Origin of the sequence: Corynebacterium nasorum (assembly GCF_032821635.1) — a bacterium.
Classification (GTDB): Bacteria; Actinomycetota; Actinomycetes; order Mycobacteriales; family Mycobacteriaceae; genus Corynebacterium; species Corynebacterium kefirresidentii.
The window spans coordinates 113,891-171,561 of the sequence record NZ_JAVBIE010000003.1; the positions used below are offsets into that span (position 1 = coordinate 113,891).

Genomic DNA, 57,671 nt, shown 5'->3' on the forward strand with positions numbered 1-57,671 from the left:
CTGCCGATGTCGCTGAAAATCATTTTGGGCGTGGGCGGCGTTTTGGCAATTGCCGCAGTAGTTGCCCTATTTATTGGCAAGTCTCGTCGCATTGATTCGGAAGGTGAAAAATAATGTCCAAGATTTCTAGCATTGCCCTTGTGGGGTTAACTGTGGCCGGCCTTGCCCTGGCGGGTTGCTCCCCGCAGAACCAAAATGACTCCACCGAGTCGAAGGTTGATGCCACCTCCAGCGCTGCGGAGAAGTCCTCCCCCGCCGCAGCCGAGGACCTGACCTTCGAAGACGCGGTCGTGCGTGCCAACGAAGATAAAGACATGACTGCTATTTTTGGCACCTTGGTGAACCACACCGATAAGGACATCGCTATCACCGGTTTTTCCACCAGTCTTAATGCCAAGGTGAACCAGATCCATGAGACCGTCGATGGCAAGATGCAGGAAATGTCGAGCCCGTTGGTGGTCAAGGCCGGCGAGTCCCACGAACTTGCACCAGGCGGTGACCACTTCATGCTCATGGAAATGGGAAACCACATCGCTCCCGGCGAATCCCTTGACCTTAAGGTGAAGCTAGAAGGCGGCGAAGAGCTCGATCTGGGCGAGACCCAAACGCGTAGCATGCCTTCCGGGGATGAGGACTACGGCGATATGGAAGGCCACGATATGTCCCACATGGAGCACGGAGATATGTCCCACAATAAGGAAGGCCACGACCACTAACCATGTCTGGGTTCAGCAGAAGGGGATTTCTCACTGGCGCTGCGGTATCGACCAGCGCCTTCGCGTTGGCAGGCTGCAATAACCAGGGCTCTTCCCCGGATGCTGGGGCACAGGAACAGCCTGCGCTTGCCGACGCCCTCGTGGCTTTTGACGGCGAGCATCAGGCGGGCATTGCTACCGCAGAGCAGGCTCACCTGAATCTGGTGGGGTTTGACTTTAAAAGGGGCGTCGACAAGCGAGAGTTTGCCAACCTCATGAAGCTGTGGACCGAGGACGCCCGCGCGCTGTGTACGGGGGAGCCGCCGCTGGGCACCCTGGAACCGGAAATGGTGCAACAGCCCGCCAACTTGACCATCACCTGCGGTCTAGGCCAGAAGGTATTCTCCCTGCTCGGCGTGGAGAAACCACACTGGTTGGGAGATGTGCGTTCCTTTAAGCGTGATGAGCTGCAACGACAATGGGGACAAAGCGATATTGTCCTTCAGATTTGTTGCGATGACCCGTTGATGAATACTTATGCACTGCGCCACATGGTGCGAGCCGGTGAGCACTATGCCAGTGTGAAGTGGCTGCAGCAGGGATTTATTAATGCCTATGGCAGCCACGAAAAGGGCGCTACTGCGCGCAATATGTTCGGGCAAAAGGACGGCACCGTTAACCCGCGCAGCGAGGAAGATTTTGCAGCCCAAGTGTGGATCGATGAAGGGCCGAAGTGGGCGCAAGGGGGAACGGCCATGGTGGTGCGTCGCATTCGCATGAACGTGGATACGTGGGAGAAGCTGGATCGCTCCTCCCGTGAAAATGCGGTGGGCCGTAAGCTTGACACCGGCGCCCCGCTTACCGGTGAAGAAGAATTTGATGCTGCAGATTTCAATGCGGTAGATGACTACGGCTTGCCGGTGATTGATAAAAACTCGCACATGGCCGTGGCCGCGCCACCTGCTGATCATCCGGAGCAACGCATCCTACGCCGGCCGTATAACTATGAGCTGGCCCCCGATGGCAAGGATGGGCAGCTTTCCAATATCGGCCAGGTTTTCATCTGCTATCAGCAGGATCCCACCAAGCAATTCGAGCCTATCCAGGCCCGTTTGGATAAATCTGACCTGATGAATGAGTGGCTGACCCATATCGGCTCCGCTATGTATTTCTGCCCGCCGGGCACCCTCGACGCGGATGGGCGTGAATCTTGGTGGGCGAAATCGCTTTGCGAGTATGCAGGGTTGTAGAATAGCTATCCGTAAATTTAAATAGCGGACGCGGCCAGGTATGCCGCCGACGCACGAGCGCATAAAGGAGCGCGATTATGGCGGAACTCATTCCCGCAGTACCGGTCAATTACGATTCCTTCACCGTGCCCGCCGGCCAGGCCGTGGGCGCAGCAATGCGAGAGCTCAATCTTCCCAATAAGGGCCCTGAGGCTGTCGTAGTCGTTCGCGGTGAAGACGGCACTCTCTTTGATTTGTCGCACACCCCCGACACGGAATCCACCTTCACCCCGGTAGCCGCCTGCGAGGAAGACGGTCGCGCGGTAATCCGCCACTCCTGCGGCCACGTTATGGCGCAGGCCGTGCAGGCCGAATTCCCCGGCACCAAGCTGGGCATCGGCCCGGCCATTGAAAATGGCTTCTACTTCGATTTTCAAACCGCGGAGCCTTTCACCCCGGAAGATCTCAAGGCGATTGAAAAGCGCATGAAGAAGATCATTAAGGGAGGCCAGCGTTTTGAGCGCCACGTTTACGAATCCGCTGCAGAAGCGGAGCAGGCGCTTGCCGGAGAACCCTTCAAGCTCGAGCTGGTCCAGGACAAGGGCAACGTTGACCCTGACTCCGATGAGGCCGCCGAGGTTGGTTCCGGCGATCTGACCCACTATGACAACATCAACCCGCGCACCGGGGAAGTAGAGTGGTTCGACCTCTGCCGCGGACCGCACGTTCCAACCACCAAGTACATCCCGGCCCTCACGCTAACCCGCTCTTCTGCTGCATACTGGCGCGGAGACCAGTCTAAGGCTGGCCTGCAGCGCATTTACGGCACCGCTTTTGAGTCCAAGGAGGCCCTGGAGGCCTACCAGACCATGGTGGAAGAGGCTGAAAAGCGCGACCATCGCCGCTTGGGCCAAGAACTTGACCTCTTCTCCTTCCCAGATGAGATTGGGTCCGGTTTCCCGGTATTCCACCCGAATGGCGCTACCGTGCGCATGGAGATGGAAAACCACTCTCGCAACCGCCACGTCCAGGCCGGCTATTCTTTTGTCAACACCCCGCATATCACCAAGGGCGATCTTTTCAAGAAGTCGGGCCACCTGGACTTCTACGCTGATGGCATGTTCCCGCCAATGCAGCTCGATGGCGAGTATGACGAAGAGGGCAATACCGTCAAGGAGCCGCAGGACTACTACGCCAAGCCCATGAACTGCCCGATGCACAACCTGATTTTTGCATCCCGTGGCCGTTCCTACCGCGAGTTGCCGCTGCGCCTCTTTGAGTTCGGCACCGTCTACCGCTACGAAAAGTCGGGCGTGGTCCACGGTCTCACCCGTGCCCGCGGCTTTACCCAGGACGACGCGCACATTTACTGCACTGAAGAACAGCTGGAAGAAGAACTCACCAAGGTCCTGGACTTCATCATCTCCCTGCTGAAGGACTATGGCCTGTCTGATTTCTACCTGGAGCTTTCCACCAAGGATCCGAATAAGTTCGTCGGTTCCGACGAGATTTGGGAGCGCTCGACTTCCATCTTGCAGTCGGTCGCGGAAAAGTCTGGCTTGGAGCTGGTACCGGACCCAGCAGGCGCAGCTTTCTACGGTCCAAAGATTTCGGTCCAGGCCCGCGATGCCATTGGCCGTACCTGGCAGATGTCTACCGTGCAATTGGACTTCAACTTGCCCGAGCGCTTCGAGCTGGAATACACCGCTTCGGACGGAACAAAGAAGCGCCCGATCATGATTCACCGTGCGCTCTTTGGCTCCATTGAACGTTTCTTTGGTGTGCTGCTGGAGCACTACGCTGGCGCATTCCCAGCTTGGCTGGCTCCGCACCAGGTGGTGGGCATCCCGGTGGCCGATGAATTCTCCCCGCACCTTGAAGAAGTTGCCGCACAGCTGCGCCAGAAGGGAATCCGCGCCGATGTGGATACCTCCGATGACCGCATGCAGAAAAAGATTCGCAATCACACCACCGGAAAGGTCCCATTCATGCTGGTCGCCGGTGCTCGCGATGTGGAAGCCGGCGCCGTGTCCTTCCGCTTCCTAGATGGCACCCAGGTCAATGGTGTGCCGGTGAATGAGGCTGTGGAGCTCATCACTGCGTGGGTCGCAGAACGCAATAACGAGCAGCCGACTGAAGAGCTCATCAGTGCCCGACGCTAAAAAGACGCGCGAGACCAAAAGCTCCGCCGCTTTCGACAATGGAGCGGCGGAGGGGACCTTCGTTGACTCAGGCGCGGGCGAACCGGACCGTCTAGAGCGGCTGTGGGCACCTTATCGCATGGCTTATATAGCCAAGCGCTCTGAGGACCCCTTCGTTGCCGCCCCGCAGGGTAGCGACGAAGACGGGCTCATCATCGCCCGTGGCAAGAGTGTTTATGCATTGCTAAACCTCTTTCCGTACAACGCTGGACACCTCATGGTGGTGCCGTACCGTAAAGAATCTCAGCTTGAGAACCTAACGCAAGAGGAATCTCAAGAGCTGATGGAGTTTGCGCAAAAGGCTATCCGGGTACTCAAACGCGTCTCTCACCCCGAGGCCATTAACGTAGGTTTGAACTTGGGGCGCTCTTCAGGAGGCTCCGTGGGAGATCACCTGCACCTGCATGTGGTGCCAAGGTGGCCTGGGGATAGTAACTTTATGACTGTCCTCGATGGGACTAAGGTATTACCGCAGCTTCTGCAGGATACACGCCGCGTGCTGGCAGAAGGTTGGCGCGAGATGGAAGAGGAGGATTCGCGTGCTTAGCGTGCATGGGCGAAAGCCCGCCGCCGTGGTGGTGGAACCTATAGCGAAGGCCTTTTTAAAGCTGGGCCTGACCCCGAATGTGGTGACTATTGTGGGAACCATTGTCACCATTGCTATTTCGGTGATCCTCATTCCTACCGGTCACCTGTTTTCCGCTGCCGTATTATCCGGCCTCTTTGCCGCCTTTGACATGCTCGACGGCACCATGGCGCGTCTGACTGGCAAAGCCACCGCCTTTGGCGCGACCTTGGATGCTTCCTGCGATCGAATCACCGATGGTGCCTTGTTTAGCGCTATTGCGTGGTGGCTGATTTATTCCGCGGATTCTTCCCGCATTACGGTCATCGCTTGCTTTGTCACCTTGGTATGTTCTCAGGTCATTTCCTATATCAAGGCTAGGGGAGAGGCGTCTGGATTCAAGATGGTCGGCGGCCTCATCGAGCGCCCTGAGCGGCTTCTCTTGGGCTTGGGCGGCATTGGCCTTGAGGGCCTTGGCGTTCCGCATGCTATCGAGGTAGCGCTGTGGATCCTTGCCGTTGGCTCCATCTTTACCGTGTGCCAGCGCATGGTCATCGCTGCCCGCCAGGAGCAGCACTAGCTCGCTGAGCACCACCGAAAAACCAGGAGGTTTTAACACCATGTGGGATAAAGAAGACCTCTCCGCGGCGGGCTACCTCGCGGGGTGGAAGGTGGTGCGTCGGCTGCCTGAGCCCATTGCGCGCACGCTGTTTCGGTGGGGCGCAGATTTTGCCAGCAGCAATGGCCGCGGAATGGAAGGCTTGCGCCGCAACCTTGCCCGGGTGGTGGGGCCGGAAAACGTTACCCGCGCGCTGGTACGCGATTCCGTTCGCTCCTATATGCGCTATTGGATGGAGGCCTTCCGCCTGCCGGCTATGCACGGCGATGCCAGCCTGCACGAGCGCTTGCTCAGCGGCTTGGAAGGTCTCGAGCATTTTGATGCTTCCGCTCAATCCGGACGCGGCACTATTTTGGCCCTCCCACATTCGGGTAATTGGGATATGGCGGGTGTCTTCCTCGTGGGCCACTATGGCCAGTTCACCACTGTCGCAGAGCGCTTGAAGCCCGCAGTGCTTTTCGACGCCTTTGTGGACTACCGCGAAACCCTCGGTTTTGAGGTCCTTCCCCTCACCGGAGGCGAAGCCTCGCCTTTTGCTCGCCTCAAAGAAGTATTAGAAGCTGGCGGCGTGGTGTGCCTGCTGGCCGAGCGTGACCTGACTCGAAGTGGTGTGAGCGTAGATTTCATGGGGGAGGAGGCCAATATGGCCGCCGGACCCGCCCGCCTTGCGCTGGAGACTGGTGCCGCCCTCCATGTGGTGCACTCATGGTTTAAGGGAGAGGGCTGGGGCCTATCGGTGTCTCCGGAACTTGAGGTAACAAACGTACAAGAGACTACGCAACGCATGGCCGATGGCTTCGCTGCCAATATTCGCCGGCATCCGGAGGATTGGCATATGCTGCAGCCGCAGTGGAATGTCGATATTGAGAGGCGTCGGCAAGCGCGCGCCGCGCACAAGGCCCGTGATAGCCGCCACGCTGGTGCACGGCAGGAAGGCGAGAAATAATGCGGATCGGCATCGTGTGCCCCTACTCCTTTGATGAACCGGGCGGAGTTCAAGCCCATATCCTTGATCTAGCCACTGTATATATAGAGCAAGGGCACTATGTTCAAGTCATCGGCCCCGCTTCTGACTCCACGCCGCTGCCTGATTTTGTGGTCAAGGGAGGCCCGGCTTTTCCCATTGCTTATAACGGTTCGGTGGCCCGCCTGTCCGTCGGACCTCAGGTAACGCGCAAGGTCAAACGCTTTATCAAAGATGGCGACTTTGATGTTTTGCACATCCATGAGCCCAATTCCCCGAGCTTTTCCATGACCGCGCTGGCCGTAGCGCAGGGACCGTTGGTGGCCACGTATCACGCCTCCGCGTCGAGCTCGCTGGTCTTGACCCTTGCCAAGCCTTTCCTCGCGCCTTTTTTGGAAAAGATCCGCGGCGGTATCGCGGTTTCAGATATGGCGCGCCGCTGGCAGGTGGAGCAATTGGGCGGAGACCCAGTCCTCATTCCCAACGGCGTGGATACATCGGTATACGCGCAGGCACGGCGCCGCAGCCCAGCCAAGGCCCCCGGAGATCCTTTAGAAGTAGTCTTCTTAGGCAGGCTCGACGAGCCGCGCAAGGGGCTGGATATCCTGCTTCGTGCGCTCCGCCAGATAGACCACCCCCTCCGCGTTACCATCATGGGTGGCGGCCGTGCTCGCGAGGTAGAAGGCGTAGATTTTGTCGGCCGAGTCAGCGATGCCGAAAAGGCCGAGATCCTCGGCCGCGCCGATGTATACGTGGCCCCAAATACCGGGGGCGAAAGTTTCGGCATTGTGTTAGTAGAGGCCATGGCGGCCGGCGCGGCAGTAGTTGCTTCTGACCTTGAAGCCTTCCGCGCGGTGTGCAACGCCGATTCTGATGAGCCTGCCGGCGCACTCTTCCGCAATGAGGATAGTGAAGATCTGGTGCGCGTCTTAAGTGAGGTGCTTGATGATGCCGAGTACCGGGTTCGGCTGACACGCAATGGCGTCGAGCGTGCCAGCACGTATGACTGGGACCATGTGGCAGCAGCTGTTATGCAGGTCTATGAAACCGTCCAGGACGGAACCAAGGTGAGGGTGAAGCGCTAATGGCCATTGAAATTGCGCTAGTCCTCTTTCTGCTCATCATCGTGGGCTCCTGGGCGCTTTTTACCGCTCAGCGGCTCAATTCACTGCACATTCGCACCGATGCCTCGCTGGCACAGCTACAGGCGGCCCTAGACCGCAGGGCAGCGGTCACAGCGGCAGTAGCACCAGGGCTGGCGGCCCTGGCCCAAAGAGCCGAATCCACCGAACTCTACCAAGGCCACTTCGAACCGCGCACGCTGGCCGAGCGGGAGCTTTCTGCCGCCATTGTGCAAGAGTTTCCCGCAGAGCGCCGCCCCGCCGCGCTTGCCGACGCCGAAGGGCGAATCCAGCTCGCCCACCGCTTTTATAACGAAGCGGTCAGCGATACTCGCGCTTTGCGTCTGCGCCCTGCGGTGCGGCTTTTCCATCTGGGCGGCACCGCAAAGCTGCCGGAATACTTTGACTACATGCTGGCTGAGTAGCCTGCTGAGCGGTTTTATGACCGAAGCGAGTGCCGGCCGCCTCGGCGGCGTAAAACCGGCTGTGCCAGGGCGCTTGGCGCGTGTGGCTGGTGAATTCCTGGGCGTTCCAGTTTTCCAGCCAGCGCCACCTCGAGCGCAAACCATATAAGCCCAATGATGGCCATAACCACGATGAGAATATTGCGGGCCACCAAGAGATAAACGGGGAACATATTCTCGCCCACGTAATGCCAGATGTAGTCGTAGTTAAACGGATAGACCAAAGTACCCAGCGCAGCGGCGATAATGGCGCAGACCGCTAGCAGGCGCTGGACTACCCGCAAGGTAGTAAACCCTTGTGGAAGTCGCTGGCGGATCACCACTGCAAGCAGCGGGCCGAGCCAGACGATGTATTGCGGGGAGAAAACCTTATTGGTCGCGATAAGGAGCAAGACCATAACGCTAAAGAACGCCATGGTGGTGCGCGTAGTCCATCCGCCGGCACACAGCCGGTAGAGCGCCCATCCCACCGCAAACACCAGGATGATAATGATCGCTATGGTGCTCCACCTGATGGCGGTATCCACGCCGGGCCCGGAGATCTCAAAGCTCTTGGAAGCGGCGTAGCCCAAATCCCAGCGGCCGGGGTGGCGATGCGCTTGCAGCAACAGGAAGGTCGCCGGGATGGACTCCAACTGGAGACCGCGCACGCCCTGGTAGTTTAAAGGTGAAAGTAAGCGTTCGGTGCCACAGGTGGCAACCGTTATGGCGCAGACTGCAATGATGGTGCAGAAGAAGACGAGCAGGCGTTGCCAGGTCGCAGACCTATTGAAGCGGCCCACTAAGCCTGCGGCGAGCACTCCGGGCCAAAGCTTCATGGTGGTGGCAAAGCCCAGTAACGCCGAGGCAATAAGGGGATGGGTAGCCAGAAGGGCGGCTGCTCCGGCGACGGCTAGGGCGGGGAAAATATCGAGGCGCCACACAAAGGCATGGCCGGCCGCGGTGCCGAAGAAAACCCAGAACCAAGCGGCCCAAAAAGCGCGCGGTTGGGTGGGATGGTGGCGCAGCAGCAGGGCTAAAAACGCGGCGTCGACAAGCAGCGTCATGATGGTAAAGCCGATATAGAAAGCGGTGATATTTTCACCGGTGAGCCACCCCAAAAGCACCGTAGGCCACGTGCCTGCATGAGGGTACTCGGTCATTTGAGTTGGGTCGTCGCCGTAGATACCCGCAAAATAATATGCGACATCGCCCCTGGGACTGTGGTCAATCTTGAGTAGATATACAAGGCACAGGCGGGCGATAACCCACCCAATCCAAACTGCAGGAACAGAAGCGAGGCGTTTCACCCAAAAGACTTTATTCAAAGAGCGCTCACTTCGGTGGCGGACATAGTTTCTTCTAGAAAATTCTTCCACTTATGCCAAAAAATGGGGGAGAGATAATGAGAAAAGGAATCGGCGGCTCGACCTTTTAGTAGTGTGGACGACAATTGCTAGCGGTAGTGATTTAGGACATTGGGAGTGTGGAGATGGCGGCCATCCGCGAGATTTTGAACATAGAGGAAACGGGAGCGGACGATGTCTTTAGTGGCCCGGCGGTGGAGTCGCGGATTGAGCGTACTTTCGGCGGACATATTGCTGGCCAAGCAGTGGCTGCGGCCCAACGCACCGTTTCCGGGAAAGAGGTCCACTCCCTGCACGGCTATTTTGTGGGGCCTGGTGACGCGAGCCGGCCGATTGAGTTGCGGGTCGAGCGCATTCGGGACGGTAGATCCTTTGCCAACCGGCAGGTACGCGCCTACCAAGGGGGCACGCTACTTTTCTCTGCCATGGCGAGCTTCCACCGCAACGGGGACTGCGGACCGCAGCACCAAGATCCCATGCCGGAGGTACCTGGGCCCGAAGAAACAGCTCGTTCCGGTGGCGGTGCGCCTTACTCCACCCGCATCATCCTCAAAGAGTGGGAGGAATGGGATATCCGCTTGGTACCAGAGGAAGGCCGAGCCCCTGTGGCAGCGGAACGCACCGGTGCAGGATTTCGTCATATCTGGTTTCGCAATACCGGTGAGCTTCCGCAGGATCCGGCTTTCCACCGCGCCGCGCTGACCTACATGTCGGATATGACTCTCATCCGCTCCGCGCTCCTTCCGCATCAGGGAGAGAAAGTGCAGTTGGCCAGCCTCGACCATGCCATTTGGTTCCTGCGTCCTATTCGCGTGGATGAATGGCTCTTATATGAGCAAGTATCACCCTCAGCATTTCAAGGAACGGCAATTGCGCGCGGCAAGCTCTTTACGGAGGAGGGCGAATTGGTGGCGTTGGTCAATCAAGAGGGCCTCACGCGCTTCTTGGATGAAAAGCTGGGCAGCGGCTCCGCCCATGGCAATTGGCACAACGTGTAAATATGCCCCGCTTATAAGGGGGTCGCTTTCACGCATTCATGCAGCACACGTATAATTGCCACCAGTTTCAGCACCCGATTAGAAAGGGACTACATGTCAGGCCACTCGAAATGGGCAACTACCAAGCATAAGAAGGCTGCCAACGATGCAAAGCGTGGCAAGGAATTTGCCAAGCTGATCAAGAATATCGAAGTGGCGGCCCGCACCGGCGGTGGTGACCCAGCGGCTAACCCAACCCTTGATGACATGATCAAGAAGGCCAAGAAGGCCTCCGTCCCCAATGACAATATTGAGCGTGCTCGCAAGCGTGGATCCGGTGAGGAAGCCGGCGGCGCCGACTGGGAAACCATCATGTACGAAGGCTATGGCCCCAACGGCGTGGCCATGCTCATTGAGTGCCTTACGGATAACCGCAACCGTGCGGCGACCGACGTGCGTACCGCTATGTCTAAAAACGGCGGCAACTTGGGCGAATCCGGCTCCGTGGCCTATATGTTCACCCGTACCGGCTACGTCCTAATAGAAAAGGGCGAGCTGACGGAAGACGATGTTTTGATGGCCGTGCTAGAAGCTGGCGCGGAAGAGGTAAAGGACCAGGGCGAGAAGTTCGAAATCGTCTGCGCTCCGACGGATGTGCAGGCCGTTAAGGACGCGCTCAAGGAAGCCGATATTGAGGTCGATGACTCTGATAATGACTTCCGCGCTTCTGTTGAGGTGCCGCTTGATGCCAATGATGCCAAGAAGATTTTCCGCCTCATTGATGCTTTGGAAGACTCCGATGACGTGCAAAACGTCTACACCAACATGGACCTGTCCGATGAGGTACTAGCCGAGTTGAACGAGGGTTAATCACCTCTTCGCCGCAAGAGCGGCGGCTATGTAGCGCCGGGAGCGCTCCGCGAGAATTGCTCGCCGGAGGCGCTGCCGGCGCTTCGCTATGGTGGGGTGGACTACTACGTTTGTAGAACACCTGTGTGTAGTCCATAATGGGGGCAGTAGGCGGTGCGATAAGGCGCTGACATGACAATGGGGGAGAGATGAACCTAGAAGGAATGCGCGTAATGGGGATTGACCCAGGCTTGACGCGTTGCGGACTTTCCGTGGTTCAAGCTGGTCGCGGCCGAGCAATTCTCCCGGTTTCTGTAGGTGTGGTTCGTACCCCTAGCGATAAAGACTTAACGGAGCGCCTCCTGCGTCTTTCAGTGGCAGCGAAAGAATGGATGGATGACTATACGCCGGATGTGGTAGCGATCGAGCGAGTCTTCGAACGCGGCCAGGTCTCCACGGTCATGCAAACTGCCCACGTGGTAGGGGTGTTGGTGCTGGCTGCAGCTGAGCGCGATATTCCGGTGTATATGTACACCCCATCCGAGGTGAAAAAGGCAATCTCTGGAAATGGACGCGCCGATAAAAAGCAGATGACCGCTATGATCACCCGTATTCTGGGGTTGACGGAGCCGCCCAAGCCTGCCGACGCCGCCGATGCACTCGCCTTGGCGGTGTGTCATTGCTGGCGCGCCCCTGCCATTGCGCGGATGGACCAGAATGGTCTTGGGCTTGGAGCCAAGACAAGTGGCGTGCGCGGACAAGCTAAGAAGCGGTAGAGAAATTTACTGAGAGAAAAGGATAGGAAGCCAATGATTGCTGCACTGCGTGGAGAGGTAATCCATATTGGACTCGACCATGGGGTCATCGATTGTGCAGGCGTGGGATACAAGTTCTTGGCCACCCCAAAAACGCTGGGCACTTTGCGCCGCGGGGAAGCAGCTACGGTTCTCACCAACTTGGTGGTCAAGGAAGACTCCCTGACTCTTTATGGCTTTAGCGCTGATGAGGACCGCGAGATGTTCCAAGTTCTGCAATCCGTGTCGGGGCTCGGACCAAAGCTTGCTTTGGCGGCGCTTTCGGTCATGGGCGCAGGGGAGCTCGCAGCTGCAATTGGTGCGGAAGACGTGAAGGCGCTGCAATCTATCCCGGGCGTCGGTAAGCGTATGGCTCAGCGCTTGGCATTGGAGCTGAAAGATAAGGTGGCGGCCTTTGCGCCAAGCGAGCCCTCTACTGCAGGTGCCAGCGATACCGCCGTCGCGCCAGCCGGCGGGGCCGTGGTAGAAAGCGTGACGGAAGCGCTCATTGGTCTTGGGTTTACTGATAAGGGAGCGCGGCCTGTGGTGGAAGCGGCATACGCGGAGAACCCTGATGCCGATACGTCTTCCCTCTTGCGTGCGGCTCTAGCGCAGCTGGGCAAGAAAAAGTAACGGCAGGTAGGAAGGCTGAACAATCATGTCCGATATTGAGCGCACCGAATTTAACCTCCCCGACGGCGTCGACGCGGCGCATTCCTCGCAGCGCAATAGCGACGTCGAAGCGACCGCACACTCCGAGGAACATGATATTGAGCGGTCATTGCGCCCGAAGTCGCTAGATGAGTTTATAGGCCAGCCCAAGGTGCGCGAGCAGCTTTCCTTGGTGCTCAAAGGCGCTAAGAATCGTGGAGTTACGCCGGACCACGTTCTGCTCTCTGGCCCGCCTGGCCTGGGTAAGACCACCATGGCGATGATTATTTCCCAGGAGTTGGGGACCTCGCTGCGTATGACTTCGGGGCCTGCCTTAGAGCGCGCCGGCGATTTGGCCGCCATGCTTTCAAATCTGATGGAAGGCGACGTGCTTTTCATCGATGAGATCCACCGCATTGCCCGGCCAGCAGAAGAAATGCTGTATATGGCGATGGAAGATTTCCGTATTGACGTCATCGTAGGCAAGGGGCCTGGTGCTACCTCCATTCCGCTGGAAATCCCGCCTTTTACCCTGGTAGGGGCTACAACCCGCGCCGGCATGCTTACTGGCCCCCTGCGTGATCGATTCGGCTTTACTGCGCAAATGGAGTACTACGACACGGCTGACTTAACTCAGGTGATTAAGCGTGCGGCGCACATCTTAGACGTAGATATTGACCATGATGCAGCGGTAGAAATTGGTTCTCGTTCGCGTGGCACCCCGCGTATTGCTAACCGTCTGTTGCGCCGCGTTCGCGACTATGCCGAGGTCAACGGCTCGGGTCTGATTGATCTTAGTGCGGCCCAGGGGGCGCTCGAGGTCTTCGACGTGGATGAAATGGGCCTCGATCGCTTGGACCGGGCGGTACTCGATGCCTTAATTAAGGGGCACGGCGGCGGACCGGTCGGCGTGAGCACCCTTGCCATTGCGGTGGGCGAGGAGCCCTCGACGGTGGAGGAGGTGTGTGAGCCCTACCTGGTGCGTGCGGGAATGATTGCGCGGACAGGACGCGGCCGCGTAGCTACCGCCGCCGCGTGGCGGCACTTGGGGCTAACTCCTCCTGAGGGGGCAGCCGGCCTGTTTTAATTCCAGGCGCCAGCCTGCTTGGTCAAGCACTCTGGGTTTTTGTGTTCACTTCCGTCTGGCACACTAGGGAGCTATGGAAATCATCATTCTCATCATTATTGGCATCCTGTTCGTCATCCCCTCCTTCATGGCCATGCGAAAGCAGCGCCAGCGCCAAAATGATATGCAGGCCCTACAAAACTCCCTCAAGCCGGGCGATTCCATCGTTACCGCGGGCGGTGTACACGGCGTGGTGCGTAACACCAGTGACAAGGATGTGGATCTAGAAATTGCCCCAGGAGTGGTGGTTACTTTTGACAAGATGGCCGTGATTCGCACCGAGCAGGAGGCCAATAAGCTCGAGCGCCCTGCGGCTGCTGGGGAAGCACAAGGCGATACGGAAGATAACCTGCCTGATGAGAATGTCCCTCCGTTCGGCGGCGAGGGGAAGAACTAACCCCGTCTTTCCTGAGAGTTATCTTAACGTTTGCTAGGTGGTGGGAACTTTGTGGAGCGTAGACCCCATCACACTTTGGGCCTTATCTGGCCCTCGTTAAGGAAAATTCCGTCTCATGACGTACGATTGTGCGTTGTTGACGTGCCTGCGCCATCCGGTCGGGCCGTATTTATTGTCTAAGCACCCTGTTATAAGCAGCACAGGAGATTATCGTTGTCCGCATCACCCCGTCGCGCTATGAAAAATAGCCAACGCCAATGGCCGAAGCGCGCTATCGCGTTATTCGTCCTCATTGTGGTTGTTATCTATGCGCTTATCTTTCTTACTGGTAGCCGTCAAAGCACGCCGAAGCTCGGCATTGACCTGCAGGGCGGTACTCGCGTAACGCTTGCTCCGCAAGGCGAGGAACCCACTCAGGACCAGCTCAAACAAGCACGCACCATCTTGGAACAGCGTGTCAATGGTATGGGCGTTTCTGGCTCTGAGGTTGTCATTAACGGCAATACCCTGGTTATTACCGTGCCAGGAGAGGACGCTTCCCAAGCACAGGCCGTAGGTAAGACCTCGCAGCTCTTCTTCCGCCCAGTGGCTAAGCCATCCATGCCGGATATGGGCAAGCTCAATAAGGAGCTAGAAGACATGGCCAACCGCTGGGTAAAGTATGGCGTGCTAAGCGCAGACGAAGCGAACAAGCAGATGGATCAAGGCGTCAAGGCCATCTCTGCGCAGGAAGCGCAGATGACCGGACAGAAGCCAAAGGAGAAGAAGGCTCCAAAGGTCAGCGCTAAGCCCCTGGATGAGCCAAGCAACTCCATTGAGCAGTCGAAGCGCCGTGATGAAATCACGGAGATGTTGCTCAAGGACCGCCAGTCCGAGGATCCGACGACCCAAGCCGCAGCTTCGATGCTGATGACCTGTCAGGGCGATACCGATCCGCTGGCTGGCGCGGACGATCCGGCTAAGCCATTTGTTACCTGTGATTATTCCAAGGGCAACCCGTACGTCCTCGAGCCCGCGCCACTTCTTAACGGCATCAAGGATGAAAATGGCACCCGCCTAACCGGCAATGAGATCAATACCAATGGTCCTATCGAAGGCGGTATGAACAACAAAACCGGCCAAATGGAGATCAACTTCTCTTTCAAGACCGGAGATGGACCAAACGGTTCCCAGACGTGGGCGGACCTCACCAAGGAACACCTCAACGACCAAGTCGCCATTACCCTTGACTCCGCAGTTATCTCTGCACCGGTGATCCAGGGCGCAACTCCAGTTGGGTCCGCAACCTCTATTACTGGTGATTTCAGCCAGGAGGAAGCACAGAACCTGGCCAATAACTTGAAGTATGGCGCACTGCCGCTGTCCTTCGCCGGTGAAAATGGCGAGCCGGGCGGTACCATTGAGTCCATTCCGCCGACACTGGGTAAGGCCGCCCTGCAGGCCGGCCTTATCGCGGGCCTAGTCGGCTTGGTACTCGTGATGGCTTATTCGCTGTATTACTTCCGCGCACTGGCCGGCGTCTCCCTCGTCTTCCTCATTTCTTCTGGCCTGTTGACCTATGGTGCTTTGGTGCTGCTGGGTCGTTGGATCGGCTACTCACTGGATCTCTCCGGTATTGCCGGTCTGGTCATCGGTGTGGGTGCAACGGCTGACTCCTTCGTGGTCTACTACGAACGCATCAAGGATGAGCTGCTAGAGGGACGCACTTTCCGCTCCGCTACGCAAAAGGCGTGGGAGCGTGCTCGTGCGACCATCGTGACCGGTAACGCGGTGACCCTCATCGGCTCCGTAGTGGTCTACTTCCTCGCCATCGGTGAGGTTAAGGGCTTCGCCTTTACCATGGGCCTGACCACGGTCTTCGACCTTGTCGTATCCTTCTTGGTTATGGCACCACTGATGCAGTTGGTGGGCCGCCGTCCAGCTGCAGCCAAGCCTTCGATGAACGGCCTTGGCGGTATCTACGCCTTGGTGGAAGAGCGTCGTGAACGCGGCTATTTCGGCTCGGGGCATCGCAAAGCAGGCTCCACTAAAACCTCCGCAACCAAGGAGGCAGCCACCACAGAAACGGCAGCACATACTGCCGCAGGAACCGCACGTCCCGTTGATGCTGCGGAAGATGAGGAGAAATAAGCATGGCTGTTTCGACTAAGCACAAGATTTCCCGAATGGACCGCCTCTACGAGGATGAGCGCGGTTATGACTTCATTGGCCGCACCAAGCTGTGGTACGGCATCACCGCCGCGCTGATCGTGGCGGCCGTGGCCGCAATCCTAATTCGCGGCTTCAGCCTCTCGATTGACTTCGAAGGCGGCACTACGCTGTCCATGCCGGCAGGGGACCTTAAGGAAGAAGAAGTAGGACGCGTCTTTGAAGATTCCAGCGGCGTAGAACCCGAGCAGGTACATATCGTAGGCTCCGGCAACTCCGAGACCTTGGAGATTGTCTCCGAACGCCTCAGCCAAGAAGAGGTGAATGCGGCTCGTACCGCTATCTACGAGGACTTTAAGCCGAAGGATGAAGAAGGTAAGGCCACCCCGGATGCCATCGGTTCGTCCACGGTATCTGAGTCTTGGGGTTCTGCCATTACCCAGCGCATGCTTATCGCCATGCTGGTCTTCTTGGTAGCTGCCACCGTTTATGTGGCCATTCGCTTGCAGAAGAACATGGCTTTTGCCGCTATCATCGCCCTGATTGCAGACGGCGTGATTATTGCCGGCATTTATGCGCTCTTCGGATTCCAGGTTTCCCCTGCTGTCATTATCGGTCTGCTTACCGTCCTGACCTTCTCCATGTATGACTCGGTCATCGTCTTTGACAAGATCAACGAGAACACGGAAGGCCTGGAGGGACAGCGCAAGAAGACCTTTGCTGAGCTGACGAACCTGGCGATTAACCAGACGGTCATGCGCTCGATTTCTACCTCGGTGATTTCTGCGCTGCCGATTATCGCGCTCTTCGTGGTGGCCGTGTGGCTCATGGGCATTGGTACCCTGCGCGATTTGGCACTCATCCAGCTCATCGGTGTGGTTGAGGGTATTTTCTCCTCCATCTTCTTCGCTACGCCATTGGTTGTCACCTTCGCCAATATGTCCAAGAAGACTAAGCGCCACAATAAGCGAGTAGCGGACTACCGTGCTGGTAAGGATGAGAAGGGTGCTGCAGAAGATGACGCACCCGCAGCGGGGCGCACCGTGGTTTCGCCAGTAAGTGCTCAGTCCACCCCGGCTGGCAATGAGGCCGAATCGGCGGAGTCCACCGGACACCCTGGCGCAACGTGGCGGCCAGGCAGGTAACTTCCGGTAGTAAAATTCAGGCGGATCGCTAGCTGAAGTGAGGGCACATAACCATGCTTAAGGAAAAGAGCAGTTCTGGAGGACGTCATAGGGGGAGGCGGGCCCTTGCTTCATGCGTATCCGCACTCGCCCTGGCTGCATCTGCCTGCGGCGGGCAGGGTGGCGAGGATGAGTCTTCGGCTGCGCCCCAGGAACCAGAATCCTATGGATACTTTGGGTACCAGGTAAATTCCCGTCTGGCCACTACCAACGCAGGCACCTCCTTTGGTTCTGCCAGCTCCGCCGGACTGTTGTCCACGCGCCTATATCCTGGCCTTTTCGTACCTGGTCCCGCGGGCGAATTGATCCCCAATGCAGACCTAGTAGAAACGGAAGAGCTCCCGCCCGCTGAGGGCAGCGACCAGCGCAGCGTCCAGCTGACCTTGGCCGAGGATGCCGTCTTTTCCGATGGCACTCCCGTGACCTGTGATGATTACTATTTGACTTACGTTGCCGGCACCCATCCGGCTGAATTCGCCTCCCATATGCCGCTGATGAATGACATTGCGAATTTCAGCTGCGAACCCCACAGCAAATCGTTTACGTTGACCTTTAATAAGGATCAGGGGCAGCGCTGGCGCCATATGTTTGGCGCCGGAACGGTCATGCCCGCCCATGCGCTGGCAGAAAAGGCTGGGTTGAGCCTTGAGGAGCTTAATGCGGCGCTGGCAGCCGAAGATATGCAGGCGCTAGATCCAGTTGCTCAGGCATGGCGGTATGGCTTTTCCGTGGCAAAGGATCAACTCGATCCAAAACTGCAAGTGTCTTTTGGCCCCTATGTCATCGACAAGATAGGCGATGAGGGCGAGGTTATCCTCAAAGCGAACGAAAAATACTTTGGGGATGCGCCAGCCGAGGACCACGTTGTGGTGTGGCCAGCGGATGCTGACGCGCACAAGCTGGTAGATAAGGGGGCACTGCGCGTGGTCGACGCCGCCAATGCAACCCCTGACTGGCTTGACCGGAATCAAAGTGAGTCAGGGGAGGACTCCTATGAAGCTACCCCAATGGTAGGCGAGCTAACGGATACGCTGACGCTGTCTGAGGCTGGGGTATTCGCCGAGCCGTGGGCGCGCGAGAGCTTCGCTGCGTGCGTCGATCAGCAGGCGGTGGCTCAGGCAAGCTCCGCGGCCTCTGGCGTAGAGGTGCCACCGGCTTATGTGCGCACCGTTTCCGTCACCAACCCGGTTGCCGGCGGCCTCGACAAAGTGGGCAAGGAGCACCAGGGTACCGATCTGGCGCAGGCGGGGAATCTGAATGGAACGACCATCAAGGTCGGCTACTTAGGACCGGATAAGCGTTACGCAGCTATGGTGGAACAGCTCCGTGCATCCTGTGAGCCGGCCGGAATCACCATCGAGGATGCGTCTGCGGAGTTTATGTCTCAGCACTACCTGGAAATGGATCCAGAAACCTGGGCACCTACCGTCGACGCTTTCCTTGGACCGGTAGATCCTCAGACGGAGTACTCCGCGGTCGAAGCTAGTATGAAAAACTCTGCGGAGCTTAAGAAGACAGAAGAAGCTTTGTGGAAGGATATTCCGTCCATTCCGCTCTCCGCGCAGCCGCGTGTCTTCCTCGTCCGCCGCGACGTGGAAGGTGTCCTGCCGTACACTGGCGTCTCGGGCATCGGTTGGAATATGGATCGCTGGCGTAGCACCGCTCCAACCGAAAAGAAGTAGGACCCGCAACAGCGGCCGTTAACGACCTCTCGCAATTATTTCTCAAGGAAGATTATGAGTTCGCACTACGAATCAGCAGCACAGGCTCTCAAGGATAAGGTTCGCCTCGTTCAAGACTTCCCAGAGGAGGGTATCCTCTTCGAAGATCTCACCCCAGTTTTGGCAGACCCAGAGGCTTTTCGCACCGTCGTAGACGGCTTAGCGGCCGCCTGCGAGGAACTGGGCGCGGAAATGATCGGTGGCCTAGATGCCCGTGGCTTCCTCCTCGGCTCGGCCGTGGCCTACAAGATGGGCCTGGGTATCCTAGCCATCCGCAAGAAGGGCAAGCTTCCTCCTCCGGTATACACCGAGGAATACGAGCTGGAATACGGCTCGGCGGCGCTGGAGATTCCGGCCAGCGGCGTCGACATCAAGGGCAAGCGCGTAGTGCTTGTCGACGACGTCCTAGCCACCGGTGGCACCCTCCATGGTGCGAAACTTCTGCTCGAGTCTGCGGGTGCCGAGGTTGCCGGCAACGTCGTTGTGCTGGAAGTCAAAGGCCTCAATGGGCGTGAGCGTTTATCCGGCCCGCCGCTCATTGTGCTAAATGCCACAGACTAAGATGAAGTGTCTAAGCTAGATCCCACGATCTAGACGAATATGAGGCCAATATGGCCCGTGGCACTGTGAAGGGCGGTAGAAATGGCCATGGATAAACCCGTAAAGCGCCAGACCGGCGGCGGTATGCGTAGCATGTCGGCTCGCCTTGCCCGTTCGCTCACAGGCGGCCGAGTCAGGGTGAATCCGGTGCTGGACCCGCTGATGTCCATCCACCGCAAGTTTCACCCTAAGGCCGACTCAGACCTGCTCAATCGTGCTTATAACACCGCCGAGCGTCTGCATGAAGGGGTTTTCCGCAAATCTGGAGAACCTTATATCACCCACCCACTTGCCGTTGCTACGATCGCTGCGGAAATTGGTATGGACACCACCACCATCGTGGCAGCGCTCTTGCACGATACGGTGGAGGATACGGACTACTCCTTAGACGACCTCACCAGGGATTTCGGCCCCGAGGTGGCCCGGCTGGTTGACGGTGTGACGAAGTTGGATAAGGTGGCGCTGGGCTCGGCCGCAGAGGCGGAAACCATCCGCAAGATGATCGTAGCCATGGCCACTGACCCGCGCGTCTTGGTCATTAAGGTCAGCGACCGCCTGCACAATATGCGTACGATGCGGTTCCTCCCGCCCGAAAAGCAGGCCAAAAAGGCGCGCCAAACCCTCGAGGTTATCGCTCCATTAGCTCACCGCTTAGGCATGGCCAGTGTGAAGTGGGAGCTGGAGGACCTATCCTTTGCCATCCTGTACCCCAAAAAGTACGACGAGATTGTGCGCATGGTGGCAGACCGCGCCCCCTCGCGTGACCGCGCGCTCAAAGAGATCATTAGCCAAGTTAGTGCGGCATTGAAGGAAAACGGCATTGAAGCTGAGGTTATGGGCCGGCCAAAGCACTACTGGTCCATCTACCAAAAGATGATCGTACGTGGCCGCGACTTTGCAGAGATTTTTGACCTAGTGGGTATCCGCATCCTAGTAGAGGATGTCAATAGCTGTTATGCCGCAATTGGCGTGGTTCACTCGATCTACCAAGCTCTGCCCGGGCGCTTTAAGGACTATATTTCTTCGCCGCGATTCGGCGTCTATCAATCGCTGCACACCACAGTGCTAGGCGATGGTGGTGCCACGCTGGAGGTCCAGGTACGCACCCACGAGATGCACTACAATGCCGAATTCGGCGTGGCCGCTCACTGGCGCTACAAGGAAACCAAGGGCAAAAACTCGGGCCACCAAGAAGAAGTGGACCAGATGGCGTGGATGCGCCAACTTCTGGACTGGCAGAAGGAAGCAGCTGACCCTAATGAGTTCCTAGACTCCTTGCGCTATGACCTTACCGCTAAGCAAATCTTTGCCTTTACCCCTAAGGGTGACGTAGTAAATCTGCCCGCAGGTTCTACTCCGGTGGACTTTGCCTATGCAGTACATACCGAAGTGGGGCATAGGTGTATCGGTGCCAAGGTCAATGGCAAGCTGGTAGCACTGGAATCGAAGCTAAAATCCGGTGACAAGGTTGAGATCTTTACTTCTAAAGACCCTAACGCAGGCCCGTCCCGTGATTGGCAGGACTTTCTGGTATCTGCACGCGCTAAGACCAAGGTACGGCAGTGGTTTGCCAAAGAGCGCCGCGAAGAACATTTGGAGGCAGGGCGAGATGCCCTAGCCACTGAGGTCCAGCGAGGCGGCCTGCCGATGCACCGCCTGTTTACCGCCAGATCTATGAAGCAGGTGGCGGAGCAGCTGCACCACGCTGATGTCGATTCGCTGTATACCGCCATCGGCGCGGGCCAAGTATCTGCGCAACATGTTGCCAATCAATTGGTTGCCATGTTTGGGGACCAGGACGATGCAATTGACACTTTGGCCTCGCGCACGCCGCTGTCTGAGATTGAAAATTCCCGTGCCCAGCACACCGAGGACTCCGCATCGGGCACCGGCATCTTGGTGGAGGGCAGCCCTGATGTAATGGCCAAGCTCGCCAAATGCTGCCAGCCTGTACCAGGCGATACCATCTTTGGTTTCGTAACCCGAGGCGGCGGAGTATCAGTGCACCGAGCCGACTGCACCAACGCGGAAAAGCTCAAAGCAGAACCCGAGCGCATGCTAGAGGTGGCCTGGTCTTCTGGGACCTCCGCTACCGGTGCTTTCTCTGCGACGTTGCAATTGGAAGCCCTTGACCGGCAAGGCCTTCTTTCAGAGCTCACCCGCGTTATGAGTGATGAGAACATCAACGTTTTGACTATGAACTCCAACCGGGGAGATGACCACATTGCGACGGTTAGGTTTACGTTCTCGGTGTCAGACACCAAGCAGCTGGGCACGTTAATGACGACCTTGCGCAATACGGAAGGCGTCTTCGACGTTTACCGAGTAACTGCTTAGCGCGCTTTCTCCTTACCCTCAAGGAGGGGCGGGGCAAGCAACGCGAAGGCTTCGGGCTGGTTACCAGTGTATGAATTTTCGGCTTCTGCCAGGTAAATCCCCAGCAAGCGAGCTTAGTTTCTCCTGCCAAGTTGTTAGTAAAGCGATATAAATTATCCTGTTGCTTTCTACAATCTAGGAGTATTTCAATGCAGTTTCGCCGCATCGGCCAACTTGTGGCCGCCACTACCGTATCCGCTGTAGCTCTCTCCGGCGCGCAGGCGGTCGCACAAGAAAACAAGACCACCATCTCTGTCACCAATATCACCGATATTCACGGTCACTTGGAGGACAAGATCGGCGACCCAGCAAAGGCCGGCGATGAAATTGGCGTGGCTCGTTTGCAGTCCCTAATCAAGCAGGTGAATGAAGGTCAGGAATTCAACCTGACTTCTTCGGGCGATAACGTAGGCGGCTCTGCCTTTGTATCTGCAATTTCTGATGACAAGTACACCCTTGAGGCTCTCAATCAGATGGGCATGAAGGTATCCGCAGTGGGCAACCACGAGTTTGATAAGGGCACCGAGGATCTAACCGAGCGCATTCAGCCGAACTCCACGTATCCCATCTTGGGTGCCAACGTGCTGAAAGACGGCAAGCCCTTGCTTAAGCCTTCTCACGTTGAAGACGTGGACGGCGTCAAGGTGGGCTATGTCGGAACCGTGACGGAAAATACCAAGTACAAGGTATCTGCGGCCAAGATCCCGGGCGTTACCTTCACGGATCCAGTAAAGGCAACCAATGAAGAGGCCGCCCGGCTAAAGGAGTCCGGCGAAGCGGACGTTGTTGTCGCCCTTTTCCACGAGGATGCCCAAGAATATGCCGAGGGCTTCAGTAAAGACGTAGACGTGCTTTTCGGCGGCGATACTCACCAGCGCACCAAGGGCGAAGTCCCGCGCGAAGGTGCACTCCCGTTGCAATGGGCGCAGGGGCATGAGTATGGCAAGTTGCTTAACGACGTCGACATTACCTTTGACAAGTCCGCCAAGAAGGTAACCGACATCAAACTCAGCCAGTACGATGCTACCGACGCTACCGCTGTCGAGCCGGACGCTGGCATTGCAGCTGTGGTGGAAAAGGCACAAAAGGAAGCCGAGGTAGAAGGCTCCAAGACTGCAGGAAACGTCAAGCAGGACCTGTTCCGTGGCTCTGACAAAGGCGCAGAGGCAGGCTCCAACCGTGGCGTAGAATCCACCCTCAATAACTTCATCGCAGATGGCCAACGCTATGCCATGAGCAAGCAGGTAGGTAAGGATATCGAGATCGGTGTCATGAACGCCGGTGGTGTGCGTGCTGACCTGAAGGGTGGCGACGTTACCTACAAGGACATCTTTGAGGTGCAGCCGTTTGGTAACTCCGTGATTACCGCAAAGATTTCCGGCGAGGAGTTCATCAATGCTTTGGAAAACCAGTGGCAGGAAGGCAGCCGTCCGCGCTTGGCCATGGGGCTTTCCAATAATGTGCAGGTGGTCTACGACCAGAAGGCCAATAAGGGTGAGCGGGTAAAGTCCGTGACCATCAACGGCGAACAGATTGACCCGAAGAAGGATTATTCCATCGCGTTGTCGTCCTTCCTTGCTTCTAGTGACGAAGAAGCCGGCGGCGATGGCTATTTCAACGCTGGTTCCATCAAGGACAAAAACGATGTGGGCTACATGGACACTCAGGCCATGATTGACTACATCAAGTCGGGTGAATCTGAGGTCCGCACCGGACAAGGTCAAATCGGTGCCCACGTTGAAGGTGAGGTGAAGCCGGGTAAGGAAATTACCGTCAATCTGTCTAGCCTTAATTACTCCACCGAGGGTGAGCCGATTGCCAAGAAGGCAACCGTGAAGTTGGGTGACGCTGAGCAGACCGTCGACATCGACAACGCTGCCCAGGAAGGCGATGCGCAATTTGGCGAGCGCGGACGTGCAACGGTAAAGCTCACCGTTCCAGAAAACCTCAGCGGCAAGCAAAACCTCGAAATCACCACCGATGCCGGCACGAAGGCAACTCTGCCTATCGAGGTAAGCGGCGAGGGCTCCCAGGAGCCGGGTGCTAAGCCCGAGCCGAAGGATTCCTCCTTGTCCTCTAACGGTTCTTCCATGGGCAGCGCAGTATTTGCCATTGTTGCGGCGCTGGTAGCTGGTGTTGCGGTTGTGGGTATGAACCCGCAGATTCTTCCTGCCCCAGCGCGCAAGATGATTGAGGACCTGCGCAAGCAATTCCACCTCTAAGCCATCACGGCGCTAGGCGGAGCGGTTCTTCCTGAACGGGGGAGTATCGCTCCGCCTTTTCTGTATGCCGTGCAGCAGCCAGGTAACCTAATCAACCGTGGATACTCTAGACCTCTTCCTGCGCGAACTTACCTATCAACTAGGCATTGAATGGCACCGTATCCCCGTTGTCGTGTTGGCCACTTTGGGCATTTATCTATCCTTCATGATCCTAGTGAAGATATTTGGCTCCCGGGTCCTTACTTCCATGACGGCCTCAGATGCCATCATCATCATTATGTTCGGCGCGGTTGCAGGCCGTGTCATTGTGGGTAATCCACCGACCCTGGCCGCCGGCGTAATCGGCTTGACTACTCTGATGGCTCTAGAGGCCGCGTTCGGTACTATCCGCAAAGTGGTGAAGTGGACTCGCTTTCTTGACCGGCGCCCAGTTCTCCTAGTATTTCGCGGGAAAATGGTTGAGGATAACTTGACCCTGGCGCATATTACTAAGTCAGATATCTATTCTGCTGCCCGCAAGGCAGGCATTAGCCGCATGCAGGACGTACAGATTATGATCCTGGAGCCCACGGGTCATATCTCTGTCATCAGGGTCGGTCAAACGATCGATCCAGAGCTTTTCAAAGACCTCGTAGGGTCCGAGTACATTGAAGACGCCAAAGAGTCCTAGATGCATCCCTAAGCCTGGAAAGCTCAAGCGTCGGTCAGTTCTTCCGATTGCTCAAAAGCCTATGAAAAAGCCGCTGCATTCCCTTTTGGAATGCAGCGGCTTAAGAATCGCTATGAAGCGGTGACCTTACTTGTTGCCGAAAGGCAGGTCGAGGTACTTATTTGCGAAGGCGAACAGGGTGCCCAGAGCGCCGATGACGGCGGTAACAACGCCGATCCAAGCCTTGATGTCTTCTGCCTTCTCCTTGGAAGTGCGGGTGTCTTCCTTCTTCTTGGAGTCGTCAGCGTTGGAGTTGGACTCGCCGTCCTTTTCAGAAGCGTAGTTGTTGCCGTCGGAGGACATACCTTCGAAAGTGTTGGTGATGCGGGAGGACAGTTCGTTGGTGGTGTCCTCAGCGTTTGCAACGGTGGTGCCTGCGAAAGCGACGGACAGAGCGGTTGCGCCGGCAACGAGTGCCTTGCGGGAGAAAAGCTTCATGTTTGATTCCTAACAAGCTTGGTGCGTTCAAAGACGTTTCAAATACTAGACAGGCTGACAGGCTTCCGCAACAGTATTGGCAGGTCTCTGTTTACTCGCTGAAATATCTGAAAGTCTGCTGTGTGCTGCAAGTTTACTCTTGTGGCTAGTGTGAACTAGGGGAATTTTAGAGGCTTAGTGTTTCTGCAGCTAAGGGCTCATATTCAGGCTCAGGTTAAATTAAGGAAAGTAAAAGCCCCGGCGCGTCCGTACGTTGTGAAAGTGACGAATGCGCGGGGCTTAACCCTTGCCCCCGTTAGGGGGTGTGCGGTGGTGGCAGGGGGAGGCGTCGCCAAGCAGGGCTTTTAAAGCGCCTAGGCCTTGACGGTTGCCTTCTTGATCTTGACTTCCTTTGCTGGCTTGCCGTCTGGCTGGCCGCCTTCGACACCGTTCTTGGCAATCTTGTCCATCGTCTTCATACCTTCATCGGTAATGGTGGCGAAGTAGGTGTAGTTCGGGGTCAACTCGGAATCGTCATAGTTGAGGAAGAACTGAGAACCATTGGTGTCTGGACCGCTATTTGCCATGGCGACGGAGCCGCGCGGGTAGATAACGGGGTTCTGGGCATCCTTCTCATCCACCTCGTCGGTGGGGTACTCATCAGCGAAGCTGAAGCCAGGGCCGCCGGAACCGGAACCGGTCGGATCGCCACACTGCAAGACGTTGAGACCACCCGAGGTCATACGGTGGCAAACGGTGTTGTCGTAGTAGCCAGACTTTGCCAACTCAGAAATTGCGTTGGTGGCACACGGCGCCTTGGCACGATCCATCTCCATCTCAATGGTGCCCTGAGAAGTCTCAAAGGAAACGGTAACGGTGCCCTTGGTGGAAATATCCTTTCCATTCGGCTTAGTCGCACCATTGGAATCTTGACCGGTGTCCTCGTACTTACAGGTCACGGTATCCGGCAGAGCCTTTGCACGCTTATCTGCAACGGGCTGTGCCTGTGGGGTTTGCTGCGAGGTCTCAGCTGCGGAGGACTCCTCAGCCTGTACCTTCTCATCGTCGCCTTCGCGGGTCGACAAGTAGTAAATACCGCCTACCAGGGCGAGGATTACTACGAGGGACGCGAAGACAACGCCCAGCGGGCGTGTCTTTTGCTTGCGTTCGCGGGATTTTAGCTCGCGCTCGAGCTTGCTCAGCGCCTCTTCGCCGCGCTTTTTATTATTTGGCACCGGGAGTCAACCTTTCTAGCGATTTTCGGTGGCATGATTCAACCTGACCGAGTTTAGCGGTTCCATACTTCGAAGAAAGCGTGGGCACGTAAATCGGGCTAGTCAATGGCTATTGAGCCAAGTCATAAGTACTCTGGTTTCTATGGTTGAACCAGATTTTATCGACCCGCCAACACCCACCGTTGGTGAACTTCCCGCAGTGGGAGACCCGCTGCCCGAATTCGAACTCATCGGTACGGACCTGAGTCAGATTAACAATGAGACTTTCGCGGGCACGCGCCTTATTATCTCCATCTTTCCCTCTATCGAAACCCCTTCCTGCCAGGAGCAACTGCGCCGTTTCCATGAGCAGGTTGCGCAGCTAGATAACACTAAGCTTCTTTGCGTTTCTCGTGACTTGCCTTTTACCCTCAAGCGTTTTTGCGCTGCGGAAGGCATTGCTGATGTCATCGCCGCCTCCGCATTTCGATCGGATTTTGGAGAGAAGTTCGGCGTGACCGTACGCGATTCCGTATTGGAAGGCCTCCTTGCCCGCTCCGTGGTCGTGGCCGATGAAAATCACCGGGTGATGCACACACAAATGGTTCCAGGTGTTGTCACCCAGCTTGACTACGAGAAGGTGTGGGATGTTTTGAGCTAGGCCTCACGGCGTTGCTGGTCGAGGTTCATCTACGAAGACGGGGCCGGACGGCTCTTTATTATCTGGGCAGCTAGGGTGGTGGGTATGGAAATTTTCGGTTTTACTGCCGGTCCCTTTCAGACCAATACCTATGTGATTGCGGAGGGCCGTCGCGCCTTTATCGTCGATCCCGGCATGGATGCGATGGAAAAAGTCCTAGAGCATGACTTGGACTATGAGGCTATCGTGCTTACCCACGGCCACATTGACCACACCCGCGACGCCGGATCCCTTGCCGAAAAGCTCGATATCCCTGTTTATATCCACCCCGCTGACAAGTTTATGCTCGCCAGCGGCGAAGGTGTTTCGCCCCAGGCACAGGAGCTTTTCGACGCCGCCCATATGACCCCCATCAACGACGTGCGCGAGCTACAAGACGGAGCAACCCTAGAACTCCTCGGCCACACCTTCAGCTTGAAGCACGCACCCGGGCATTCTCCGGGATGCACCATGATCGTCGCTGAGGACTTTGCCTTAACTGGTGATGTGCTCTTTGCCGGTGCCATTGGTCGCACCGACCTACCTCACTCGGATCCCAAAGCCATGCAGAAGTCCCTCGCGGGACCAGTATGGAGTTTGGCGGATAACCTCGACATTCTGCCCGGCCATGGTCCCACCACAACCATGCGTAAGGAGAGGGCGACCAATCCCTTCTTCGCTACATTGAGGGAGGTACTGTAATACCCGTGAGTAATAAAAAGCAGTTTCAGGCCCTGTCCGCTCCTAAAGGTGTCCCAGACTATTTCCCACCGCAGTCGGCCGCATTCTATAAGGTGCGCCAGACCATGGTGGAGCAGGCACATCTCTCCGGCTTCCAGCACATTGAGCTGCCCATTTTTGAAGACACCGCACTCTTTGCTCGTGGCGTAGGCGAGTCCACCGACGTGGTATCTAAAGAGATGTACACCTTCGCCGATCGCGGTGACCGCTCCGTTACTTTGCGCCCAGAGGGCACCGCCGGCGTGATGCGTTCTGTCATCGAGCACAACTTGGACCGTCGCCAACTGCCCGTGAAGCTTAACTATTTTGGTCCGTTCTTCCGCTACGAACGCCCGCAAGCCGGCCGCTACCGCCAGCTCCAGCAGGTGGGCGTGGAGGCAATTGGTGTCGACGATCCCGCGCTAGACGCCGAGGTCATTGCTTTGGCAGACCGTTCCTTCCGCGCGCTGGGGCTCAGCGGCTTCCGCCTCGAGCTCACCAGCTTAGGCGATCGCAATTGCCGCCCGGCTTACCGGGAGAAGCTGCAGGAGTTCCTCTTTAAGCTCGATTTGGATGAAGAGACCCGCCACCGTGCTGAGATCAATCCTCTGCGTGTGCTGGATGATAAGCGTCCGGAGGTCCAAGAGCAGCTTGTCGATGCCCCCTTGATGCTCGACCACCTTAATGCGGAATGCCGCGAGCATTTCGAGACCGTAACCGGCATGTTGGATGATATGGGCGTAGCTTATGAGATTAATCCGCGCATGGTGCGCGGACTGGATTACTACACTAAGACCTGCTTCGAGTTCGTCCACGACGGCCTTGGTGCGCAGTCAGGTATCGGTGGCGGTGGACGCTACGACGGACTGATGGCCCAGCTAGGAGGCCAAGACCTATCCGGCATCGGCTATGGCTTGGGCGTCGACCGCGCCCTGCTGGCTCTTGAAGCCGAGGGCATCACCCTAGAAGGCGTAGATTCTCGCGTGGACGTCTTTGGCGTGGCGCTGGGTGCCTCTGCAAAGCGCACCATGACCACTCTTATCAATGATCTCCGCAAAGCCGGCATTTCCGCGGATATGTCTTTTGGAGACCGTGGCCTCAAGGGCGCGATGAAGGGTGCGGACCGCGCAGGTGCGCGCTTCGCTCTGGTACTGGGCGAGCAGGAGCTAGAAAACGGCACCGTTGCGCTCAAGGACCTAGCCGCGCACGAGCAGCACGACGTCAATGTCTCTGACCTAGTTTCCGTCCTTACACGCGAAATGCACGGCGAGGCTTAAGTTTCTGTAGCTGGTGGGCATCGCGCTTAGGCGCGGTGCCCTCTTTTAATGCCCGCCAGGTAAAGATCAATAATCTTTTCTTGCAGGTCGGGTTGGTAGGCCTCAACATCGACCTCGCGGGGCCGCGCCAGACTCAGGAGTCCCACAATGAATTCGAGGTGGGTGACTCCGGGTCCGATCTCGCCGTGCTGTTGCCCAAGCTCAATAAACCTGCGCCCATTGCTCTCCAAGAGATCACGCTGAGCGGTTAGCTCGGGGCTCAGAGAATCCAAATCCTGGGGGATGAAGGCAGGGATAAGGGTATTAAGCTCCATGGTAAGGATATGGGTGGCATAGGCGCGGACATAATCATTGCCGGAATGCTTAGGATCCTCAAAGTCAGCGATGAGACGCTGTTGGAACCTCGCAAAGGCATCGCCCATATATTCTGCGCAAGCGCGGATAAGGCTCGCGCGGTTAGGGAAGTTGCGATAGACGGTGGCTACACTCACCCCGGCCTGTGCGGCTACCTTATCCAAAGCGACATTATCGCCGTGGGATCGGAATAACTGACACGCCGCGGCAATAATAGCTGTGCGGCGGTGAAGGGCATCTGCGCGCATGGAGTCTGTTTTAGCACTCCACCTGGGACACACTAAAGCCCATGGTCTTAGCCAATCCGCCCAGGGAGGTTTCCTTGTATTTGGAGAGCATATCGCGGCCGGTCTCTGCCATAGTTTGCACTGCATTATCCAAGGTCACATGATGAGTGCCTTCGCCCATCTTGGCCATGCGTGCGGCATTGATGGATTTAACCGCACCGATCGCATTGCGTTCGATGCACGGAATCTGCACCAATCCGCCAACTGGGTCGCAGGTCAGGCCCAAGTTATGCTCCAATGCGATCTCCGCGGCATTTTCTACCTGCGCCGGAGTAGCGCCGAGCAGCTCTGCCATACCCGCAGCGGCCATAGCGGAGGCGGAACCTACCTCGCCTTGGCAGCCCACCTCAGCTCCCGAGATGGACGCATTTTCTTTGATGATCATGCCGATAGCACCGGCGGTCAATAGGTAGCGCCGGGCGGTAGAACGGGTGAAGTCTGCGCGGAAATCGCGCGCGTAATGCAGTACCGCTGGAATGATGCCGCACGCACCATTGGTCGGTGCGGTAATGACGCGGCCACCGGCCGCGTTTTGCTCATTGACTGCGAGGGCATAGAGGTTAACCCACTCCATGGCGGAGAAACCGCAGCTGGTGTCATCCTGATTTTCCAGCAACTGGGCGTACATCTTTGGGGCGCGACGCGGCACACGCAACCCTCCCGGTAGTAGGCCCTTGGTGGAAATACCTTCGGTCACACACTCCCGCATGATGTCCCAGACCAGATCAAGGTGCCGCAAAACGAATTCGGCGCCGCCCTCGTCACGGTGCAAGGCTTCTTCGTTGGCTAGCACAATCTCCCAGATTGCCTTGTCATGAGCCTCGCACAGATTGAGCAATTCTTCGCCCGTGGTGAAATGATAAGGAACGGTGTCATCAACCTGCGCTGCGGCTACGCCAGCGGGCACCTCATTGCTTTCGGCGACTTCTGCATCAAGCTCGGAGCGAGAGAGAATAAAGCCGCCGCCGACAGAAAAGTACTCTTCTTTTTCTGCGATGAGGTTGCCACTTTCGTCCCAAGCACTAAAAATCATGCCATTGGGGTGTTGAGGAAGTGGCTCGTTATCAAAGACGATCTCATAGTCCACCGTGCCGCGGGGGCCAGAAATGGATCCTTCACTGGGGATAAATCCACCTGCGTGCGGCTCGGCGTCGATAGGCACGCTCAGTGGATCCCAGCCAGCGAGACCGAGGATGACCGCGCGGTCAGAGGCATGCCCGCGGCCAGTGGCGGAAAGAGAACCACGCAACTCGGTATACACCTTCGCCGGGTGCTTCTCGAGGGAATCGAGGAATTGCTTAGCCGCGCGCATAGGCCCAACGGTGTGCGAAGAGGACGGGCCGATGCCGATGGAGAAGATGTCCGTGACGCTAATTGTCATAGTTAAGCTGTGCCGAACCTTTCTGGGTGGATATGTGTTTGGCTCCTAGGGGCTTTTCTCGTATCAAGGGGCAAAGCCGGAAGCGAGGGGAGAGGCAAATTTTCTGTGCCCAGCGTAGCGAAAGTCACACCTTCTATCAATCGCCGCCTATGCGAAGTACAGACCGCGGCCTGTGGCCTAGTCGCCGTATCCATTCAGGAGCTTTCCCAAGGGGATGAAGTTCTCCTTGGCTAGCCGCACAGTAGAACGGCCACCCAACCCCTCCAGCTCGCCAGCGATTCCAGACACCCTGTCCCTGGGGGCAACCATTTGGTCAGCTAGCTGAATGGCAGAGCGTTCAATGCGGGTGACAATGCGTTCTCCTTCTGGAGTGCCCAAGTCTTCCGCAGCCTGAAAAACTCCCGTTGGCACGATATTTGCGTGGAGTTGATTAAACAGTGGGCGAAGCGCGTAATCCAAAATTAGGGAGTGGCGCGAAGAACCAGCTGTAGCTGCGATAATGGTGGGAAGATCGTCTAGTGCATGGGGCTTCAAGGTATCAAAGAACATCTTGAAGAGGCCTGAGTAGCTTCCCTGAAATACAGGGGTGACGGCAATAAGTCCATCGGCCTGAGCAATGCACTCTTGGGCCCGGGCCAACTCCGGCGTCGACGCAGTCCGATCTGTCATGGCAGTAGCTAGTTCGAAAGCCAGATCGCGAATCTCAATGACGTCGATCTGGGTCCCTTCACCGCGCGCGGAGATTTTGGCGCGGGTAGCCTCTGCAAGCATGTCTGCCAGCCGGCGAGAGGAAGACGGTTGCGATAAGCCAGCTGAAATAACGAGTAGGGAGCGCATAACTAGTGTTCCTTTCCAGGGCTGACCTGCAGGTGAGAAGAATTGGGCTCAGCGAGCAAGCTAGCGTGCGTCGGCGGGTGAGAAGGAACGTGGCTGGGACGGCGTTGTTCAAAGCGTCGTCGCAGCTCGGGGACTACTTGGGTGCCAAGGATTTCTATCTGCTCGAGGACTACTTCTTGCGGTAGCCCGGCATGATCGATGAGGAAAAGCTGACGCTGGTAGTCCCCGGCCCAGTCAGCAAAACTGAGGGTCTTTTCAATTACTTGCTCCACGGTGCCAACGGTCAATGGGGTCTGGGCCGTGAATTCTTCGAGGCTGGGGCCGTGTCCATAGACCGGGGCATTGTCGAAGTAGGGGCGGAAGAAATCTTTAGCCTCTTGCTCGGTATCGCCGATAAAGACCTGGCCACCAAGGCCTACAATCGCTTGGTCCGCTTGGCCGTGGCCGTAGCTTGCAAAACGACGGCGGTAGAGATCTACCATCTGAGCAGTGTGTTCCTTATTCCAAAAGATATTGTTATGGAAGAAACCATCGCCGTAATAAGCAGCTTGCTCGGCAATTTGCGGCGAACGAATTGAGCCGTGCCAGACAAAGGGTGGAATTCCATCCAGCGGCGCCGGGGTGGCGGTAAACCCTTCCAAGCCTGTGCGGAACTTTCCTTGCCAATTAACAACTGGCTCGCGCCAGAGCCTGCGCAGCAGGTGATAATTTTCAATAGCCAAGGAAATGCCCTGCTGGATATCCTTGCCAAACCACGGATAGACCGGGCCCGTATTTCCGCGGCCCAGCATGAGGTCTACTCGTCCTTGTGCAAGGTGCTGCAGGAAGGCATAGTCCTCTGCGATCTTGACCGGGTCATTTGTAGTAATAAGAGTCGTTGCAGTCGAGAGCTGCAAGCGCTTAGTCTGCGCGGCGATATAGGCCAAGTGCGTGGTAGGTGAGGACGGCACGAAGGGCGGGTTGTGGTGCTCGCCGGTGGCAAAGACATCAAGGCCTACCTCCTCGGCCTTGAGTGCAATCTCCGTTAAGTTGCGGATGCGCTCGGCCTCAGAGGGAGTTTTTCCTGAGTTGGGGTCAGTGGTTAAATCCCCGATACTGAAGATGCCGAATTGCATGGTTACCTTTCTCTGCGGTGCCCAGGGGTAAAAGACGCAGTGTGAACGGCTGGCGAATCATTCCCATTCTAGGGCATCCATTAGTACCGGTAGGTCCGCCGGTGCAACCAACCACAGCGGAGTCTCATTTACTTTGCCGTGTTCTGTGATGACGGCTGCGCACGGGCGGTTCCCCAGGCTATCGGTTTCTGATGGGCAATCCATCGGTTCCTGCACACTTACCGTGCGGGCCAGAAAGATGGCGCGATCGCTGGGCTCTTGATACCTCGCTCTATCCGCACTGTCGGCGGCATCGAGTTTGTGCTTATCGCTGAAATCCGCGGCGACCCATCGATGCGGCTGCAGGACGCGAAGGGTCTCGGGAGGGGACACCACTATGTCCCGGAGGGTGGAAATCTGCTGTACCACTGCTGCGTGCGGCTGAGCGATGAGCTCTGATTTGTAATAGCGGGCGTGGGAAAGGAGTTCTTTGCGTTCACAATGGAGCGCAGGGTTTTAAGGTCATGAAAGCGACCAAGAATGCACTAGCTCGGTGAATGGTGATAGGTGCCAGTGTGGAGAAAGGTGGAAAGGGAGGGCGTCGCCAAGCGCGGAGTGCTTGCAGCGCCCTGGGATAGGGATAAGAAAATCCGCTAGCCCCGGCACAGTCGGTATGGCTAGCGGAGGTGGCGAGTCGGTCTTGGCTCTTAGAGGATAGGCGGCGGCCAAAAGTAGTTTTTAGCCGCGGTAAGCGCCGCGCTCCAAGGTGTCGCACTGGGACATCTTGCCGGAGTTATAGCCAGCGAGGAATGCCTTCTCGCGTTGTTCAGAAGAGCCATGGGTCCAGGAGTCAGGCTGGACCTGGCCGCCGGAACGGCGTTGAATATTGTCATCGCCCACCGCTTGGGCAGCGGCGACAGCATCCGAGACCTGTTCTTTGGTAATGGGCTCTAGCAAGGGGTTGTCACCCTTGTCGGCGTAGGAGGCCCACAGCCCGGCGTAGCAGTCAGCCTGCAGCTCGATCTTTACGGCGTTGGAATCGGCGCCGGGGTTGTTATAGTCCGACAAGCCGAGGGTGCCCTCCAGGTTTTGAATGTGGTGGCCAAACTCGTGGGCCACGATGTACATGCGGGCCAAAGGGGCATTTTCCGCGCCGAAATTGCGCAGGGAATCAAAGAACTCGGTATCGAAGTAGGCGGACTCATCGCGTGGGCAATAGAAGGGGCCGGTAGAAGAGGATGCCGCGCCGCATCCGGTATTAACGCCACCGTGGAAGACCACGCGCTCCGGTTCGGTGTATTGGATATTTGCCTGTTCTGGCAGCACCTTGGACCAAACGTTGTCCACGCTGCGGCCGGTGAACTCTACCAGGCATTCATCTTTGGTATTGCCATCTTCTGCAGTTTTGCATTCTGGGCTATCGCCCTGCGCGGCGCCATCGGACTGAGACTGTTCGTTGCCTAAAATCGCGCCCAAGTCTGAGGGGTTACCGCCAAGTAGGAAGAAAAGGCCAAGCAAAACAATCGAGCCGACGCCACCGCCGATGGCGATGCCACCGCCGCCGCCACCGGAACGAGCTTCCTTGCCGCCGAAATCGGCACCAGATCTAAAAGTCATGTCTAAATAGTGCCACATGGCCCCCTTAAAACACAGGATGAAGATGGGTACACAAGGGGGCAAGGAAACAGGGGGAGGAAGCTACCTTTTCCGCTTTCGGGGCGGTGCTGCGTCTACCTTACTACGCTGCATGTACCGGTAGGGATGTAGGATTGTGCACGTTCCTAGTCTTGTGCTTGGTTTGGCGCGCGCTGTTTACGCGTGGCGGGACCCGCAAGTGACACAATTTTCAGAAGGGATTGAACAACAGTGCTGCGTACCCACTTAGCTGGTGAGCTCCGCAAAGAACTCGCAGGAGAGACCGTCACCCTAACCGGTTGGGTTTCCCGCCGCCGCGATCACGGTGGTGTGATATTCATTGACCTGCGCGATCGCTCTGGCATCGCCCAGGTTGTCTTCCGTGAATCTGACGTGGCAGAACGCGCCCACGACCTGCGCTCCGAATACTGCGTGAAGGTTACCGGTACCGTAGAGCCACGCCCGGAAGGCTCTGAGAACCCCAACCTGCCGTCCGGCGAGATTGAGGTCAATGTCGCGGATCTCGAGGTGCTCAATAAATCTGCAGCGCTGCCGTTCCAGGTTGATGATCCTTCGACCTCGGGTGAGGTAGGCGAGGAGACTCGCTTGAAGTACCGCTACTTGGACCTGCGCCGTGAGCGCCAGGCGAAGGCCCTGCGCCTGCGTTCTGCTGCTAACCGTGCAGCCCGCAAGGTGCTGGATTCTCATGACTTTGCAGAAATTGAGACTCCGACCTTGACTCGTTCCACCCCGGAGGGTGCGCGTGACTTCCTGGTGCCGGCGCGCTTGAAGCCAGGCACGTGGTACGCACTGCCACAGTCCCCGCAGCTGTTCAAGCAGCTGCTCATGGTCGCTGGCATGGAGCGCTATTACCAGATTGCTCGTTGCTACCGCGATGAGGATTTCCGCGCCGACCGCCAGCCGGAGTTTACGCAGCTGGACGTGGAGATGTCCTTTGTAGACCAGGACGATGTCATCGCCTTGGCAGAAGAGATCGTTACCGAGCTGTGGAAGCTCATTGGCTACGAGATTAAGACTCCTATCCCGCGTATGACCTACGCTGATGCGATGAAGTACTACGGCTCTGATAAGCCAGACCTGCGCTTCGACATCAAGATTGTAGAGTGCACCGAGTTCTTTAAGGACACCACCTTCCGCGTCTTCCAGAATGAATACGTGGGCGCTGTGGTTATGGAGGGCGGCGCCTCCCAGCCGCGCCGTCAGTTTGATGCTTGGCAGGACTGGGCTAAGCAGCGCGGTGCGAAGGGCTTGGCTTATATCACCGTGGGTGAGGACGGCACATTGGGCGGCCCGGTAGCTAAGAACATTACCGACGCCGAGCGCGAGGGCATCGCCGAGCACGTCGGCGCCAAGCCAGGCGATGCCATCTTCTTTGCCGCTGGCGACACCAAGTCTTCACGTGCCCTGCTGGGTGCTGCGCGCGGCGAGATTGCAAAGAAGCTGGACCTTATCAAGGAAGGCGACTGGGCCTTTACGTGGGTTGTTGATGCCCCGCTCTTCGAGCCTTCTGCCGATGCAACCGCTTCCGGTGACGTCGCTTTGGGTCACTCCAAGTGGACCGCGGTCCACCATGCCTTCACCTCCCCGAAGCCGGAGTGGATTGATTCCTTTGACCAGAACCCGGGCGAGGCTACCGCCTACGCTTATGACATTGTCTGCAACGGCAATGAGATTGGCGGCGGTTCCATCCGTATCCACCAGGAAGACGTGCAAAAGCGCGTCTTTGATGTCATGGGAATTGGGGACGAGGAAGCTCAGGAGAAGTTTGGCTTCCTGCTCGATGCCTTCTCTTATGGCGCCCCGCCACACGGCGGCATCGCCTTTGGCTGGGACCGCATTGTCTCCCTGCTGGGCGGCTTCGACTCCATCCGCGACGTCATTGCGTTCCCGAAGTCCGGCGGCGGCGTAGACCCGCTTACCGACGCCCCTGCGCCAATCCCTGCCGCACAGCGCAAGGAAACCGGCGTAGACTACAAGCCGGAAAAGAAGAAGGAACAGGACAAGGCCGGTTCCACTGCGGGAGAGACTGCTGAGGAGAAATAAGCAGATAGCTTGAACCTCAGCCGCTGAGGCACACCGTGCGGGGCACATCGTAGGCCGTGGCCATTTTCGCTGCGGGCGAACTTGTGGCCCCGCTTTGGTGTGAGGGGGCATACTGGATAGAACTATGGATGAAAACGATACTGTGCTATCGCCCGAGGACGTCATCAAGGCCGCCTCGGAGATGTTGTCGCGCCGTTTTGGTGGCACCCCGGAGATGTCGAGCGTAGAGCGCTTGGATGGCTCCGGCAATGCAATGGTCTTGCGCGCAAGGATTGCCCCCGGCGCCTTCCTGCCTCACCGTTCGGTAGTCATTAAATACAACCCGGTTACAGGCTATGGCGTTGATGATGCCGCAATGCTGCGTGAGGTTGTGGCTTATCAATTTACTACCGCGCTATCTGAAGATGTGCGCCCCGGCCCGGTGCTCCTCGCCCATGATTTAGATAAGCGCATTATCGTTTTGACGGACTTGGGAGAGGGCGAAACGCTTGCCGATGTCCTGGTTCAGTCCACCGATGCCGACCGCGTCCGAGTGCTGCGCTCGCTGGGCAGCGCACTGGGCCACATGCATGCGGGGACCGCCGGGCATGAGCAGGATTATGAAACCTTGCTTAGCCGCATGTTGCGCAAGAACCCGGAATTGGCCCCGCACCAATCCGTGCGTGATGAGGCATTGGAAGGCTCCATCGGAATCGGCCTTGATTTGCTGGATACGGCGGGGCTCGAAGCCCCCGAAAGCTTCCGTGAGCTAGCTAGTCAAGCAGCCAGGTCTTTGGCCTCCGGCAAGGACCGGGCCTTTACCCCCTTTGACCTTTCTCCAGATAATATTATCGTCTCGCAGCACCTGCACTTCTTGGATTATGAATGGGCGGGGTTCCGCAATGTAGGCTTCGACGTGGCCTGCGTTATTGCCGGTTTCCCACAATTCCTCTTCTCTAAGCCGATTACGGACGAGGAGGCAGATATTTTTATCTCCGCCTGGTCTCGTGCGGTAGCAGACGTGTGGCCGTTGTTTTTTGATCCGGAAGAGATCCATGGACTCATCGTGGCTTCACTTATCGGCTGGGCGCTGTCGAGCGTGACCACCATGCAAGCAGGCGGCATTGAAGGGCTGGTGGCCTTGGTCAGGGGAGAAGCCGAGGTCTTCCACGATCCGCAGCATTCGATCTTGCGCCCGGCCGATCACGGGCCGTTTACGGAAGATGAATTGCTGGTACGCCGCGATCTGTACGAAACCTTTGAGGCGCTGTCGCGCTATGCCGCGCGCTGCGACGGCCCCGCCTGCGCACCCATCGCAGAGTTTGGCAGCGCAATTGCGCGTCGCTTGGATGATGAATAGATAACTTTGATGTGCCCGCACACTGCTAGGAGGTAGGTTTTTAGTGTCTCAAGACTCACTCTTTGGCGGGCCCACTCCCGGGGACAATGCCGCGTCTTTGCCTGGGAAGAACCTCTTTGCCACCCACGCAGGATCGCCGCTGGCGGCGCGCATGCGCCCGCAGAGCTTGGATGAAGTGGTCGGACAAGACCACCTTTTGGCTCCTGGCAAGCCATTGCGCCGCCTAGTGGAAGGCTCAGGGGAGGCCTCTGTCATTTTGTATGGCCCGCCAGGTACTGGCAAGACCACGATTGCCTCTCTTATTGCGAGCCAGATGGGGCAGAATTTTGTGGGTCTATCCGCGCTCGATTCGGGCGTGAAGCAGGTCCGCGAGGTCATCACCCACGCCCGGCAAGAGCTCATTCACGGGCGCCGGACGGTGCTTTTTATCGATGAGGTACATCGATTTTCTAAACCCCAGCAGGATGCGCTGCTCGCGGCCGTGGAAAACCGCACGGTACTGCTCGTGGCGGCGACGACGGAAAATCCCTCATTTTCCGTTGTGGCGCCGCTCCTGTCGCGCTCGCTGCTTTTGCAGCTGCATTCGCTAAGCGACGACGACCTAAGGGGCGTCGCCAAGCGCGCGCTAGAAAGCGATCGAGGCTTGGGCGAGCGCAAGATTCGGATCACCGATGAGGCCTTGGAACAGTTAGTTCTTCTGGCCGGCGGCGATGCGCGGCGCACATTGACCTACCTGGAGGCGGCGGCCGAGGCGGTCGACGACGGCGGGGAAATTACCGCACAGACGGTCACGGATAACGTCAATAAGGCGGTGGTGCGCTATGACCGTGACGGCGACCAACACTACGATGTGGTCTCTGCGTTTATTAAATCCATTCGTGGTTCCGATGTTGATGCTGCGCTGCACTATCTAGCCCGCATGGTGGAAGCAGGAGAGGATCCGCGCTTTATAGCGCGCAGGCTCATAGTGCATGCCTCCGAAGACATCGGTATGGCCGATCCCACTGCGCTCCAGGTAGCAGTGGCGGCGGCCGAGGCCGCACAGCTCATCGGAATGCCGGAGGCGAGAATCCCCTTGGCGCAGGCCACCATCCATCTGGCCACCGCGCCGAAGTCTCCATCGGTTATCTCCGCCATCACGCAGGCCCAGGCAGATGTGGCCGCCGGCAAGGTGGGCCACGTGCCGGCGCATCTGCGCGATGGACACTACGAGGGCGCAAAGCGGATGGGAAATGCCGTGGGCTATGTTTACCCCCACGATGATCCCCGCGGCGTAGTAGAACAACAGTACCTGCCCGATGAGTTGGAAGGCTCCGTATATTATGAACCTACCGATCATGGAGCTGAAAAGCGCGTTTATGACTATATAGGCCGCTTGCGCAGCATAATTCGCGGCAAGCGTTCTCCCGGTAAAAACGCTCGCCGGCCGCGCTGATACCTACCCAAGGGAAATTGCGGTGCGGCGAAGGGTAAAGTTGGGCGGGTTAGAAACTTCTCGATAGAAGATGAAAGCTCATACAGTTAGGATTGTTGCTCGTGAAGACTCATGAGATCCGGGAACGGTTTACCCAGCACTTCGTCAATTCTGGTCACGAGGCGGTACCAAGTGCCTCGCTGATCCTGGATGACCCTAACCTGCTTTTCGTAAACGCGGGCATGGTTCCATTCAAGCCCTACTTCCTGGGCCAGCAGAACCCGCCCTTTGCCAAGGGGCTAGCCACCTCTATCCAGAAGTGCGTGCGCACCCTTGATATTGAAGAGGTGGGCATTACCACCCGCCACAACACCTTCTTCCAGATGGCCGGAAACTTCTCCTTTGGCCAGTACTTCAAGGAAGGCGCCATCACCAATGCCTGGAGCTTGCTTACCGGTTCCGTTGAGGAGGGCGGTTTTGGTCTAGACCCAGAGCGCTTGTGGGTGACGGTGTACCTGGATGATGATGAGGCCGCCGAAATCTGGCGCGATAAGATTGGCGTTCCTGAAGAGCGCATTCAGCGCCTCGGCATGGAGGATAACTACTGGTCCATGGGTATCCCTGGACCATGTGGCCCGTGCTCCGAGATTTATTTCGATCGCGGTCCTGAGTACGGCAAGGACGGCGGACCCATTGCCGATGATAACCGCTACATGGAGATCTGGAACTTGGTCTTCATGCAAAACGAACGCGGCGAGGGCATTGGTAAGGGCAATTTTGAAATCGTTGGCGAGCTGCCCAAGAAGAACATCGATACTGGCCTTGGCATCGAGCGCGTGGCCTGCATTTTGCAGGGCGTAGACAACGTCTACGAAACAGACCTGCTGCGTCCAGTCATTGACGTAGCTGAGGAACTTACCGGTGCCACCTACGGCGATAAAGCCTCTCAGGAAGACAATATCCGCTTCCGAGTGGTAGCGGACCACTCCCGCACCGGCATGATGCTCATCTTGGATGGCGTAACCCCGGGCAATGAGGGCCGCGGATATATCCTGCGTCGCCTGCTGCGCCGCATTATCCGTTCCGCCAAGCTGCTGGGCGCTACCGGTGCCACCATGGAGCGCTTCATGAACACGGTCATGGATACCATGACTCCGTCTTATCCGGAGATTGCGGACAACCGTGAGCGCATTCTGCGCGTGGCCGTCAACGAAGAAAAGGCCTTCCTCAAGACTCTGGAGTCCGGAACCCGCCTCTTCGACGATGCCGTGCAGGAGCTCAAGTCCACCTCTCGCGCGAAGACCGCAAAGGTCCTGCCTGGTGAGAAGGCCTTTGAGCTGCACGATACCTATGGTTTCCCCATCGACTTGACGCTGGAAATGGCCCAGGAAGCGGGCCTTGAGGTGGACATGGATGGCTTCAACGATGCCATGGGTGAGCAGCGCCGCCGCGCCAAGGCCGATAACCAGGCCAAGAAGCACGGGCACACTGACCTTTCCCTCTACCGCGACTGGGTAGACAATAACCCCACCGTCTTCACCGGCTACGAGGAGCTTACTTCCGACGCCCGCGTGATCGGCCTTGTCCGCGGCGGAGAAAAGGTCGATGAAGTCCACGAGGGTGAAGAGGTCGAGGTCATTTTGGACCACACCCCACTTTATGCCGAGGCGGGCGGCCAGATGGCTGATCGCGGGCGCATTGTGGCCGGCGAGTCCTTGCTGGAGGTCAATGACGTCCAAAAGATTGGCAAGAAGCTGTGGGTCCACAAAGCCACGGTTACGGCTGGCGGCCTAGACCTGGGCATGTCGGTTGAGGCGGGCGTCGACGAGCAGTGGCGCCACGGCGCTACCCAGGCTCACTCTGCTACGCACCTCATTCACGCCGCACTGCGCCAGGTGCTTGGCCCCACCGCGGTCCAGGCTGGTTCTATGAACCGCCCGGGTTACCTACGGTTTGACTTCAACTACACCGAACAGCTCAGCCAGGCCGAGCTGGAAGAAATTGCCTTGATTACCAACCAGGCAATTGACTCCAATTTTGCCGTCAACACCATCGAGACCTCCTTGGAAGAGGCTAAGGCCATGGGCGCCATGGCGCTCTTTGGTGAGAACTACGGCAAGGAAGTCCGCGTGGTAGAAATCGGCGGACCGTTCTCCATCGAGCTATGCGGCGGTACCCACGTGGGATCCTCCGCTGAAATCGGCCCGGTTTCCGTGCTGGGTGAATCTTCCGTAGGCTCTGGCGCTCGCCGCATTGAGGCTTACTCCGGTATGGATGCCTTCCGTTACTACTCCAAGGAAACCGCCTTGGTGGAAGGAGTCTCCCGCGAGCTTAAGGTGCAGACCGAGGACCTGCCTGAGCGCATTGCTCAGCTATCTGAGAAGCTCAAGGCAGCAGAAAAGGAAATCGAAACCCTGCGCAAGCAGCAGCTGGCTGCGCGTGCCTCCGAGTTTGTCGGCGCCGCCAAGGACATCAATGGTTTCAAGGTTATTGCGCTGACGTTGCCGGATGGAACCACCGGTGGGGACCTGCGCACCGTGGCTACGGACCTGCGTAACCGCCTGCGCGAGGAAGAAGCCGTCATCGTCTTGGGCGCCCAGGACAAGGGCAAGTTCCCGTTCATCGTGGCAGCCACCGACAAGGCCGTCGAACGCGGTGTGAAGTCCGGGGACGTCGTCAAGCAATTTGGCCAGTACGTTGATGGCCGCGGCGGCGGTAAGCCGGACATGGCCCAGGGCTCCGGTTCTTCAGCTGCAGGTGCAGAGCGCGGCTTTGCCGCCGTCGAGGATATGCTCGAGTCCCTGTAGGAGTTCGAACGTGGCACAAGTGGAACCAGATATCCCCGGGGTTGATGATCCGGGGCAGGGCCGCCGGCTCGCGCTTGACGTCGGTACTGTGCGCATCGGCGTAGCAGTGTCCAATAGGGAAGCAACGCTTGCCACCCCAGTGGAGACCGTTCACCGCGAAACCGGGTTTAAGGACCGCGATAAGGGTGATATCGACCGGATCCTAGAATTGATTGATTTTTATGAGGCGGTCGAGGTCATCGTGGGGCTGCCACGAGATTTGCAGGGAAATGGCTCAAAAAGCGTAAAACATGCTAAAGAAATTGCGTTTCGGATCCGCCGTCGGTTGAATCGAAATGCAAATATGGATAAAGTTCCACCACCAGTACGTTTGGCTGATGAGCGTTTGACTACCGTGGCAGCGACCACCGCGCTGCGCGCGTCAGGCGTGTCCGAAAAGAAGGGCCGTAAAGTCATCGACCAAGCAGCAGCGGTGGAGATATTGCAGACATGGTTGGACGGGCGTGCAAACGCTCTCCGTCCAAGGGATGCAATAGATCAGCCTTCAAACTCAGGAGACTAAAACAAGTGAGCCGTAATCAAGAACGTCTCGGTCGATCGATGGAGCCGAAACACGTCAAGCGCCGCCAGCGCGGCATTGCCGTTATCATTGCGTCGATCATCGTTATCCTTGGTGCCCTTATCTACATCGGATTCCGTCTCGGCAATACCTCTGCCGATTATGAGGGAACCGGCAACGGTACCACCCAGCTGGTGGAGGTGCCGGAAGGCTCGTCGATGTCCGAGCTCGGTCCTGCACTGGTGGAAAAGAATGTGGTCAAGACCCAAGACGCCTTTGACTCTGCTGCGTCTATGAACCATAGCGCAAGCCAAATCCAACCTGGCTTCTACCGTCTGCAGGAAGAGATGAGTGCCAACGCCGCGGTAGAGGCGCTATTGGATAAGAATAACCGCGTCGACATGCTCGAAGTCCAAGGCGGCGCAACCTTGGAGGACGTCAAGGTTGTTGGTGGAGACGTTCGTTATGGCATCTACTCCTTGATTTCTGAGGTCAGCTGCAACGATGGCAACTGCCTGAAGAAGGAAGACCTAGAAAAGGTCGCTGCGGAAACTGATCCTGCTGAGCTGGGTGCGCCACAGTGGGCACTCGAGGCCATCAACAAGCGCGGCAACGATCCTAAGCGCATTGAGGGCCTTATCGCTCCAGGCCAGTACGTCCTGGACCCCAATATGGAGGCCAAGGATATTTTGAAGGACCTCATTACCCGCTCTACCAAGCGCTACAACGAGACCAAGATCGAAGAACGCGCCCAGGCTATCGGTCTGAGCCCTTATGAGCTGCTTACTTCCGCATCCCTAGTGGAGCGCGAGGCGCCAGCAGGTGAGTTCGACAAGGTCGCCCGCGTCATCCTCAACCGTCTGGACGAGCCGATGCGCTTGGAGTTTGACTCCACCGTGAACTATGGCTTGGAAGACGTTGAGCTGGCCACCACCGATAAGGCCCGTGAGGAAAAGACTCCGTGGAATACCTACGCAAAGGAGGGCCTGCCGGATACCCCGATTGCTTCTCCTTCGGATGATGCAATCAAGGCCATGGAGCAGCCTGCTGAGGGCAATTGGAAGTTCTTTGTCACCGTGGACGAAGAAGGCACCACCGTCTTCTCCGATACCTACGATGAGCACTTGGGCCGCGTTGATGACGCCATCCGCTCCGGCGTGCTTGACTCCAAGCGCGAAGGGGAGGGCGCTGGTTCCGGCAACGGCGACGCCGCTGCCGAGCAGCCCGCCAAATAAAGTCGCAAAACCACGAAGAGGTAGAACCGATGCCACGTGCGGCAGTCCTTGGTAGCCCCATCGAGCACTCACTGTCTCCGGTGCTCCACAATGCTGGCTACGAGGCTGCTGGGCTCGAAGGCTGGGACTACACCCGCTTTGAAACGGCTGCGGAGGGCTTGCCGGATCTGGTGAGGGGGAGTACCCCTGAGTTCGTAGGGTTCTCCGTCACCATGCCGGGTAAGTTCGCCGCCCTCCGCTTTGCGGATACCGTAAGCGAGCGCGCACAGCTGATAGGTTCCGCAAACACCCTGGTGCGTAAAGAAGAAGGGTGGTTTGCAGACAATACCGACACCGAAGGCGTGCGTGGCGCGCTCATAGAACTTTTGGGGGATTCCCCCGCACGGCACGCGATGCTCATTGGAGCTGGGGGCACAGCGCGTCCAGCTTTGTGGGCGCTGGCTGAGCGCGGAGTGTCTACCGTCACCGTGCTCAATCGCTCGGACCGTAGCGCCGAGCTACGGCCACTTGCCCAAGAGCTGGGACTGGAGCTTTCTTTCACCGGTTTCGATGGTGACCTATCTGCACTGTCTCGCGCAGCCGATGTCATTGTATCCACCGTTCCCGCCGCTGCGGTGGAGGACTGCGTCTTCGACATCGCCCACGCACCGGTGCTCGACGTCATTTATGATCCCTGGCCCACGCCGCTGACCACGTGCGCGGCGGCCAACGGGTACAAGTCCGTCGGCGGACATGTCATGCTCGCATATCAAGCATTTAGCCAGTTCGAGCAATTTACCGGCGTGGCCGCACCGCGGGAAGAGATGCTAAATGCATTGAATGAGGAATTGCAGCGGCGGTCGCAAACTGTCAAATAAAACGAGGCCTGGACAAGTGCGGGCTATCCTTCGCGTCTGGCTCACGCTGCACAATTCGCCCTCTGAGTGAAAGCCTCGAGCGCTAGGCGGTACCTCGCTTTACTCTAAGTCCCGTGTTGATCTTTGGGGGAATTGTTTATTGCCTTTGGGCCGCGGCGCTGTCTTGGTGGGACTTGCGGCATCGCCGCTTGCCCGACTGGTTGACGCTGCCAGCCGCTGCGTTGTCACTTGTACTTGCCAACTGGGGCGGGCTGTGGTGGCCGGGGATATACCTCGTGCTTGGGCTGGCCCATGCAGGGGTGGGTGGCGGCGATATTAAGCTGGCCGTGCCCTTGGGGATGCTGGTAGGGCATTTTGCTGGGTTTATAGGGGTGGTGGCGGCGAGCGGCTGCGCGTCCCTGTTAACGCTCGGCTGGTCTGTGTGTGCTGGGCAGAAAGAAAGCGCGCATGGCCCCGCGATGTTATTGGCGGCGGCAATCGTCGTGGCTTGTGTTTACCCTTTTTGAGGGGGTGGAAGAATATATTGCGGGGCCAAGTTCATACCGGATTGGCCTCATCGTGCGATAATACCCGCATGCTTCGTTGGACTACTGCAGGTGAATCCCACGGCCAAGCTCTTATTTCTCTGCTGGAGCACATGCCCGCCGGGGTCCCAATTACCCGCGCCGATATTTCGCATCAGCTTTCCCGGCGCCGCCTTGGCTACGGCCGTGGCGCCCGCATGAAGTTTGAGGCTGATGAGGTTTCCGTGCTCGGCGGAGTCCGCCACGGGCTGACTCTGGGTAGCCCTATTGCCATCATGATTGGCAATACGGAGTGGCCGAAGTGGACCACCATCATGTCGGCCGATCCACTGGATATGGACGATGAAGAAAATATAAAGGCCATGAATTCTGGACGGGGTGCAGCCCTGACTAGGCCGCGTCCAGGCCACGCGGATTTTGCCGGAATGGTGAAATACCGCCATAGTGAAGCGCGCCCCATTCTGGAGCGTTCCTCCGCGCGTGAGACTGCAGCGCGTGTGGCTGCCGCTACCGTCGCGCGCAACTTCCTGCGCGAGACCCTCGGCATCGAGGTACTCTCCCACGTCATTTCTATTGGGGCTTCTGAGCCTTATGAGGGCCCTGCGCCGGCGTTCGCGGACATCGAGGCTATCGATGATTCACCCGTGCGCGCCTGTGATAAGGAGGCAGAGGCCTCCATGATTGCAGAAATCGAAACCGCCAAGAAACAAGGCGATACCTTGGGCGGCATCGTCGAAGTCGTGGTAGATGGCCTGCCTATTGGACTGGGCTCGCACATTTCCGGCGATGACCGTTTGGATGCGCAATTAGCCAGCGCTTTGATGGGCATTCAAGCTATCAAGGGCGTGGAAATCGGTGATGGCTTCGCAGAGGCTCGGTGGCGCGGCTCCGCTGCTCACGATGAAATGGTGCGTACCGCTGAGGGCATTTCCCGCCTCACCAATCGCGCAGGTGGCCTCGAAGGCGGCATGACTAATGGGCAGCAGCTTCGTGTCCGGGCGGCGATGAAACCAATCTCTACCGTCCCGCGCGCATTGCGCACCGTTGATATGGAATCCGGCGCCGAGGCAACTGCCATTCACCAGCGCTCCGATGTCTGCGCGGTTCCGGCGGCCGGCGTCGTAGCAGAAGCCATGGTTGCCCTTGTTCTTGCGCGCGCTGTGCTTGAGAAATTCGGCGGAGATAGCCTCGAAGAAACCTCTCAGGCTATTGCCGCGTATGATAGATACGTTTCGGACCGCCTTGCTTTTGACCAGGAGTAAGTTATGACCACCCCAACCGCCGTTACGGGCCAACCCCGCCCACGCGTTGTTTTGGTTGGCCCGCCAGGCGCGGGTAAATCCACACTTGGCCGCCGCCTATCCCATGCCCTGAGCTGTGAATTTACTGACTCTGACCACCTTATTGAACAGGCACAAGCAAAGCCTTGCGGGGAAGTCTTTAGCGAGCTCGGTGAGCAGGACTTCCGTGCGCTTGAAGCGCAACACGTTGCGGCCGCGTTGCGTACCGATGGGGTCGTAAGTCTCGGCGGCGGGGCAGTGCTCACGGAGTCCACTCGTGACCTCCTGGAGCGGCACACGGTAATTTTTTTGGATATTTCCCCTGAAGAAGGAGCAAGGCGCACCTCCGGTGATAGCAATCGGCCGGTTCTTGCAGCCGCTGACCCCCTCGAACATTACCGAAACCTAGTGGACGTGCGGCGCCCGTATTACCAGGAGGTTGCCGATTATCGAGTGCGCACAGATACCCGAACCCCGCAGCAGGTAGTAGGCGATATTCTCGGTTTCCTCGATACCCTTTAGCTGCCCGCTGCGCTCGTACTTGTTCCTCGCCACACTGCCTCGGCGGCGAACGGAAAGGACCACCATGCCCACCATTGCCGTTAATGGACCGCAGCCTTATAAAGTTCGCATTGGCGCCGGTCTCAATGAAGACATCGCGCAGCGCTGCGCGGAGATTGGCGCTAGCCGGGCAGGCATTGTCTTCCAACCGCCGCTGCGCGCCGCCGCCGAGCACCTAGCGGAACTCGTTGGGACCCAGGGGGTCGTGCCCGTGCTCATTGAGGTTCCCGATGCTGAGGCGGCCAAGCAGCTCAGCGTCGTTGGCGGTGTATGGGACAAGCTGGGGGAGAACGGCTTTAACCGGCGTGACGTCATCATCGGCCTAGGCGGTGGTGCCACCACCGATATGGCGGGGTTTGTGGCGGCTGGGTGGATGCGTGGCATCAAGATTATCCAGGTGCCTACAACGCTATTGGCCATGGTAGATGCCGCCGTGGGCGGCAAAACCGGCATCAATACGGCGGCCGGGAAGAATCTTGTCGGCGCCTTTCACGAGCCGGATTCCGTCTTTGTGGACCTAGAGCGCCTTGACACCCTGCCCGAGGCGGAAATCGTTGCCGGTTCGGCGGAGATCATCAAAACTGGTTTCATCCATGACCCGGTAATTCTGGAACGCTATGAGGACAACCCTGGGGCCTGCGTGGACCCGCAGGGCTTCTTGCCAGAATTAATAGAACGCTCCATCGCAGTAAAAGCCGCCGTGGTAAGCCAAGACTTGAAAGAGTCAGGTATGCGCGAAACGCTGAACTACGGCCACACTTTTGGCCATGCTGTAGAGCGCCATGAGAACTACGAATGGCGCCATGGCAACGCGGTGGCAGTGGGCATCATGTTTATCGCCCACCTGTCGCATTCCCGCGGCCTCATTGATGCTCAACTGGTGGAAAAGCACCGCCGGATCCTGCACAGCATTGGGCTTCCCACGCGGTATAAGGCAGGCCATTTCGCCGACCTGTATGAGGCCATGACCCATGATAAGAAGAACAGGGACGGCCAAATTCGGTTTGTGGCCTTGACTGGGGTGGGTGAGACCACCCGCCTGGAAGGCCCTGACTTGGACGAGCTCGAGGCGGCCTACGCCGCGATTTCGGAGTAGAAGATGAAGATTATTGTTCTCAACGGCCCGAACTTAAACCGCTTGGGAAAGCGACAACCGGATGTCTACGGCTCAACCACCTTGGCCGATGTGGAGCGCATGATTGCCTCGCGTGCCGCCGAACACGGGGTAGAGGTGGAATGTTTTCAATCCAACCATGAGGGCGAGCTCATTGAAGAGGTACATGCCGCCGCGGATGCGGGCTATCCCGTGATTATCAACCCTGGCGGGTTTACCCATACCTCGGTGGCTTTGCGCGATGCCCTGGCTGAAGTGGCGGAGGGAGCCGGATTCGTCGAAGTGCATATCTCCAATGTGCATGCACGCGAGCCCTTCCGCCATCACTCCTATCTCAGTCCGATTGCCCGCGGTGTGATTGCTGGCTTGGGGGTCTTTGGTTATGTTGCGGCAGTGGACTACCTCTGCCAATAGAAGCGTCCCACTGGGCTTCGTGGCGTCCGGGCGGAAAGAAAACGGCCCGACCGCGGTGGCAAGGTCGATATACTGGGTGAATACTTTCAACACCGCAGTCAACCCAGGAGGATTAAATCATGGCTTTGGCAGATACCCGCTTTAGTGACCGGCGCCGCAAGCTTGCCGCGACACTAGCCAGCCAGCGCATCGATGCCGTTTTAGTAACCCACCTCACGCATGTGCGTTATCTTTCGGGGTTTTCCGGATCCAATGGTGGTCTGCTTTTGCGCAAGGATCTTTCCGCACAGGTTGCTACCGATGGCCGCTACACCACGCAGATTTCCCGCGAGGTCCCTGATCTGGAAGCTATTCAGGGGCGCGCTGTAGGCAAGGTGCTCCTGCAGCAATTCGCCGATGTGCAAGGACCGGTCCGCGTGGGCTTTGAGGCAGACTACCTGACGGTATCTGAATTGAAGGAACTCGAAGATTCGGCCCCAGAGTCAGTCACCTTGGTCCCCGTTACTGGCGTGATTGAAGATATTCGGCTGTTTAAAGACCCACTCGAGCTGGAAAAGCTGGAGGAAATTGCCGCGCTGGCTAATCAGGCGCTGGAGGATCTCCTGGCCGCAGGCGAGCTGCGTGCCGGCCGCACGGAGCGCCAGGTGGCTGCCGATTTGGAGTACCGGATGCGCATGCTCGGCTCGGAGCGGGTGAGCTTCGATACCATCGTCGCTTCCGGTCCCAATTCGGCCATGCCACACCATGGTGCGGACGATCGGGTCATCGAGGACGGAGATTTGGTGACCATCGACTTCGGTGCGCATCTGCGGGGGTTCAACTCCGACTGCACGCGCACTTACGTCGTGGGCGCGGCGAATGACTTTGCTAAAGAAATTTATGATGTGGTGCTACGCGCCCAGAAAGCGGGCGTGGCAGCGTCGGTGCCGGGCGCTAAGCTTGCCGACGTCGACGCAGCTTGCCGCGACATTATTTCCGCCGCCGGCTATGGCGATTACTTTGTGCACTCGACTGGCCACGGAGTAGGCCTCGACGTACACGAGGCGCCCTTCGCCGCCCAGACCGGGAAGGGCGAACTGGCCGCGGGCATGACCTTGACCATCGAGCCGGGCATTTACGTGCCTGGCAAGGGCGGCGTGCGCATCGAAGATACCCTCATCATTACCGATGGCGCACCGAAGATCATCACCGCCGCGACGAAGGAGCTCACCGAGCTACCTGCCTAGTGGCTGAGCACCTTGGAGTTGAGCAGCTGGGCGACGTTGCGGTTGCCCAGGTGCGTGAGGTGGTTGAAAAGGTTGTGCGGTACGGAGTACTCCCACTTGCCGGAAATCCAGCGCGTGCTGTCCGGTGCGCACATGCCATGATCAATGGAATCGGCGCGTAGGTCGTAGTACTGGACACCGCTGGCACGTGCTGCCTTGTACATCGCGCTATTGACTTGGTCCTCGCCGGTGTGTACCAGGCCCGCGTAGTCCAGATTGAAACCGGCGTCGGTGGAGCCCGGCGCGGACGTGCGTACCGGGCATACGGCGCCGTTACGGGCGGAGATGGCGGGATACCCTACGACGGTGATGTGCGCATGAGGCGCGGCCTGACGGACACGCTGGATGGAACGCTTCATACCGTCAAAATAAGGATTGGCGGAAGATAGCGATGGCCGCAAAATTTCCTGGAGGTCGTTGGCGCCAAACTGAATCAAAACATTCTTGGTTGCACCATTGAGATCGTTATTGGCAATGGCCCCGTTTATCTGCTCCTCGAAGTCCTTGCGGTGCGACTGGCCGGCGGCTTTCGCGGCAGAACAGGCGTAGTTGGCTACGTGCTGGCCAGAAACCCGCTCCAGTTCGCGGCCTACATTGCTGTGACCCTGCGGGCAGCCCTGCGGGGAAGGTGCACCCGGGGTGTCTTCAATGCCATGGGTAGCAGACGAGAGAGCAGTGTCTGCTGCGCGGGACAGGCTGGAGGTTGTCCCGATCTGGCCATAGGTAGGGTTAGCGAAGATAGAATCGCCGAACATCACGGTTTGGGCATCCGCCGCCAGTGCTTGGGGAGCGCTAAATGCTGCTAAAGCTGCGCCAGTCACGGTAGCCACAGCAGAAAGCTTCTTGAAAGGCATCGCAAAAATCCTTGGTAGAAATGTGAAAAATTAATATGGCAAGACTGTACCGTACAGCCAGTTATCGTTGGATAAAAACCATTACGTGTCTGTTCTCCACCTGCTGCGTATGGTCACAAGCTGCGGAAGTTTCTCTTTTAGCCACGATGGGGCAGAAGTGTGGGGCGGAAATGGGGGACCAGTAATACCCCGAAAGTCAGTTGTCCGGTAGGCTTGATCATTGTTTTCAACCTTTAGTCCACAATTTCGGGAGTTTAACCGCAATGGCTGATACTACTGATTTCAAGAACGGCCTCGTTCTGAAGATCGACAACAAACTGATGCAGATCGTTGAGTTCCAGCACGTAAAGCCGGGCAAGGGCCCAGCTTTCGTGCGTACCAAGCTTAAGGATGTTGTCTCCGGCAAGACCGTGGACAAGACCTGGAACGCAGGCGTGAAGGTAGAGACCGCTACCGTGGACCGCCGCGATATGACCTACCTCTACAACGATGGCACCAGCTACGTCGTCATGGATGAGAAGACCTTTGAACAGTTCGAGCTCCCGCCGGAGAAGTTTGGCGATGCCGCTCGCTTCCTGCTGGAGAACATGCGCGTACAGGTTTCCTTCTACGAGGATGAGGCGCTGTTCGCAGAGCTGCCTATCTCCGTAGACCTCAAGGTCGAGCACACCGAGCCTGGCCTGCAGGGTGACCGTTCCTCCGGCGGCACTAAGCCTGCCACCTTGGAGACCGGCGCGGAGATCCAGGTTCCGCTGTTTATCGAGATCGGCAATGTTCTCAAGATCGATACCCGCACCGGTGAGTACCTCTCCCGCGTCAACAACTAGGGCATCTGGCTGTGTCTGATAACACCCCTAAGCGCGACATTAACTACAAGCGGCACACCGCGCGCTATCGCGCACGTCGCCGCGCCGCGGACATCCTATACGAGGCTGAGAATCGAGACATCGATCCCGTAGCCATCGTGGAGGACCGCATCGCATTGGCGCGCGAAGATCGCAATGCGGTAGCGCCGATTGCCGAGTACACCAAGGTCATTATCAAGGGAGCAGCGGAAGAGCTTGACGTCATCGATGAGACTATCGCTCGCTACCTTTCCGAGGACTGGGAGCTACACCGCATTCCTGCAGTAGATCGCGCTATCCTGCGCGTTTCGGTCTGGGAACTGCTCTTCAATCCGGATGTTCCTACTGCCACGGCTGTAGTAGAAGGCGTAGAAATCGCCTCTCAGTACTCCAATGAGCAGGCAGCACCGTATATCCACGCGGTATTGGACGATGTGGCCCAGTCCCGCTCCGCCGAAAGCCCAATGTCTGCAGAACACCAGGGCCTAGAAGAAGACGGGCACGATACTGCTGCGGCTGAAGACACGACGGATGCTGTGCCCTCGGCCGAATCAGCAGAGACTGCGAGCAACACAGCCGCTACTGATGAGGCCTCCGCACCAGCGGAAGACTCGGCCCAGTAATACCGGCGAGTAGTAGCCGCGCCCTTTAGCGTGAGCCATTTTCCGTCCGCGGCCGGCTTGGTTGAAATACCAGGCTGGCCGCGGGCGGTATTTTTGTACCATGGCAGGCATGGGCAAATTCAAGATTCATGATGCACTGGGCCTGAGGGCAGGGAAGAATTTCCGCCTCGCTGATGTGGACCCCACCTCTACACCGGGCTTCAGTGGCTCCAAATCCGACCTAGCTGATCGTTTCGGGCATTACGATGAAGAGCTTTACGACCTTCAGGAGCGTCTCTTTGCCAATGGCCGCGCCCACGAAGAAGGCGCTCCTTCCTTGCTCGTAGTTTTGCAAGGAATGGACACCTCCGGCAAAGGCGGCGCCATCCGTAATGTCTTTTCGGTCTTTGACCCGCAGGGCACCAAAACTGTCGGCTTTGGTAAGCCGACAGAGGAGGAGCTGGAGCACGACTTTTTGTGGCGCATTCGCAAACATGACCCCGTGCCGGGCCAGATTGTGGCCTTCGACCGCTCCCATTATGAAGATGTGCTCATCCAGCGGGTGCATAAATGGGTAGACGAAGACGAAGTGGACCGCCGTTTTGCAGCCATCCGGGACTATGAGCAGGAACTTGCCGGCAAAAACGTCAAGATTTTAAAGATATTCCTGCATATCTCTCCGCAGTTCCAAAAAGAAAACTTGCTGGAGCGCACCGAACGCGAGGACAAATATTGGAAATACGACCCATCCGATATTGAGGAGCGCGGATACTGGGACGAGTACATGGCTGCTTATGAAGATGCCATTCGCCGAACGGATGAGATCTGGGCACCGTGGTACGTCATCCCCACAGATAATAAGAAGTACGCCCGCATGGCATTGAAGTTCCTCATTGTCGACGCGCTGCGCCACCTAGAGCTATCGTGGCCCGCACCGGATTTTGATCCAGAAGAAGAACGCCAGCGCATTCTCGACGCCTAGAATCCGCCAGAAAATGTGCACAAGAAAAGCTCCCTTTCTGCCCACCATTCCCACATGAGGAATGGCAGGTTAAGGGAGCTTGATTCTTGGTAGGCCTAGTTAACTCGTGGCATCTCCAGCACCCGAGTTATTGCCTTCCGCGCCGGCCTTGCCAGCAGTTTCGGAGCCAAGCTTGGCCATCTCTTCTGCAGCAGAGACCATGGCGTCCTGCCCACGAATTACGCCGTCTACTGCAGACTTTAAGGCTGCCTGCAGCTGCTCGTCATTCATACCAGCGGCAGCGGGGATATCGCGCTCGGTGCGCACGACGAGCATGTCATCGTGCTCTGAGATAACCGCGCGCGCACCGAAAGCTACCGAGTTGATCTGGTTTGCAGCCAAGAATAGGCCGGCGTCGGCCTTGGAATAGGCGGCGTCGGTAGGCACGTCGCAACGAACGATAACGACGGAGTCTAGTACCGCGAACATGGTGGGCAGGCCATTGAGGTTAGCGGTGGCTGCGTCGATATCAGCGTCCATTGTGGTCAGCTCAATATCGAAGGTACGCATTGCCTCGATAACGCGGTCCAGGCTGATTTCTGGCAGGTTATTTTCCGTAGATGCATTAGTCATGGTTGTGCTCCTCCCAGGTCACGAGCTGTGGGTAATGTTCCTCGACGAAGGCGAAGGACTGCAGCATAGAGTCCAGGGTGGACATCACAAAGGAACCAATCTGGTTCCGGGATAGGCCGTGTGCCACATTAATTTCGCGTACACCGGAGACCGCGAGGTTGTTTTCTGCGGACTCGAAAAAGCGCAGGGTCGGTGCAAAGTGCTGCTGGTTCCACTGGTTGAGAACCATCAGCAGGCTAGGTCCCTCAGAAGAAGGGACGTTGCCGCGCCAAACAGAATCGGCGACGAGGACGTCATCGCGAACCTGCATAGCAATGGCAACATTGGAAAAGCCGGTACGCAGGATACGTACGGTCTCGTCCTCGCCTACAGGCTGCTCTTCTAGGCGGTACTCGAGGTTTTCGGACTCAAAGATCTCACCAATACGCTCGAGAGTAACGGGCTCTACCGGCGTATCGGGATACAGGGTTGGTTCTTCAGACACTTAAACAGTCTCAATCCATGTACTAATCGGGGTTAAGGTCAACCCTTCCTAGCCTACCTAACTACACCCGTGCTTTCCGGCAGGAGAAGAACACCGCAGGTCTTGCTCGGAAGTTATATCGGGGTGGTGCAGTACGTGCGCGTTGCCGCAACGAGCTGCGATGGTGAATCACTGCCCACAACCTTTGGCTGACCGACAAATTGCGTCGCACTCCGGTGGCGCTGCGCCAAACGTGTCTGGGGCGTCCACGGGGAGTGGCCCGCAATTAGCAGAGGCTTTCGCCACCCAGTTCATGCGCCAAGGCGGCGTCGATAGTGGAGTAGCGGAAGCTATGACCGATCTCGGTGAGCACGGTGGGGGCTACGCGCTGTTCTGCCAAGGCTAACTCCTGGGCGCCCTCGCGCCCGAGCAAGAGCGCAGGACCAAAGGAGGGCACGGGCACAATAGCCGGCCGGTGGAGCTCTTTGCCCAATGCAGCAACGAACTCCTTATTTAGGACCGGGTTGGGGGAGGCCGCATTGACCGGGCCGGAAAGCGAATCATCCACGATGGCGCGGAAATAGGCATCCGTAAGGTCATCGATAGCAACCCAGCTAAACCAGAATTTGCCATCGCCAAAGGGGCCACCCAGTCCGGTGGAGAAGAGGGCTCGCAGCAGCGGCAGTAGGCCGGAGCCGCCTGACATGGCAATGCCGGTGCGGATATTGACTACGCGGGTGCCCGCTGCGCGGGCGGGTTCGCAGGCGTCCTCCCACTGGCGCACGACATCGGCTAAGAATCCCTCTCCCGGTTCGGAGTCCTCAGTTAAGACTTCCTCGCCCCGGTTTGCGCCATAAAAGCCGATAGCAGAGGCGCACACCATGGCCTTTACGGATGGCGTTTCGCCGGCGATGCGAGCCAAGCTCCGGGTAGGGCCCACGCGGGAATCCCGAATGGCAGCCTTGTGTTCCTCATTAAAACGGCCGAAGATGGGCTCGCCCGCCAGGTGGACAAGGACGTCCACGCCGTCTAGCAAGTGCGGATCGGGGAGGTTGGTATTCCAGTGGCGCTGGCCACTGCCCGCCTTACCACGCACGAGCTGGATCACTGTATGGCCGGCGGTACGTAGCTGCGCGGTAAGCGCCGTGCCGACACTGCCGCGCGAACCTGTCATCGCAATGGTCAATGGTCGGGTATTAAGTCCTGCATCGCGCAGGCGTTTGAAGAAGGCAAAGTCTTCAATCAGCTGATGCTGCCGATAAGCAAAGACTGATTTCAATGCGGCGGAAGGAACGCGCGTGTCCACCTCATCCGTCACCCGGGTACCGGCTGGGTCCTCGGCGAAGGTGTGGGTGTGGCGCCACTGAGTCAGCTGGCGCAGTGGGGAATTGACGCACTCATCACTAAAGGAATAGCCCTCCTGGTAACGGGACAACACATGTTGTGCCTTCCACTGCAGGCCACCAGGCAAGCGCAGAATCGAAGTGCCATCACCCAGGCTCTGTGCTTGTTGCACTGGGGTCATAAAGGCGAACGGGGCGTTGAGCCGGGTGAGAGCACCTGGGCGGGTATGCCAGGCCCAGACATCTGTGCGGGGTGCAGGGACTACGTGTTGTGCAGAAAAACTCACCGTCGAAGTACCTTTCTGGGTTGCCTCACCCGAATGGCGGGTGGGGTGCTAAAGTATCTTGTGTCTAACACCATAGACACTTTTGAGACCATCTATCGGCATCCTTTAAAGACCGCACCGTGAGGCGGGGAAGGAGGTCACGATGAGTGAAACTAACGCTACCGCGAAACAATTGGAGCTTTTAAACTCCGATGATGTCTCGCGTACCGTTGCACGCATCGCGCACCAGATCATTGAAAAAACGGCGCTCGATTCCGCGGAGGCTCCGCGGGTCATTCTGCTTGGCATTCCCTCTGGTGGCGTGCCGCTAGCACAGCGTCTTGCACTTAAGATCGCAGAATTTTCCGGGGTAGAAGTCCCATGGGGCTCCCTCGATATCACCCTCTACCGCGATGATTTGCTCAATAAGCCGCATCGCGCATTGCAACCCACCACCATTCCTACCGGCGGTATCGATAACGCGATTGTCATCCTGGTTGATGATGTTTTGTATTCCGGCCGCACGATTCGCGCCGCCCTTGATGCGCTAAGCGACGTTGGCCGGCCCGATATTATCCAGCTCGCAGTTCTGGTAGACCGCGGCCACCGCGAAGTTCCCATCCGCGCAGATTATGTGGGCAAAAACCTGCCTACCGCGCGAGAAGAAGACGTCACCGTATATAACAATGAGATTGACGGTCGAGACGCAGTCGTGCTGACCCGAGCTGCCGTCAACCTCGATGCCGCAGGCACTGAGAAGGGGGAGGCATAACCATGAAGCACCTCATCGATATGGCGGAGCTCGATAAGTCTGAAATTATCGGCCTGATGGATGAAGCGGATCGCTTCCGCGAGGCCCTCGAAGGCCGCGAAGTTAAAAAGCTTCCTACCTTGCGCGGGCGCACCATCTATACGCTTTTTTATGAAAACTCCACTCGCACCCGTTCCTCCTTTGAAACGGCCGGCAAGTGGATGTCGGCGGACGTCATCAACCTATCCGCCTCTACCTCCTCGGTAAAGAAGGGCGAGTCCCTGAAGGATACGGGCCTTACCTTGGCCGCCATCGGCGCCGATGCGATCATCATGCGTCACCCTTCCTCTGGTGCACCGCAGCAGCTGGCCCAGTGGGTAGCCCCTGAGGGCAAGGGCCCCTCCGTTATCAACGCCGGTGATGGCGCCCACCAGCACCCAACGCAGGCGCTGCTTGACGCGGTAACCATGCGGCAACGACTCGGCTTGCAGGGCGAGCAAGGCTTTGCCGGTCTCAAAGTGAAAATTGTGGGCGATTGCCTGCACTCGCGCGTGGTGCGCTCTAACGTGGATTTGCTTAACACGCTGGGGGCAGAGGTAACCCTCGTGGGGCCAGCTACGCTCATGCCCTTCGGGGTGGAGAATTGGCCGGTGCGCGTGTCCTATGA

The 57,671-nt window shown here is 57.7% G+C and carries 55 protein-coding genes (2 of these 55 running past the window's edge); 43 read left to right on the forward strand and 12 right to left on the reverse strand.

Annotated elements, in window-relative coordinates; genetic code table 11:
- The 9 genes from RAE07_RS03915 to RAE07_RS03955 form a co-directional block, all read left to right on the forward strand.
- Positions 1–114: the end of a copper resistance CopC family protein gene (locus RAE07_RS03915; RefSeq protein WP_023021419.1), read on the forward strand. 453 nt of this gene lie to the left of the window's left edge; the window shows 114 of its 567 coding nt (coding positions 454–567); its start codon lies beyond the left edge, outside the window; it ends in the stop codon at positions 112–114.
- The gene (locus RAE07_RS03920) at positions 114–716 is read left to right on the forward strand and encodes a copper chaperone PCu(A)C (RefSeq protein ID WP_023021420.1); all 603 of its coding nucleotides are present in this window, start codon (positions 114–116) and stop codon (positions 714–716) included. The genes RAE07_RS03915 and RAE07_RS03920 overlap by 1 nt, the downstream gene beginning before the upstream one ends.
- Positions 717–718: 2 nt before the next feature.
- Positions 719–1,945 carry a Dyp-type peroxidase gene (locus tag RAE07_RS03925; protein WP_316328523.1) on the forward strand — a complete coding sequence of 409 codons (1,227 nt, stop codon included), beginning with the start codon at positions 719–721 and terminating at the stop codon, positions 1,943–1,945.
- 77 nt (positions 1,946–2,022) lie between these two features.
- The gene (gene thrS, locus RAE07_RS03930) at positions 2,023–4,086 is read left to right on the forward strand and encodes a threonine--tRNA ligase (protein WP_317001389.1); all 2,064 of its coding nucleotides are present in this window, start codon (positions 2,023–2,025) and stop codon (positions 4,084–4,086) included.
- Positions 4,073–4,672 carry an HIT family protein gene (locus tag RAE07_RS03935; protein ID WP_023021423.1) on the forward strand — a complete coding sequence of 200 codons (600 nt, stop codon included), beginning with the start codon at positions 4,073–4,075 and terminating at the stop codon, positions 4,670–4,672. The genes thrS and RAE07_RS03935 overlap by 14 nt, the downstream gene beginning before the upstream one ends.
- Entirely contained in the window at positions 4,665–5,270 is a 606-nt protein-coding gene (pgsA, locus tag RAE07_RS03940) for a phosphatidylinositol phosphate synthase (RefSeq protein ID WP_023021424.1), read from the forward strand. Before RAE07_RS03935 ends, pgsA begins: the two co-directional genes overlap by 8 nt.
- 40 nt (positions 5,271–5,310) lie before the next feature.
- Positions 5,311–6,255 (forward strand): phosphatidylinositol mannoside acyltransferase, encoded by a 945-nt coding sequence (locus RAE07_RS03945; protein ID WP_023021425.1) that lies wholly within the window; start codon positions 5,311–5,313, stop codon positions 6,253–6,255.
- Positions 6,255–7,358, forward strand: coding sequence for a glycosyltransferase family 4 protein (locus tag RAE07_RS03950; RefSeq protein WP_023021426.1), 1,104 nt, complete (start codon positions 6,255–6,257; stop codon positions 7,356–7,358). Before RAE07_RS03945 ends, RAE07_RS03950 begins: the two co-directional genes overlap by 1 nt.
- On the forward strand, positions 7,358–7,819 hold the full coding sequence (locus RAE07_RS03955; RefSeq protein ID WP_023021427.1) for a hypothetical protein: 462 nt from the start codon (positions 7,358–7,360) through the stop codon (positions 7,817–7,819). The genes RAE07_RS03950 and RAE07_RS03955 overlap by 1 nt, the downstream gene beginning before the upstream one ends.
- A 14-nt stretch (positions 7,820–7,833) precedes the next feature.
- Here RAE07_RS03955 and RAE07_RS03960 read toward each other — a convergent pair whose 3' ends face one another.
- The gene (locus RAE07_RS03960; protein ID WP_232212594.1) at positions 7,834–9,000 is read right to left on the reverse strand and encodes a glycosyltransferase family protein; all 1,167 of its coding nucleotides are present in this window, start codon (positions 8,998–9,000) and stop codon (positions 7,834–7,836) included.
- Between the two features lie 329 nt (positions 9,001–9,329).
- Between RAE07_RS03960 and RAE07_RS03965 the strand changes: the two genes are divergently transcribed.
- From RAE07_RS03965 to RAE07_RS04025, 13 genes are all read left to right on the forward strand, one after another.
- The gene (locus RAE07_RS03965) at positions 9,330–10,202 is read left to right on the forward strand and encodes an acyl-CoA thioesterase (RefSeq protein ID WP_023027862.1); all 873 of its coding nucleotides are present in this window, start codon (positions 9,330–9,332) and stop codon (positions 10,200–10,202) included.
- A 93-nt stretch (positions 10,203–10,295) separates the two neighbouring features.
- Complete coding sequence (locus RAE07_RS03970; RefSeq protein WP_023021430.1) at positions 10,296–11,051, forward strand: YebC/PmpR family DNA-binding transcriptional regulator; 756 nt, start codon at positions 10,296–10,298, stop codon at positions 11,049–11,051.
- Positions 11,052–11,239: 188 nt separating this feature from the next.
- Positions 11,240–11,806, forward strand: a complete 567-nt coding sequence (gene ruvC / locus RAE07_RS03975; protein WP_034655377.1) for a crossover junction endodeoxyribonuclease RuvC — start codon at positions 11,240–11,242, stop codon at positions 11,804–11,806.
- 33 nt (positions 11,807–11,839) lie between these two features.
- Positions 11,840–12,457, forward strand: a complete 618-nt coding sequence (gene ruvA, locus RAE07_RS03980; protein ID WP_023021432.1) for a Holliday junction branch migration protein RuvA — start codon at positions 11,840–11,842, stop codon at positions 12,455–12,457.
- A gap of 25 nt (positions 12,458–12,482) precedes the next feature.
- The gene (gene ruvB / locus RAE07_RS03985; protein WP_259824625.1) at positions 12,483–13,562 is read left to right on the forward strand and encodes a Holliday junction branch migration DNA helicase RuvB; all 1,080 of its coding nucleotides are present in this window, start codon (positions 12,483–12,485) and stop codon (positions 13,560–13,562) included.
- A gap of 73 nt (positions 13,563–13,635) precedes the next feature.
- The gene (gene yajC, locus RAE07_RS03990) at positions 13,636–13,998 is read left to right on the forward strand and encodes a preprotein translocase subunit YajC (RefSeq protein ID WP_248098549.1); all 363 of its coding nucleotides are present in this window, start codon (positions 13,636–13,638) and stop codon (positions 13,996–13,998) included.
- Positions 13,999–14,235: 237 nt separating this feature from the next.
- Complete coding sequence (gene secD / locus RAE07_RS03995; RefSeq protein WP_051138332.1) at positions 14,236–16,128, forward strand: protein translocase subunit SecD; 1,893 nt, start codon at positions 14,236–14,238, stop codon at positions 16,126–16,128.
- A gap of 2 nt (positions 16,129–16,130) precedes the next feature.
- Entirely contained in the window at positions 16,131–17,291 is a 1,161-nt protein-coding gene (gene secF / locus RAE07_RS04000) for a protein translocase subunit SecF (protein ID WP_023021436.1), read from the forward strand.
- 53 nt (positions 17,292–17,344) lie between these two features.
- Complete coding sequence (locus RAE07_RS04005; RefSeq protein ID WP_316328522.1) at positions 17,345–19,012, forward strand: ABC transporter substrate-binding protein; 1,668 nt, start codon at positions 17,345–17,347, stop codon at positions 19,010–19,012.
- A gap of 54 nt (positions 19,013–19,066) precedes the next feature.
- Positions 19,067–19,612, forward strand: a complete 546-nt coding sequence (locus RAE07_RS04010; protein WP_023021438.1) for an adenine phosphoribosyltransferase — start codon at positions 19,067–19,069, stop codon at positions 19,610–19,612.
- Between the two features lie 87 nt (positions 19,613–19,699).
- Complete coding sequence (locus RAE07_RS04015; protein WP_156900699.1) at positions 19,700–21,988, forward strand: RelA/SpoT family protein; 2,289 nt, start codon at positions 19,700–19,702, stop codon at positions 21,986–21,988.
- A 188-nt stretch (positions 21,989–22,176) separates the two neighbouring features.
- Entirely contained in the window at positions 22,177–24,249 is a 2,073-nt protein-coding gene (locus tag RAE07_RS04020) for a bifunctional metallophosphatase/5'-nucleotidase (protein ID WP_317001390.1), read from the forward strand.
- A gap of 97 nt (positions 24,250–24,346) precedes the next feature.
- Entirely contained in the window at positions 24,347–24,919 is a 573-nt protein-coding gene (locus RAE07_RS04025) for a DUF421 domain-containing protein (RefSeq protein WP_316328520.1), read from the forward strand.
- A gap of 126 nt (positions 24,920–25,045) precedes the next feature.
- Here the strand turns inward: RAE07_RS04025 and RAE07_RS04030 are convergent, their stop codons facing one another.
- Positions 25,046–25,396 carry a hypothetical protein gene (locus RAE07_RS04030; RefSeq protein WP_023021442.1) on the reverse strand — a complete coding sequence of 117 codons (351 nt, stop codon included), beginning with the start codon at positions 25,394–25,396 and terminating at the stop codon, positions 25,046–25,048.
- Between the two features lie 353 nt (positions 25,397–25,749).
- Positions 25,750–26,610, reverse strand: a complete 861-nt coding sequence (locus tag RAE07_RS04035) for a peptidylprolyl isomerase (protein ID WP_200287421.1) — start codon at positions 26,608–26,610, stop codon at positions 25,750–25,752.
- Positions 26,611–26,752: 142 nt separating this feature from the next.
- On the opposite strand from RAE07_RS04035, the gene tpx reads away from it, so the two are divergent.
- The 3 genes from tpx to hisS all read left to right on the forward strand — a co-directional run bounded on the left by tpx (position 26,753) and on the right by hisS (position 29,265).
- Positions 26,753–27,250, forward strand: a complete 498-nt coding sequence (gene tpx, locus RAE07_RS04040) for a thiol peroxidase (RefSeq protein ID WP_200287423.1) — start codon at positions 26,753–26,755, stop codon at positions 27,248–27,250.
- Between the two features lie 84 nt (positions 27,251–27,334).
- Positions 27,335–27,970 (forward strand): MBL fold metallo-hydrolase, encoded by a 636-nt coding sequence (locus tag RAE07_RS04045; RefSeq protein WP_200287425.1) that lies wholly within the window; start codon positions 27,335–27,337, stop codon positions 27,968–27,970.
- Between the two features lie 5 nt (positions 27,971–27,975).
- Positions 27,976–29,265 (forward strand): histidine--tRNA ligase, encoded by a 1,290-nt coding sequence (hisS, locus tag RAE07_RS04050; RefSeq protein ID WP_316328519.1) that lies wholly within the window; start codon positions 27,976–27,978, stop codon positions 29,263–29,265.
- A gap of 26 nt (positions 29,266–29,291) precedes the next feature.
- On the opposite strand, the gene RAE07_RS04055 is transcribed toward hisS, so the two are convergent.
- The 5 genes from RAE07_RS04055 to ypfJ form a co-directional block, all read right to left on the reverse strand.
- The gene (locus tag RAE07_RS04055; RefSeq protein ID WP_023021447.1) at positions 29,292–29,867 is read right to left on the reverse strand and encodes a TetR/AcrR family transcriptional regulator; all 576 of its coding nucleotides are present in this window, start codon (positions 29,865–29,867) and stop codon (positions 29,292–29,294) included.
- Positions 29,868–29,877: 10 nt separating this feature from the next.
- Entirely contained in the window at positions 29,878–31,287 is a 1,410-nt protein-coding gene (locus tag RAE07_RS04060; protein WP_023027859.1) for an L-serine ammonia-lyase, read from the reverse strand.
- Positions 31,288–31,464: 177 nt separating this feature from the next.
- Entirely contained in the window at positions 31,465–32,124 is a 660-nt protein-coding gene (locus RAE07_RS04065; RefSeq protein WP_023021449.1) for an FMN reductase, read from the reverse strand.
- 2 nt (positions 32,125–32,126) lie between these two features.
- The gene (locus RAE07_RS04070; protein WP_023021450.1) at positions 32,127–33,239 is read right to left on the reverse strand and encodes an LLM class flavin-dependent oxidoreductase; all 1,113 of its coding nucleotides are present in this window, start codon (positions 33,237–33,239) and stop codon (positions 32,127–32,129) included.
- A gap of 717 nt (positions 33,240–33,956) precedes the next feature.
- Positions 33,957–34,835, reverse strand: a complete 879-nt coding sequence (ypfJ, locus tag RAE07_RS04075) for a KPN_02809 family neutral zinc metallopeptidase (protein WP_239207640.1) — start codon at positions 34,833–34,835, stop codon at positions 33,957–33,959.
- Positions 34,836–35,084: 249 nt separating this feature from the next.
- Between ypfJ and aspS the strand changes: the two genes are divergently transcribed.
- The 13 genes from aspS (at position 35,085) to RAE07_RS04140 (ending at position 50,247) form a co-directional block, all read left to right on the forward strand.
- Positions 35,085–36,917 carry an aspartate--tRNA ligase gene (gene aspS, locus RAE07_RS04080; protein ID WP_023021453.1) on the forward strand — a complete coding sequence of 611 codons (1,833 nt, stop codon included), beginning with the start codon at positions 35,085–35,087 and terminating at the stop codon, positions 36,915–36,917.
- A gap of 124 nt (positions 36,918–37,041) precedes the next feature.
- Entirely contained in the window at positions 37,042–38,256 is a 1,215-nt protein-coding gene (locus tag RAE07_RS04085) for a phosphotransferase (RefSeq protein ID WP_317001392.1), read from the forward strand.
- 43 nt (positions 38,257–38,299) lie between these two features.
- Complete coding sequence (locus RAE07_RS04090) at positions 38,300–39,691, forward strand: replication-associated recombination protein A (RefSeq protein ID WP_316328647.1); 1,392 nt, start codon at positions 38,300–38,302, stop codon at positions 39,689–39,691.
- A 101-nt stretch (positions 39,692–39,792) separates the two neighbouring features.
- The gene (alaS, locus tag RAE07_RS04095; protein ID WP_316328648.1) at positions 39,793–42,477 is read left to right on the forward strand and encodes an alanine--tRNA ligase; all 2,685 of its coding nucleotides are present in this window, start codon (positions 39,793–39,795) and stop codon (positions 42,475–42,477) included.
- A gap of 10 nt (positions 42,478–42,487) precedes the next feature.
- Positions 42,488–43,039 (forward strand): Holliday junction resolvase RuvX, encoded by a 552-nt coding sequence (gene ruvX, locus RAE07_RS04100; protein ID WP_023021457.1) that lies wholly within the window; start codon positions 42,488–42,490, stop codon positions 43,037–43,039.
- A gap of 38 nt (positions 43,040–43,077) precedes the next feature.
- Positions 43,078–44,271, forward strand: a complete 1,194-nt coding sequence (mltG, locus tag RAE07_RS04105; RefSeq protein ID WP_239204544.1) for an endolytic transglycosylase MltG — start codon at positions 43,078–43,080, stop codon at positions 44,269–44,271.
- 29 nt (positions 44,272–44,300) lie between these two features.
- Positions 44,301–45,128: a shikimate dehydrogenase gene (locus RAE07_RS04110; protein WP_259824612.1), complete on the forward strand. Its 828-nt coding sequence runs from the start codon at positions 44,301–44,303 to the stop codon at positions 45,126–45,128.
- A 113-nt stretch (positions 45,129–45,241) separates the two neighbouring features.
- Complete coding sequence (locus RAE07_RS04115) at positions 45,242–45,634, forward strand: prepilin peptidase (protein WP_284835367.1); 393 nt, start codon at positions 45,242–45,244, stop codon at positions 45,632–45,634.
- Positions 45,635–45,702: 68 nt separating this feature from the next.
- Positions 45,703–46,914 carry a chorismate synthase gene (aroC, locus tag RAE07_RS04120; RefSeq protein WP_316328650.1) on the forward strand — a complete coding sequence of 404 codons (1,212 nt, stop codon included), beginning with the start codon at positions 45,703–45,705 and terminating at the stop codon, positions 46,912–46,914.
- Between the two features lie 3 nt (positions 46,915–46,917).
- Positions 46,918–47,454 (forward strand): shikimate kinase, encoded by a 537-nt coding sequence (locus tag RAE07_RS04125; protein ID WP_023021461.1) that lies wholly within the window; start codon positions 46,918–46,920, stop codon positions 47,452–47,454.
- A gap of 64 nt (positions 47,455–47,518) precedes the next feature.
- On the forward strand, positions 47,519–48,589 hold the full coding sequence (aroB, locus tag RAE07_RS04130; RefSeq protein WP_200287443.1) for a 3-dehydroquinate synthase: 1,071 nt from the start codon (positions 47,519–47,521) through the stop codon (positions 48,587–48,589).
- Positions 48,590–48,592: 3 nt separating this feature from the next.
- On the forward strand, positions 48,593–49,021 hold the full coding sequence (aroQ, locus tag RAE07_RS04135) for a type II 3-dehydroquinate dehydratase (RefSeq protein WP_200287445.1): 429 nt from the start codon (positions 48,593–48,595) through the stop codon (positions 49,019–49,021).
- Positions 49,022–49,140: 119 nt separating this feature from the next.
- Positions 49,141–50,247 (forward strand): M24 family metallopeptidase, encoded by a 1,107-nt coding sequence (locus RAE07_RS04140; RefSeq protein ID WP_200287447.1) that lies wholly within the window; start codon positions 49,141–49,143, stop codon positions 50,245–50,247.
- Here the strand turns inward: RAE07_RS04140 and RAE07_RS04145 are convergent.
- A complete protein-coding gene (locus RAE07_RS04145; protein WP_317001394.1) occupies positions 50,244–51,140 on the reverse strand; it encodes a GDSL-type esterase/lipase family protein in 897 nt (298 codons plus the stop codon). The two genes, RAE07_RS04140 and RAE07_RS04145, sit on opposite strands and share 4 nt — an antisense overlap.
- Before the next feature lie 263 nt (positions 51,141–51,403).
- Between RAE07_RS04145 and efp the strand changes: the two genes are divergently transcribed.
- From efp to RAE07_RS04160, 3 genes are all read left to right on the forward strand, one after another.
- Complete coding sequence (gene efp / locus RAE07_RS04150) at positions 51,404–51,967, forward strand: elongation factor P (protein WP_023021466.1); 564 nt, start codon at positions 51,404–51,406, stop codon at positions 51,965–51,967.
- A 38-nt stretch (positions 51,968–52,005) separates the two neighbouring features.
- Positions 52,006–52,608, forward strand: a complete 603-nt coding sequence (gene nusB, locus RAE07_RS04155) for a transcription antitermination factor NusB (RefSeq protein ID WP_396335063.1) — start codon at positions 52,006–52,008, stop codon at positions 52,606–52,608.
- Between the two features lie 109 nt (positions 52,609–52,717).
- On the forward strand, positions 52,718–53,569 hold the full coding sequence (locus RAE07_RS04160) for a PPK2 family polyphosphate kinase (protein ID WP_316328654.1): 852 nt from the start codon (positions 52,718–52,720) through the stop codon (positions 53,567–53,569).
- 99 nt (positions 53,570–53,668) lie between these two features.
- On the opposite strand, the gene RAE07_RS04165 is transcribed toward RAE07_RS04160, so the two are convergent.
- The 3 genes from RAE07_RS04165 to RAE07_RS04175 form a co-directional block, all read right to left on the reverse strand.
- Complete coding sequence (locus tag RAE07_RS04165) at positions 53,669–54,181, reverse strand: YbjN domain-containing protein (protein WP_317001395.1); 513 nt, start codon at positions 54,179–54,181, stop codon at positions 53,669–53,671.
- On the reverse strand, positions 54,174–54,665 hold the full coding sequence (locus tag RAE07_RS04170; protein WP_023021470.1) for a YbjN domain-containing protein: 492 nt from the start codon (positions 54,663–54,665) through the stop codon (positions 54,174–54,176). Before RAE07_RS04170 ends, RAE07_RS04165 begins: the two co-directional genes overlap by 8 nt.
- A 265-nt stretch (positions 54,666–54,930) precedes the next feature.
- Positions 54,931–56,274 carry a TIGR01777 family oxidoreductase gene (locus RAE07_RS04175; RefSeq protein ID WP_284835363.1) on the reverse strand — a complete coding sequence of 448 codons (1,344 nt, stop codon included), beginning with the start codon at positions 56,272–56,274 and terminating at the stop codon, positions 54,931–54,933.
- A 142-nt stretch (positions 56,275–56,416) separates the two neighbouring features.
- On the opposite strand from RAE07_RS04175, the gene pyrR reads away from it, so the two are divergent.
- Positions 56,417–57,025 (forward strand): bifunctional pyr operon transcriptional regulator/uracil phosphoribosyltransferase PyrR, encoded by a 609-nt coding sequence (pyrR, locus tag RAE07_RS04180; RefSeq protein WP_316328776.1) that lies wholly within the window; start codon positions 56,417–56,419, stop codon positions 57,023–57,025.
- A 2-nt stretch (positions 57,026–57,027) separates the two neighbouring features.
- On the forward strand, positions 57,028–57,671 hold the 5' portion of the coding sequence (locus RAE07_RS04185; protein WP_200287458.1) for an aspartate carbamoyltransferase catalytic subunit. The gene runs 313 nt beyond the window's last position; the window shows 644 of its 957 coding nt (coding positions 1–644); its start codon is at positions 57,028–57,030; its stop codon lies beyond the right edge, outside the window.

What these genes read in the sequence shown, in the direction of transcription:
- RAE07_RS04055 (WP_023021447.1), bottom strand. Translation starts at nt 29,867, where the DNA reads ATGCGCGCAGATGCCCTTCACCGCCGCACAGCTATTATTGCCGCGGCG.
- RAE07_RS04125 (WP_023021461.1), top strand. Translation starts at nt 46,918, where the DNA reads ATGACCACCCCAACCGCCGTTACGGGCCAACCCCGCCCACGCGTTGTT.
- tpx (WP_200287423.1), top strand. Translation starts at nt 26,753, where the DNA reads ATGGTTGAACCAGATTTTATCGACCCGCCAACACCCACCGTTGGTGAA.
- RAE07_RS03960 (WP_232212594.1), bottom strand. Translation starts at nt 9,000, where the DNA reads ATGACCGAGTACCCTCATGCAGGCACGTGGCCTACGGTGCTTTTGGGG.
- RAE07_RS03950 (WP_023021426.1), top strand. Translation starts at nt 6,255, where the DNA reads ATGCGGATCGGCATCGTGTGCCCCTACTCCTTTGATGAACCGGGCGGA.
- RAE07_RS04160 (WP_316328654.1), top strand. Translation starts at nt 52,718, where the DNA reads ATGGGCAAATTCAAGATTCATGATGCACTGGGCCTGAGGGCAGGGAAG.
- RAE07_RS03920 (WP_023021420.1), top strand. Translation starts at nt 114, where the DNA reads ATGTCCAAGATTTCTAGCATTGCCCTTGTGGGGTTAACTGTGGCCGGC.
- RAE07_RS04165 (WP_317001395.1), bottom strand. Translation starts at nt 54,181, where the DNA reads ATGACTAATGCATCTACGGAAAATAACCTGCCAGAAATCAGCCTGGAC.
- RAE07_RS04060 (WP_023027859.1), bottom strand. Translation starts at nt 31,287, where the DNA reads ATGACAATTAGCGTCACGGACATCTTCTCCATCGGCATCGGCCCGTCC.
- RAE07_RS03925 (WP_316328523.1), top strand. Translation starts at nt 719, where the DNA reads ATGTCTGGGTTCAGCAGAAGGGGATTTCTCACTGGCGCTGCGGTATCG.
- aroQ (WP_200287445.1), top strand. Translation starts at nt 48,593, where the DNA reads ATGAAGATTATTGTTCTCAACGGCCCGAACTTAAACCGCTTGGGAAAG.
- efp (WP_023021466.1), top strand. Translation starts at nt 51,404, where the DNA reads ATGGCTGATACTACTGATTTCAAGAACGGCCTCGTTCTGAAGATCGAC.
- ruvA (WP_023021432.1), top strand. Translation starts at nt 11,840, where the DNA reads ATGATTGCTGCACTGCGTGGAGAGGTAATCCATATTGGACTCGACCAT.
- RAE07_RS04110 (WP_259824612.1), top strand. Translation starts at nt 44,301, where the DNA reads ATGCCACGTGCGGCAGTCCTTGGTAGCCCCATCGAGCACTCACTGTCT.
- ruvC (WP_034655377.1), top strand. Translation starts at nt 11,240, where the DNA reads ATGAACCTAGAAGGAATGCGCGTAATGGGGATTGACCCAGGCTTGACG.
- aroB (WP_200287443.1), top strand. Translation starts at nt 47,519, where the DNA reads ATGCCCACCATTGCCGTTAATGGACCGCAGCCTTATAAAGTTCGCATT.
- RAE07_RS04085 (WP_317001392.1), top strand. Translation starts at nt 37,042, where the DNA reads ATGGATGAAAACGATACTGTGCTATCGCCCGAGGACGTCATCAAGGCC.
- RAE07_RS03965 (WP_023027862.1), top strand. Translation starts at nt 9,330, where the DNA reads ATGGCGGCCATCCGCGAGATTTTGAACATAGAGGAAACGGGAGCGGAC.
- thrS (WP_317001389.1), top strand. Translation starts at nt 2,023, where the DNA reads ATGGCGGAACTCATTCCCGCAGTACCGGTCAATTACGATTCCTTCACC.
- RAE07_RS04065 (WP_023021449.1), bottom strand. Translation starts at nt 32,124, where the DNA reads ATGCGCTCCCTACTCGTTATTTCAGCTGGCTTATCGCAACCGTCTTCC.
- RAE07_RS04140 (WP_200287447.1), top strand. Translation starts at nt 49,141, where the DNA reads ATGGCTTTGGCAGATACCCGCTTTAGTGACCGGCGCCGCAAGCTTGCC.
- ypfJ (WP_239207640.1), bottom strand. Translation starts at nt 34,835, where the DNA reads ATGACTTTTAGATCTGGTGCCGATTTCGGCGGCAAGGAAGCTCGTTCC.
- secF (WP_023021436.1), top strand. Translation starts at nt 16,131, where the DNA reads ATGGCTGTTTCGACTAAGCACAAGATTTCCCGAATGGACCGCCTCTAC.
- RAE07_RS04005 (WP_316328522.1), top strand. Translation starts at nt 17,345, where the DNA reads ATGCTTAAGGAAAAGAGCAGTTCTGGAGGACGTCATAGGGGGAGGCGG.
- RAE07_RS04145 (WP_317001394.1), bottom strand. Translation starts at nt 51,140, where the DNA reads ATGCCTTTCAAGAAGCTTTCTGCTGTGGCTACCGTGACTGGCGCAGCT.
- ruvB (WP_259824625.1), top strand. Translation starts at nt 12,483, where the DNA reads ATGTCCGATATTGAGCGCACCGAATTTAACCTCCCCGACGGCGTCGAC.
- RAE07_RS04010 (WP_023021438.1), top strand. Translation starts at nt 19,067, where the DNA reads ATGAGTTCGCACTACGAATCAGCAGCACAGGCTCTCAAGGATAAGGTT.
- RAE07_RS03945 (WP_023021425.1), top strand. Translation starts at nt 5,311, where the DNA reads ATGTGGGATAAAGAAGACCTCTCCGCGGCGGGCTACCTCGCGGGGTGG.
- aroC (WP_316328650.1), top strand. Translation starts at nt 45,703, where the DNA reads ATGCTTCGTTGGACTACTGCAGGTGAATCCCACGGCCAAGCTCTTATT.
- RAE07_RS03970 (WP_023021430.1), top strand. Translation starts at nt 10,296, where the DNA reads ATGTCAGGCCACTCGAAATGGGCAACTACCAAGCATAAGAAGGCTGCC.
- RAE07_RS04070 (WP_023021450.1), bottom strand. Translation starts at nt 33,239, where the DNA reads ATGCAATTCGGCATCTTCAGTATCGGGGATTTAACCACTGACCCCAAC.
- RAE07_RS03955 (WP_023021427.1), top strand. Translation starts at nt 7,358, where the DNA reads ATGGCCATTGAAATTGCGCTAGTCCTCTTTCTGCTCATCATCGTGGGC.
- yajC (WP_248098549.1), top strand. Translation starts at nt 13,636, where the DNA reads ATGGAAATCATCATTCTCATCATTATTGGCATCCTGTTCGTCATCCCC.
- mltG (WP_239204544.1), top strand. Translation starts at nt 43,078, where the DNA reads ATGGAGCCGAAACACGTCAAGCGCCGCCAGCGCGGCATTGCCGTTATC.
- secD (WP_051138332.1), top strand. Translation starts at nt 14,236, where the DNA reads ATGAAAAATAGCCAACGCCAATGGCCGAAGCGCGCTATCGCGTTATTC.
- RAE07_RS04015 (WP_156900699.1), top strand. Translation starts at nt 19,700, where the DNA reads ATGGATAAACCCGTAAAGCGCCAGACCGGCGGCGGTATGCGTAGCATG.
- pyrR (WP_316328776.1), top strand. Translation starts at nt 56,417, where the DNA reads ATGAGTGAAACTAACGCTACCGCGAAACAATTGGAGCTTTTAAACTCC.
- RAE07_RS04020 (WP_317001390.1), top strand. Translation starts at nt 22,177, where the DNA reads ATGCAGTTTCGCCGCATCGGCCAACTTGTGGCCGCCACTACCGTATCC.
- RAE07_RS04030 (WP_023021442.1), bottom strand. Translation starts at nt 25,396, where the DNA reads ATGAAGCTTTTCTCCCGCAAGGCACTCGTTGCCGGCGCAACCGCTCTG.
- RAE07_RS04045 (WP_200287425.1), top strand. Translation starts at nt 27,335, where the DNA reads ATGGAAATTTTCGGTTTTACTGCCGGTCCCTTTCAGACCAATACCTAT.